General features: G+C 68.0%; 53 protein-coding genes (2 of these 53 running past the window's edge). 37 read left to right on the forward strand and 16 right to left on the reverse strand.

The features are described 5' to 3' along the window. On the forward strand, positions 1-240 hold the 3' end of the coding sequence (locus AC5RTY_RS14635; RefSeq protein ID WP_494014472.1) for an FAD-dependent monooxygenase. 1,332 nt of this gene lie to the left of the window's left edge; the window shows 240 of its 1,572 coding nt (coding positions 1,333-1,572); its start codon lies off the left edge, out of view; it ends in the stop codon at positions 238-240. Positions 241-294: 54 nt separating this feature from the next. Next, a complete protein-coding gene (locus AC5RTY_RS14640) occupies positions 295-633 on the forward strand; it encodes a GYD domain-containing protein (protein ID WP_493987808.1) in 339 nt (112 codons plus the stop codon). On the opposite strand, the gene AC5RTY_RS14645 is transcribed toward AC5RTY_RS14640, so the two are convergent. After that, on the reverse strand, positions 617-1,621 hold the full coding sequence (locus AC5RTY_RS14645) for a universal stress protein (protein ID WP_494014473.1): 1,005 nt from the start codon (positions 1,619-1,621) through the stop codon (positions 617-619). The genes AC5RTY_RS14640 and AC5RTY_RS14645 overlap by 17 nt on opposite strands. Positions 1,622-1,734: 113 nt before the next feature. Between AC5RTY_RS14645 and AC5RTY_RS14650 the strand changes: the two genes are divergently transcribed. The 3 genes from AC5RTY_RS14650 (at position 1,735) to AC5RTY_RS14660 (ending at position 5,035) form a co-directional block, all read left to right on the forward strand. Further along, on the forward strand, positions 1,735-2,400 hold the full coding sequence (locus AC5RTY_RS14650; RefSeq protein ID WP_494014474.1) for a TetR/AcrR family transcriptional regulator: 666 nt from the start codon (positions 1,735-1,737) through the stop codon (positions 2,398-2,400). A 77-nt stretch (positions 2,401-2,477) separates the two neighbouring features. Next, positions 2,478-3,392: an ABC transporter ATP-binding protein gene (locus tag AC5RTY_RS14655; protein WP_494023564.1), complete on the forward strand. Its 915-nt coding sequence runs from the start codon at positions 2,478-2,480 to the stop codon at positions 3,390-3,392. Next, positions 3,389-5,035 carry an ABC transporter permease gene (locus tag AC5RTY_RS14660; protein WP_494139776.1) on the forward strand — a complete coding sequence of 549 codons (1,647 nt, stop codon included), beginning with the start codon at positions 3,389-3,391 and terminating at the stop codon, positions 5,033-5,035. The genes AC5RTY_RS14655 and AC5RTY_RS14660 overlap by 4 nt, the downstream gene beginning before the upstream one ends. Before the next feature lie 87 nt (positions 5,036-5,122). Here the strand turns inward: AC5RTY_RS14660 and nhaA are convergent, their stop codons facing one another. Continuing rightward, positions 5,123-6,466: a Na+/H+ antiporter NhaA gene (gene nhaA / locus AC5RTY_RS14665; protein WP_494139777.1), complete on the reverse strand. Its 1,344-nt coding sequence runs from the start codon at positions 6,464-6,466 to the stop codon at positions 5,123-5,125. Between the two features lie 122 nt (positions 6,467-6,588). Then, positions 6,589-6,996, reverse strand: coding sequence for a sortase (locus AC5RTY_RS14670; RefSeq protein ID WP_494139778.1), 408 nt, complete (start codon positions 6,994-6,996; stop codon positions 6,589-6,591). 358 nt (positions 6,997-7,354) lie between these two features. On the opposite strand from AC5RTY_RS14670, the gene AC5RTY_RS14675 reads away from it, so the two are divergent. Next, positions 7,355-8,959: a stealth conserved region 3 domain-containing protein gene (locus tag AC5RTY_RS14675; protein ID WP_494139779.1), complete on the forward strand. Its 1,605-nt coding sequence runs from the start codon at positions 7,355-7,357 to the stop codon at positions 8,957-8,959. Positions 8,960-8,987: 28 nt separating this feature from the next. Here the strand turns inward: AC5RTY_RS14675 and AC5RTY_RS14680 are convergent, their stop codons facing one another. Together AC5RTY_RS14680 and AC5RTY_RS14685 are read right to left on the reverse strand one after the other, a co-directional pair. Next, positions 8,988-9,902 (reverse strand): phosphodiesterase, encoded by a 915-nt coding sequence (locus AC5RTY_RS14680; protein WP_494139886.1) that lies wholly within the window; start codon positions 9,900-9,902, stop codon positions 8,988-8,990. Between the two features lie 113 nt (positions 9,903-10,015). Beyond that, positions 10,016-10,390 (reverse strand): pentapeptide repeat-containing protein, encoded by a 375-nt coding sequence (locus AC5RTY_RS14685; protein WP_494139780.1) that lies wholly within the window; start codon positions 10,388-10,390, stop codon positions 10,016-10,018. Between the two features lie 422 nt (positions 10,391-10,812). Here AC5RTY_RS14685 and AC5RTY_RS14690 point away from each other — a divergent pair, with 422 nt between their 5' ends. The 3 genes from AC5RTY_RS14690 (at position 10,813) to AC5RTY_RS14700 (ending at position 13,790) form a co-directional block, all read left to right on the forward strand. After that, the gene (locus AC5RTY_RS14690) at positions 10,813-11,820 is read left to right on the forward strand and encodes an NAD-dependent epimerase/dehydratase family protein (protein WP_494139781.1); all 1,008 of its coding nucleotides are present in this window, start codon (positions 10,813-10,815) and stop codon (positions 11,818-11,820) included. A 10-nt stretch (positions 11,821-11,830) separates the two neighbouring features. Next, complete coding sequence (locus AC5RTY_RS14695) at positions 11,831-12,637, forward strand: alpha/beta fold hydrolase (RefSeq protein ID WP_494139782.1); 807 nt, start codon at positions 11,831-11,833, stop codon at positions 12,635-12,637. 427 nt (positions 12,638-13,064) lie between these two features. After that, positions 13,065-13,790 (forward strand): FadR/GntR family transcriptional regulator, encoded by a 726-nt coding sequence (locus AC5RTY_RS14700; RefSeq protein ID WP_494001584.1) that lies wholly within the window; start codon positions 13,065-13,067, stop codon positions 13,788-13,790. A gap of 102 nt (positions 13,791-13,892) precedes the next feature. Here AC5RTY_RS14700 and AC5RTY_RS14705 read toward each other — a convergent pair whose 3' ends face one another. From AC5RTY_RS14705 to AC5RTY_RS14720, 4 genes are all read right to left on the reverse strand, one after another. After that, entirely contained in the window at positions 13,893-14,948 is a 1,056-nt protein-coding gene (locus AC5RTY_RS14705) for an L-idonate 5-dehydrogenase (protein ID WP_494139783.1), read from the reverse strand. Between the two features lie 132 nt (positions 14,949-15,080). Further along, complete coding sequence (locus AC5RTY_RS14710; protein WP_494023556.1) at positions 15,081-15,854, reverse strand: SDR family oxidoreductase; 774 nt, start codon at positions 15,852-15,854, stop codon at positions 15,081-15,083. Positions 15,855-15,914: 60 nt separating this feature from the next. Continuing rightward, positions 15,915-17,321 (reverse strand): GntP family permease, encoded by a 1,407-nt coding sequence (locus AC5RTY_RS14715; protein WP_494073505.1) that lies wholly within the window; start codon positions 17,319-17,321, stop codon positions 15,915-15,917. A gap of 88 nt (positions 17,322-17,409) precedes the next feature. After that, entirely contained in the window at positions 17,410-17,940 is a 531-nt protein-coding gene (locus AC5RTY_RS14720) for a gluconokinase (protein WP_494139784.1), read from the reverse strand. 262 nt (positions 17,941-18,202) lie between these two features. Here AC5RTY_RS14720 and AC5RTY_RS14725 point away from each other — a divergent pair, with 262 nt between their 5' ends. The 11 genes from AC5RTY_RS14725 to AC5RTY_RS14775 all read left to right on the forward strand — a co-directional run bounded on the left by AC5RTY_RS14725 (position 18,203) and on the right by AC5RTY_RS14775 (position 30,221). After that, a complete protein-coding gene (locus AC5RTY_RS14725) occupies positions 18,203-18,481 on the forward strand; it encodes a DUF3040 domain-containing protein (RefSeq protein ID WP_494001589.1) in 279 nt (92 codons plus the stop codon). Positions 18,482-18,736: 255 nt separating this feature from the next. Beyond that, on the forward strand, positions 18,737-20,407 hold the full coding sequence (locus AC5RTY_RS14730; RefSeq protein WP_494139887.1) for a thiamine pyrophosphate-dependent enzyme: 1,671 nt from the start codon (positions 18,737-18,739) through the stop codon (positions 20,405-20,407). Positions 20,408-20,599: 192 nt separating this feature from the next. Beyond that, entirely contained in the window at positions 20,600-21,163 is a 564-nt protein-coding gene (locus AC5RTY_RS14735) for a hypothetical protein (protein ID WP_494023551.1), read from the forward strand. Between the two features lie 74 nt (positions 21,164-21,237). Continuing rightward, positions 21,238-21,789, forward strand: coding sequence for an RNA polymerase sigma factor (locus tag AC5RTY_RS14740; protein ID WP_494001591.1), 552 nt, complete (start codon positions 21,238-21,240; stop codon positions 21,787-21,789). After that, entirely contained in the window at positions 21,786-22,571 is a 786-nt protein-coding gene (locus AC5RTY_RS14745) for a hypothetical protein (protein WP_494139785.1), read from the forward strand. Before AC5RTY_RS14740 ends, AC5RTY_RS14745 begins: the two co-directional genes overlap by 4 nt. Positions 22,572-22,768: 197 nt before the next feature. Continuing rightward, a complete protein-coding gene (locus tag AC5RTY_RS14750) occupies positions 22,769-24,526 on the forward strand; it encodes an alkaline phosphatase D family protein (protein WP_494139786.1) in 1,758 nt (585 codons plus the stop codon). A gap of 93 nt (positions 24,527-24,619) precedes the next feature. Then, positions 24,620-26,434, forward strand: coding sequence for a glutaminase A (gene glsA / locus AC5RTY_RS14755; protein ID WP_494023547.1), 1,815 nt, complete (start codon positions 24,620-24,622; stop codon positions 26,432-26,434). 161 nt (positions 26,435-26,595) lie between these two features. Then, complete coding sequence (locus tag AC5RTY_RS14760) at positions 26,596-27,240, forward strand: ABC transporter permease (protein WP_494014493.1); 645 nt, start codon at positions 26,596-26,598, stop codon at positions 27,238-27,240. After that, the gene (locus tag AC5RTY_RS14765) at positions 27,237-28,454 is read left to right on the forward strand and encodes an ABC transporter ATP-binding protein (protein WP_494001596.1); all 1,218 of its coding nucleotides are present in this window, start codon (positions 27,237-27,239) and stop codon (positions 28,452-28,454) included. Before AC5RTY_RS14760 ends, AC5RTY_RS14765 begins: the two co-directional genes overlap by 4 nt. Before the next feature lies 1 nt (position 28,455). Then, positions 28,456-29,253 carry an ABC transporter permease gene (locus tag AC5RTY_RS14770; RefSeq protein WP_494139787.1) on the forward strand — a complete coding sequence of 266 codons (798 nt, stop codon included), beginning with the start codon at positions 28,456-28,458 and terminating at the stop codon, positions 29,251-29,253. Positions 29,254-29,282: 29 nt separating this feature from the next. Beyond that, positions 29,283-30,221, forward strand: coding sequence for a glycine betaine ABC transporter substrate-binding protein (locus AC5RTY_RS14775; RefSeq protein WP_494139788.1), 939 nt, complete (start codon positions 29,283-29,285; stop codon positions 30,219-30,221). Between the two features lie 69 nt (positions 30,222-30,290). Here the strand turns inward: AC5RTY_RS14775 and asnB are convergent, their stop codons facing one another. After that, positions 30,291-31,811 (reverse strand): asparagine synthase (glutamine-hydrolyzing), encoded by a 1,521-nt coding sequence (gene asnB, locus AC5RTY_RS14780; protein ID WP_494139789.1) that lies wholly within the window; start codon positions 31,809-31,811, stop codon positions 30,291-30,293. Positions 31,812-32,023: 212 nt separating this feature from the next. On the opposite strand from asnB, the gene abc-f reads away from it, so the two are divergent. The 6 genes from abc-f (at position 32,024) to AC5RTY_RS14810 (ending at position 38,489) form a co-directional block, all read left to right on the forward strand. Continuing rightward, the gene (abc-f, locus tag AC5RTY_RS14785; RefSeq protein WP_494076684.1) at positions 32,024-33,661 is read left to right on the forward strand and encodes a ribosomal protection-like ABC-F family protein; all 1,638 of its coding nucleotides are present in this window, start codon (positions 32,024-32,026) and stop codon (positions 33,659-33,661) included. A gap of 176 nt (positions 33,662-33,837) precedes the next feature. Next, on the forward strand, positions 33,838-34,140 hold the full coding sequence (locus AC5RTY_RS14790) for an ArsR/SmtB family transcription factor (RefSeq protein ID WP_494001879.1): 303 nt from the start codon (positions 33,838-33,840) through the stop codon (positions 34,138-34,140). Beyond that, positions 34,137-34,622 (forward strand): SRPBCC family protein, encoded by a 486-nt coding sequence (locus AC5RTY_RS14795; RefSeq protein ID WP_494001601.1) that lies wholly within the window; start codon positions 34,137-34,139, stop codon positions 34,620-34,622. The genes AC5RTY_RS14790 and AC5RTY_RS14795 overlap by 4 nt, the downstream gene beginning before the upstream one ends. A 162-nt stretch (positions 34,623-34,784) precedes the next feature. Further along, entirely contained in the window at positions 34,785-35,273 is a 489-nt protein-coding gene (locus tag AC5RTY_RS14800; RefSeq protein WP_494001602.1) for a pyridoxamine 5'-phosphate oxidase family protein, read from the forward strand. Between the two features lie 50 nt (positions 35,274-35,323). Next, entirely contained in the window at positions 35,324-35,863 is a 540-nt protein-coding gene (locus tag AC5RTY_RS14805) for a hypothetical protein (protein WP_494001603.1), read from the forward strand. Between the two features lie 259 nt (positions 35,864-36,122). Beyond that, the gene (locus AC5RTY_RS14810) at positions 36,123-38,489 is read left to right on the forward strand and encodes a putative bifunctional diguanylate cyclase/phosphodiesterase (protein ID WP_494014501.1); all 2,367 of its coding nucleotides are present in this window, start codon (positions 36,123-36,125) and stop codon (positions 38,487-38,489) included. 60 nt (positions 38,490-38,549) lie between these two features. Here the strand turns inward: AC5RTY_RS14810 and idi are convergent, their stop codons facing one another. Further along, positions 38,550-39,080, reverse strand: coding sequence for an isopentenyl-diphosphate Delta-isomerase (idi, locus tag AC5RTY_RS14815; protein WP_494073491.1), 531 nt, complete (start codon positions 39,078-39,080; stop codon positions 38,550-38,552). Between the two features lie 177 nt (positions 39,081-39,257). On the opposite strand from idi, the gene AC5RTY_RS14820 reads away from it, so the two are divergent. After that, positions 39,258-39,875 carry a helix-turn-helix domain-containing protein gene (locus AC5RTY_RS14820; RefSeq protein ID WP_494139790.1) on the forward strand — a complete coding sequence of 206 codons (618 nt, stop codon included), beginning with the start codon at positions 39,258-39,260 and terminating at the stop codon, positions 39,873-39,875. A gap of 42 nt (positions 39,876-39,917) precedes the next feature. Here the strand turns inward: AC5RTY_RS14820 and speB are convergent, their stop codons facing one another. After that, positions 39,918-40,898, reverse strand: coding sequence for an agmatinase (speB, locus tag AC5RTY_RS14825; RefSeq protein ID WP_494139791.1), 981 nt, complete (start codon positions 40,896-40,898; stop codon positions 39,918-39,920). A 231-nt stretch (positions 40,899-41,129) separates the two neighbouring features. Between speB and AC5RTY_RS14830 the strand changes: the two genes are divergently transcribed. Then, entirely contained in the window at positions 41,130-42,317 is a 1,188-nt protein-coding gene (locus AC5RTY_RS14830; RefSeq protein WP_494139792.1) for a CaiB/BaiF CoA transferase family protein, read from the forward strand. A gap of 3 nt (positions 42,318-42,320) precedes the next feature. Here the strand turns inward: AC5RTY_RS14830 and AC5RTY_RS14835 are convergent, their stop codons facing one another. Next, a complete protein-coding gene (locus AC5RTY_RS14835) occupies positions 42,321-43,907 on the reverse strand; it encodes a PucR family transcriptional regulator ligand-binding domain-containing protein (RefSeq protein ID WP_494139793.1) in 1,587 nt (528 codons plus the stop codon). A gap of 81 nt (positions 43,908-43,988) precedes the next feature. Between AC5RTY_RS14835 and AC5RTY_RS14840 the strand changes: the two genes are divergently transcribed. The 4 genes from AC5RTY_RS14840 (at position 43,989) to AC5RTY_RS14855 (ending at position 49,032) form a co-directional block, all read left to right on the forward strand. Next, positions 43,989-45,419 carry an aminotransferase class III-fold pyridoxal phosphate-dependent enzyme gene (locus tag AC5RTY_RS14840; protein ID WP_494139794.1) on the forward strand — a complete coding sequence of 477 codons (1,431 nt, stop codon included), beginning with the start codon at positions 43,989-43,991 and terminating at the stop codon, positions 45,417-45,419. 74 nt (positions 45,420-45,493) lie between these two features. Next, the gene (locus AC5RTY_RS14845; protein ID WP_494128859.1) at positions 45,494-46,654 is read left to right on the forward strand and encodes an acyl-CoA dehydrogenase family protein; all 1,161 of its coding nucleotides are present in this window, start codon (positions 45,494-45,496) and stop codon (positions 46,652-46,654) included. Between the two features lie 30 nt (positions 46,655-46,684). Beyond that, positions 46,685-48,154 (forward strand): aldehyde dehydrogenase family protein, encoded by a 1,470-nt coding sequence (locus AC5RTY_RS14850; protein ID WP_494139795.1) that lies wholly within the window; start codon positions 46,685-46,687, stop codon positions 48,152-48,154. 8 nt (positions 48,155-48,162) lie between these two features. Next, positions 48,163-49,032: a 3-hydroxyacyl-CoA dehydrogenase family protein gene (locus AC5RTY_RS14855; RefSeq protein WP_494139796.1), complete on the forward strand. Its 870-nt coding sequence runs from the start codon at positions 48,163-48,165 to the stop codon at positions 49,030-49,032. A gap of 131 nt (positions 49,033-49,163) precedes the next feature. On the opposite strand, the gene AC5RTY_RS14860 is transcribed toward AC5RTY_RS14855, so the two are convergent. Together AC5RTY_RS14860 and AC5RTY_RS14865 are read right to left on the reverse strand one after the other, a co-directional pair. Further along, positions 49,164-49,931: a VOC family protein gene (locus AC5RTY_RS14860; protein WP_494139797.1), complete on the reverse strand. Its 768-nt coding sequence runs from the start codon at positions 49,929-49,931 to the stop codon at positions 49,164-49,166. Positions 49,932-49,962: 31 nt separating this feature from the next. Next, positions 49,963-50,898, reverse strand: a complete 936-nt coding sequence (locus AC5RTY_RS14865; RefSeq protein WP_494139798.1) for a VOC family protein — start codon at positions 50,896-50,898, stop codon at positions 49,963-49,965. A 161-nt stretch (positions 50,899-51,059) separates the two neighbouring features. Here AC5RTY_RS14865 and AC5RTY_RS14870 point away from each other — a divergent pair, with 161 nt between their 5' ends. Both AC5RTY_RS14870 and purU read left to right on the forward strand, forming a co-directional pair. Beyond that, on the forward strand, positions 51,060-52,382 hold the full coding sequence (locus AC5RTY_RS14870; protein WP_494139799.1) for a glutamine synthetase family protein: 1,323 nt from the start codon (positions 51,060-51,062) through the stop codon (positions 52,380-52,382). Between the two features lie 106 nt (positions 52,383-52,488). Then, positions 52,489-53,391, forward strand: coding sequence for a formyltetrahydrofolate deformylase (gene purU / locus AC5RTY_RS14875; protein WP_494139888.1), 903 nt, complete (start codon positions 52,489-52,491; stop codon positions 53,389-53,391). Positions 53,392-53,502: 111 nt separating this feature from the next. Here the strand turns inward: purU and AC5RTY_RS14880 are convergent, their stop codons facing one another. After that, the gene (locus AC5RTY_RS14880; protein ID WP_494014514.1) at positions 53,503-54,078 is read right to left on the reverse strand and encodes a helix-turn-helix domain-containing protein; all 576 of its coding nucleotides are present in this window, start codon (positions 54,076-54,078) and stop codon (positions 53,503-53,505) included. Between the two features lie 279 nt (positions 54,079-54,357). Here AC5RTY_RS14880 and AC5RTY_RS14885 point away from each other — a divergent pair, with 279 nt between their 5' ends. The 3 genes in view from AC5RTY_RS14885 to AC5RTY_RS14895 are tightly spaced (at most 4 nt apart) and all read left to right on the forward strand, a layout consistent with a single transcriptional unit that may run on beyond the window. Continuing rightward, positions 54,358-55,191 carry a fumarylacetoacetate hydrolase family protein gene (locus AC5RTY_RS14885; RefSeq protein WP_494139800.1) on the forward strand — a complete coding sequence of 278 codons (834 nt, stop codon included), beginning with the start codon at positions 54,358-54,360 and terminating at the stop codon, positions 55,189-55,191. 4 nt (positions 55,192-55,195) lie between these two features. After that, positions 55,196-55,582 (forward strand): cupin domain-containing protein, encoded by a 387-nt coding sequence (locus tag AC5RTY_RS14890; protein WP_494139801.1) that lies wholly within the window; start codon positions 55,196-55,198, stop codon positions 55,580-55,582. Continuing rightward, positions 55,579-56,017, forward strand: the 5' portion of a protein-coding gene (locus tag AC5RTY_RS14895) for a gamma-glutamyl-gamma-aminobutyrate hydrolase family protein (protein WP_494139802.1). Its footprint extends 329 nt past the window's final position; 439 of the gene's 768 nt are visible here — the first part of the coding sequence; its start codon is at positions 55,579-55,581; its stop codon lies off the right edge, out of view. The genes AC5RTY_RS14890 and AC5RTY_RS14895 overlap by 4 nt, the downstream gene beginning before the upstream one ends.

Below are 56,017 nucleotides of genomic sequence, written 5' to 3' on the forward strand. Positions count from 1 at the left end.
AGCCTTCAGTGGCAGGTGCACTCGTACGGCGACCCGGGCGCCGTCGTCGTCAATCACGTGGAGGCAGCGCTGGGGCTGCCGATGCACGCGCTGCCGCGCAACGGGAACAAGAAGCTCGATCCGGACCAGCTGTACCTGGTGCGCCCCGACGGGTTCGTGGCGGCGCAGTCCCTGCCCAGCCATGCCGTGGCCACGTTTACCCAGGCACTGCGGCGGGGACGCCGTTCCGCCAAGGTCTGAGCCAACGCCTGCTCCGCGCCCATCCGGGGCCGGACACGTTCGGAAGGAAAGCCGATGGTGCTGTATCTCTCGAAGTTCAGCTACACCCCGGAGACCTGGGCCAGGATGATCAACAACCCGGAGGACCGGGGGAAGGCGGCCAAGGCCTACATCGAATCCGTCGGCGGGAAACTGCACGGCTTCTGGTACGCCTTCGGCGCGCACGACGGCTACAGCGTGTGGGAGGCCCCGAACAACGTCTCCATGGCCGCCGTCGCCCTGGCCATCAGCGGAGGCGGTGCACTGAGTTCCTTCGAAACAACCGTGCTGCTGACCATCGACGAGACCATCGACGCCCTGCGCATGGCCGGCGAAGTCCGTTACCGGGCTCCCGGCGTCACGGGGTCCGGCTGACCCCCACGCCCTTGGGCACCACCATCATGGGGCAGAGGCCGTGGTGCAGCACCGCCTGGCTGACCGAGCCCAGCAACAGGCCCGGAAATCCGCCGTGGCCGCGCGTCCCCAACACCATCAGCTGGGCCGTGCGGGTGGCGTGGACCAGGACTTCCGCGGGTTTGGCCAGATAAAAGTTCCAGCTCGCATCCAGGTCCGGGTAGCTGCCGCGGACCTCCCGCAGCGGGCCGTCCAGCTCAGCGGCGACCTCCTCGCGGAACCGGTGGGCACCCTCGGCGTGGTCCAGCCAGACCGAATCGCGGTAGAAAGGCGCCCGGGACGAAAGCATCCGCAGCGGGACTGAGCGGCGGCTGGCTATCTCGGCCGCCGCCCACAGGGCGGGATTCGCACTCCCCGACTGGTCGACGCCGACCACCACCTGCCCCGCGTAGCTGAACTTTTCGGAGGCATCCGGCGGATGCAGCCCCCGGTCCGACCCCTCCCGCGGCGACGGCAGCAGCCAGGGCACCGGTCCGCCGGGTAGTTCGGCCGCGGCATCCGGGGAGAGTTCGGCGGCCGTCGCGCCCGGTTTCCAGCGCTGCGGCACCACCACCGTGGGGCAGGCGGCGTGGGCCGCCAGGCCCGAGGAGACACTGCCCAGCAGCCGTCCCGCAAAGCCGCCGCGGCCGCGCTTGCCCACCACGGCCAGTCCGGCGGAAGCAGATTCGTCCACCAGCACTTCGCTCGGGTCCCCGGCCACCACGTGCCCTTCGGCCTGGAGCCCCAACGCTCCGGCGCGGTCAAGCGCCGCCTGCAGCACCCCTTCCCCGCCGCGCCGGGCGGTGGCCAGATACTGGTGGTCCACCTGCGGATCGTCCACGCCCGCGGTTGAGACGACGGTGACCAGCCGCACCGGCCATCCGCGGGACTGGGCCTCGAACAACCCCCAGTCCAGCGCCCGGGCGCTGGTTTCCGAGCCGTCGAATCCCACCAGGACGACCTCTTCCATGCCTTCCACCCTAGGGGACGGCCGCGCGGCTGAGTAGGGGCAGCGGGTTCCGACGGCGGCCGGGCCTCACCAAACCATTGCCGTAGGCTGAACACAGGTTTAGACTGCTGAACATGCGTTCAGCAGCGCCGCCGCAGGCTGCCGCACCCAGTGATCTCACCGCCCGTGCCCGGGTCCGGGACACCGCCGTCGTACTGTTCGGCAGCCGGGGTTTCCGGGTGGGTGTCCGCGCCATTGCTGACGCGGCAGGGGTCAGCCCCGCGCTGATCCTGCACCATTTCGGTTCCAAAGACGGTCTGCGGACGGCCTGCGATGAATACGTGTTGGCCAAAATCGGCGCCTACAAGCAGCAGGCAGTCCACTCCGGCTCGCCGACGGAACTGCTGGCGGCCATGGCGGAGCTGGAGGAAACGGCGCCGCTGGTCGGCTACGCCTTGCGGAGCCTGCAGTCCGGCGGCGAGCTGGCCCAGTCCTTCATCGAGCACTTCGCCGCGGACGCCGAGGCCTGGCTGGCCCAAGGCGTCGCCGCCGGCACCATCCACCCGTCCGTCGACGAGCAGGCGCGCGCCCGCTATCTGACCATCCAGGGATTCGGTGCCATGCTGCTGGACCTGACGCTTCACCCCCCGGAGGATCCCACCGATTTTTCCGCCATCATGCGCGGCTACCTGGACCGGCACGGCCTTGCCAACGTGGAACTCTACACGCAGGGCCTGATGACCACCCGCGACCTGCTCGACGCCTACCTGATGTATGTGACGGACCCGCCCGGTTCCTGACCCGCCGCGTCTCTGTCCCGTCCGCGCCCCGCGCACCCTTGTTCCTTCCATATTCCGCCCCGAAGCAGGTGGTTTCCATGTCTGAAGTAATCGACCTGAACCAAGTGGACAAGGCCTTCGGCTCCGTCCGCGCCCTGGACCAGCTCAACCTGGTGCTGGAACCCGGCGAGGTCCACGGCTTCCTCGGCCCCAACGGTGCCGGCAAGTCCACCACCATCCGCATCATTCTCGGCCTGTTGAAGGCCGACGCCGGAACCGTGCGGCTCTTCGGCGAGGACCCGTGGTCGCGCGCGGTGCCCCTGCACCGCCGGCTGGCCTACGTTCCCGGTGACGTCAGCCTCTGGCCCAAGCTCACCGGCGGGGAGGCGATCGACCTTTTTGCCAGCCTCCGCGGCGGGATCGACCGCAGGCTCAAGGCCGAACTGTTGGAACGCTTCCAGCTGGATCCCACCAAGAAGACACGCTCCTATTCCAAGGGCAACCGGCAGAAGGTCGCGCTCGTCGCCGCCTTGGCCAGCGACGTCGAGCTTCTGGTGTTGGACGAGCCGACGTCCGGACTGGACCCGCTGATGGAACTGGAATTCCAGCAGTGCATCCGCGAGTCGAGGCACGCCGGCAAGACGGTGCTGCTCTCCAGCCACATCCTGGCCGAGGTGGAAGCCTTGTGCGACAAGGTCACCATCATCCGGGCCGGCCGCGCTGTCCAAACCGGTTCGCTCGCGGAACTGAGGCACCTGCGGCGCACCGCCGTCGTCGTGGTGGCCGACGGCGATGCCACCGCGGTGGGCAGCCTGACCGGCGTGCACGACCTCCGGCGCGAAGACGGGCGCGTGCACTTCACCGTTGACGAAGCCGCGCTGCCGGCCGCGTTGTCGGCCCTGCTCCCGCTGGGTGTCCGCAGCCTGACCAGCACGCCTCCGACGCTGGAGGAACTGTTCGTTCACCAGTACGGCCCCGATGGGCGGGCCGCAGCCGAAAGCGGCAGGTCATGAGCACCGCTACCGCGGCGCCGGGGATCTCCCGTGCGCGCAGCCCGCGGAATCAGGCGCTGGCCGGGACCGGCCGGCTTCTCCGCCTGGCGCTGCGGGTGGACCGGGTGCGGATCCCGGCCTGGGCGCTGGCCATCGGCGGGTTCATCAGCTACTTCGCGCTGGTGCTGCCCCAGGTGTACGGCGACCAGGCGGCATGGCAGAGCCGGGCGGCGATCATGCAGGACCCGTCCGGCGCCCTGCTGGCCGGCCCGGGGTACGGCCTGGAGAACTACGGCCTGGGCCCGATGCTGGCCAACGAAGTGCTGGGGATGCTGGCGGTGGCCACCGCGTTGATGTCCATCTTCTCGGTAGTCCGGCACACCCGGGCCAACGAAGAAGCCGGACGTGCCGAGCTCATCCTGGCCGGGCCGGTGGGACGACGCGCACCGCTGACCGCCGCGCTGGCGGTCATGCTGCTCACCAACCTGGCGGTGGCAGCGGCCCTGTTCGCGGCACTGGTGGCCAACGGTCTCGCGGCACTCGATTCGCTGGTGATGGCGGCCGGAGCGGCGCTGGTCGGGGTCGTCTTCGGCGCGGTGGCGGCGCTGACCGCGCAGCTGAGCGAACATGCGCGGACAGCCAGCGGCATGGCCGGGGCGCTGCTGGGGCTGGCGTACATCCTCCGCGGCATCGGCGACGCCCAGGCGCTGGGCGGCACCGCGTTGTCGTGGCTCTCCCCCATCGGTTGGGTCCAGCAGGCGCGGGCCTATGTCGAGCTGCGCTGGTGGCCCTTGCTGCTGTGCCTGGCGCTCGCGGCGCTGCTGGTGCCGGCGGCGTATCTGCTGCAGGGCCGGCGCGACCTGGCCGCTGGGCTGGTGCCCGCACACCGGGGCCGCGCCAATGCCACGCCGCTGCTGGTGCGGCTGCCGGGGCTGTTCCTTCGGTTGGAGCGCGGCAGCATCGTCAGCTGGTCGCTCGGCCTGTTCGTCTTCGCCGTGCTGACCGGGTCTCTGGCCCAGGCGGTGGTGGACAGCTACGAGTCACAGCCGCAACTGGCCGCGGTGCTGGGCCTGGACGACAGCTCCGACTTCCTCCGGACCGCGCTGGCCGCGTTCCTGAAGTATTTCGCCATGGCCGTGGCCGTGTTCTCCGTGGTCTCCATGGGCAGGCTCGGCAAGGAAGAAGCCGACGGCCGAACCGGGGCCGTGCTCGCCGCCTCGGTGGGGCGGGCGCACTGGGTCCTGAGCGCGCTGCTCGTCACCTCGCTGGCCTCGGCGCTGATGCTCGTTGTCTCAGGGTTGGGCCTGGCCCTGGGCGCGCTCTCGGTGGTCGGCGACAGCTCGGTGATCGCGGAATTCGCTCCCGCCGGGCTGGTTTTCCTGCCCTTGATCCTCTGTTTCGCCGGTGCCGGCGCCCTCGCCTACGGGCTGCACAGCGGTACCTGGTGGGTCTGGATCCTGCTGATTGCTGCACTGCTGGCGGGCATGTACGGGCCGGTGCTCAACCTGCCGGAGGCGGTGCTGGACGCCGAGCCGTTCGGACTGGTCCCGCGGGTTCCGGCCGCGGACGTGGACGTGCTGCCGCTGGCCTGGATGTCGGCGGTCGCCCTGCTGCTCACCGTCGGCGGGACGCTGGCCTTCCGGCGCCGTGACCTGGAGGCCTGACAGCCCGCGGAGCAGCGGCCCCCGGGCAGGTGTAGCGCCGCGACGGCCGCAAGCCGGTGTGGCTGCGGGGGCCGAAAGCCGGTGCGGCTACGCCCTGCCGTCCTGGTAGACGTCCGGAATGCCGTCGTTGTCGGCGTCGACATGTTCTTCGGCCTCGATGCGCCGGTATTGCCGGTTGCGGGCACGCAGCACCACCGATGCCAGCAGCGCGGCCAGCAAGGACGCCGCGAGGATGGCCACCTTGGCGTGATCATTGGCCGGCGTGCCAAGCCCGAAGCTCAGCTCGGCCACCAGCAGGGAGACGGTGAAGCCGATGCCGGCCAGCATGGCGATGCCCAACAGGTCGACCCACTTCATCGACGTGTCCAGCTCCGCCCGGGTCAGCTTGGTCATCAGCCACGTGGTGCCGAGGATGCCGATCGGCTTGCCAAGCACCAGGCCCGCGATGACGCCGACCGCCACTGGATCGCCGAGGGCGGAGGTAAATCCATCAATCCCGCCCACGGCGACGCCCGCGGAGAAGAACGCGAAGACCGGGACCGCGAAGCCGGCGGAAACGGGCCGGAGCCGGTGTTCGAAGATTTCGGCGAGCCCCGGACCCGCCTCCGGTCCGCCGCTGGCCTTGCTGCGCAACACCGGGACGGTGAAACCGAGCACCACGCCGGCGATGGTGGCGTGGATGCCGGAGGCATGGACCAGGGCCCAGGCCACGATGCCGACGGGCAGCAGGACCGCCCACAATGCCGCGTGATGCTTCCCGAAGAAGCTGCGGAACTTCTGGGCTAAGAAGGCGTAGAGCGCGATGGGGACCAGGGCCAGCAGCAGGGCCGGGACGTGAATTTCACTGGTGTAGACGAACGCAATGATGGCGATGGCGATGAGGTCGTCCACCACGGCCAGCGTCAGCAGGAAAATCCGCAGCGCGCTGGGCAAATGCGAGCCGATGACGGCCAGGACCGCGACCGCGAAGGCAATGTCCGTCGCCGTCGGGATGGCCCAGCCGCGGATGGTTTCCGGACTGCCCCAGTTGATGGCTGCGTAGATGATGGCGGGAACCACCACTCCGCCAACGGCGGCGGCAACCGGCACCATGGCCTTCCGCGGGCTGCTGAGGTCCCCCGCGACGAACTCGCGTTTGAGCTCCAGCCCCACCAGGAAGAAGAACACCGCCAACAGCCCGTCGGCGGCCCACGCCCCCAAGCTCAGCTCCAGGTGCCAGGGCTCGTAGCCGACGGTGAAGTCGCGCAGGGCGAAGTAGCTGTCTGCCGCGGGCGAGTTGGCCCAGATCAGGGCGACGACGGCGGCGGCCACCAGCAGGGCTCCGCCGACGGTTTCCTTGCGCAGGATTTCGCCGATTCGCAGCGCTTCGGCATAACTTCCGCGTCCCAAAACCTTGGGCTTGGCGGATGATTCGGGGGTCTTGGCGGCCATGGCGGGTCCTCAAAGGGTCGACAACAGAACTGCCGACCAGACTTCCCGGCGCACCGGGTTCCACCCTACCCGGGCACACGGCGAGCGCCAAAGCCGGGCGGCGAGCACCACGGCCGGCCCGGCTAGCCCCCGGCCAGGACCATCGCCAACAATCCGACGACGGCAGAGAGCACGCCGACGGCGGTGAGGATCTTGCCCAGCAGCAAGACAATCCGGCCCGGCCGCTCCGGCTCCGAGACCTGCCAGCGGTCCGGCCGCCGCGCGTCGTAGAAGACCAGCACGTCCGACCCGGCGGCTACATCGGAGCCCGTCCCGGTCGGGAAGATGCCCTCCAGGAATCCATGCCGGGTGTCGAACCAGCGCACGCCGCGGCGCCGGCCGTCGTCAAACGCGACGCCGTCGGCGCGGTGCCACCGGGTTCCGGCCAGGCGGAGCACAGCGGCCACGAAGAGCAACAGCAGTCCCGGGACCAGGGCAGCCCACGTCAGCACTTCGGACACCAGTCCGATCGACGCGGCAAGATCCGGCATGCTCAGATCGTATGACACCTTGGGTATGCGGCGGAGAAAATGCTGCTGAACGTTGCACGGCCGTCAACCCCGACGTCCCGGGCGCGGACCGTCGTCGTCGTTCCGGGGATCATCACGCCGACTGCCGGGTTTCGGGGCGGCACCGGGGTAATTTTGCGCCGGCCGGGCACGTCCAGACGCAGCGGGAGGGCCAAACTGCATGTACCGTCAAAGGAGTGGCCTGCCGCGGTCGATCCGCTGCAGGCTTTATCCTGTGGCGGCAGCGTCTGTAACGCCCGTCCGCCCACGCCTACCATGGTGACTGCAGCCCCTTTTCGGGTTGGCGCCACTATGTTTCCGGAGGTTTTTTGTGACCAGCATGCCTGCAGTGCAGGACGCGTTCTACGCCGAGCCCGAACCCGACCGCGCACCCGAGTCGACGGTCGAGATCGCCTCGCCCGCCGCCGTCGTACGCCTCACGGAGCGCCCCGACGTGGTCATGGTCAAGGGCGGTTACGCACTGGTCAACACCACCCTGACGCCGCACCAGGCGATGGTGGAGGACCTGCTGTTTGTCCGCAGGGCGCTGGACGAGGCGCAGATTCCCTACCTGCTGGTGCGCGGCAACGATGCCCGCCCGGTGGTGGCGGTGAACTGGGAGAAGCGAAACGAGCTGCGCGCGGCGCTGGTGGACGCCTGCGCCGACGAGCCGTTCTACTCGCTGACCGTGGACGCGAACAAGAAAACCGCACGGCTGGTGGCCGACGGCGAGCTCGCCGAGGGCGACCGGTCGCGCGCGTTCCGGCTGTACCGTCCGCGGATCGAGCCGACCGGCGGGCTGCGGTACGGCCAGGGCACGGGTGTGCAGGTGGAGCTGTGGCGCTGGGAGAACGACCTGATCCACCTGCCGATTGAAAACTCGCTGACGCGCCGCACGCTGCCGGCCGCGGAGGCGGTGCGCGGCGAAGTCGAACGCTACGGGCACCGCTGGCCCACCATCGAGAACATGTTCGCCGACCACGCCACGGACATCGACTTCGACATCGACATCGTCTTCTCCTGGGTGGACGGGAACAATCCGGAGTACCGCCGCTACCGGAACAGTTTCATGGAGCACGCCGTGGTGGGCGAGGGCGACGACGCCGAGGCGCGCTTCCGCCAGATCGACGAACTGCGGTACGCGCTGCGTTCTGTCTATATGTTCGCGCCCTGGATCCGGCGCATCTTCATCTGCACGGACTCGCCGCTGCCTGCGTGGCTGGACGCGGAGCACCCGGACATCCGCGTGGTGCGCAGCGAGCAGCATTTCCGCGATCCCTCGGTGCTGCCGGTGTTCAACTCGCAGGCGATCGAGGCGCAGCTGCAGCACATCGACGGCCTGGGCGAGCACTTCCTGTACTCGAATGACGACATGTTCTTCGGCCGGCCGGTGGGTCCGGACATGTTCTTCTCCCCCGGCGGCATCACCAAGTTCGTGGAGGCGGACACCCGGATCGGGCTCGGCGACAACCACCTGGACCGGTCCGGTTTCGAGAATGCCGCCCGCGTGAACCGCAGGCTGCTGCACGACCGCTTCGGCAGGATCACCACCCGGCACCTGGAGCACTGTGCGGCGCCGCTGCGCAAATCCGTGCTGCTGGAGATGGAGGAAGAGTTCGCCGAGGAGTTCAAGACGACGGCTGCGAGCCGCTTCCGGGCCAAGGACAACATCTCGGTGACCAACTCGCTCTACCACTACTACGCGCTGCTGACCGGCCGCGCGGTGACCAATCCCGGCGCCAAGGTCAAGTACGTGGACACCACCATGTATGCGGGCCTGAAGCAGCTGGAAAAGCTGCTGCAGAAGCGAAACAGGGACTTCTTCTGCCTCAACGACGGCAGCTTCCCGGAGGTCCCGGCCGAGGAGCGCCAGCGGGTGGTCACGGACTTCCTGGCCCGCTACTTCCCGCTCCGCGCGCCGTGGGAGAAACCGCCGGCGGCGTAGTCTCACCCGGTTTGCGGAGTTTTCCCGGCTAGTGGTGTGCCGGAATCCGGCCCGGCCGCACGGCGTCGGGAATGACGACGGCGGCGGCCTCGAGCAGCTGCCGGGTCTGCTCCGCGCTAACCTGGCGGCCCACCGGCAGGCCGCCGCGCGCCGGAACCACCGAATGGACCACGGTCTCCTCGTAGACATGGATCATGTTGTAAGCCTGCGCGGCATCGCGGCCGCGGGTGCTGCCCGCGTCGGCGGCCAGATCCTGGGTGTAGCAGGTGGCGGAGGCGACGGACACCGGGATCCCGGCCACGGTGCCCGTGGTGGAATAGTGCAGGTGTCCGGCGATGATCGACTTCACGTCGCTGCCGCGCAGCACCTGTGCCAGTTCGGCCTGGCCGCGCAGTTCCACCAGCACGGACAGGTCCTGCACGCTCGGCAGCGGCGGGTGGTGCATGGCCAGGATGGTCCCGTGCGGTGCGGGTTTGGCCAACTCGTGGGCCAGCCACTGCAGCTGCTCGTCCTCCAGCCGGCCGTAGTGCGCCCCCGGCACGGTTGAATCCAGGGTCACCACGCGCAGTCCGTTGACGTCGTATACCCGGTCCAGCGGCTCGGAGCCGCCGGGTTCGTCCAGGAGCATGGTCTTCAGCCCGGCACGGTCGTCGTGGTTGCCCATCGCCCAGATCACCTGGGCTCCCAGCCGGACGGCTGCCGGTTCGACGATCCGGCGGAGCCTGCCATAGGCTTCCGGTTCGCCCTTGTCCGCCAGATCGCCGGTGAATACCAGGGCTTCGGGGCGGGATCCGGAGTCTTCCAGATCCTCGAAGATCTGCTCCAGCCTGGCTTCGCTGTCCACAGCCCCGTAGAGCCGGCCGTCGCCGCCCACCAAGTGGGTGTCGCTGATGTGAAGTAAGAAATGGTTCGGCCGTGGATGCTCGGCCTGACGGAAGTCCATCATCTACCTTCTGTTGTTCGCCGGACGCCTGCTGTCCAGTCCACTACAGACCATCCAAACAGAAAAAAGCTGAACTGTGGATTAATTCGGCCCGGCAGTTACGTATATTGCGGCTAACTTTTCTCCACGATCCCGAAATGGGCGGCGAACAGCGGGGCGAGCTCGCCGATCTGGGTGGAGGTCATGACCGCCCCGCGCAGGCCTTCCAGCCCGGCCAGTTCCCGGATGTCCAGGCCACGCAGGTCAACGTGCGCCAGCTTCGCCCCGGTCAGGTCGAGCCTGCGGACCCGGCTGTCTTCAAAGGCCACCCGGCGCCCGGTCGCGCCGCCCAGATCGAGTTCGTCCAGGATGCAGCCGGCAAACGCGACGTCCTGAAGTTCCGCTCCGCGCAGGTTCACATACCCAAGCTTGCAGTTGCGGAACTCCACCGATTCCCACTCGGATTCGTAGACTTCGGCCGACCCGAGGCGGGATCCGTCGATCACCACCCGGCGGAAGCGTGAGCGCGGCGCACTGAAGTCCGGCGCATTCAACCGCTCGAATGTTTACGTCCACGAAACCGGCAGAACGCAGGTCCGCCCCGTCTGCGGAAACATCCAGGAATGCGCATTCCGTGAAGGAGGCACCGGCCAGCCGCCGGCCGTCCAGTTCCACACCGGCAAACAGCTTGCCGGCCACGCGGGCCTCGGGAATCAACGCCGATACCTGCCCGGGTAACAGTTCCCCCACGTCCGGGGCGTCGAGGCGCGGCGTGAAGTCGTCGGGTTTAGCCATCTACGGAGCATAGCCACAGTTCCGGACATGGGCCGCCCCGGCCCAAAGGCGGTTGGGCACCAATTCGGGGCGGTTCTCCCTGCTGTGCGCGAACACCCCGTGCGCATCCGCCCCGGGACGGTGTTCCATGGGCAGCATGCATCTACTCGTCCTGGGCGGCACGGCCTGGTTGGGACAAGAAACCGCTGCCGCGGCGCTGCGCCGCGGCCACCGGGTCACCTGCCTGGCCCGTGGAACGTCCGGGTCGGCTCCGGCCGGCGCCCGACTGGTGGGCGCGGACCGGGAAGCTCCGGACTGTCTGGACACCGTCGCGGGCCAGCACTGGGACGCCGTGCTCGATGTCTCCCGCCAGCCCGGCCAGGTGAGCCGTGCCGCGGCCGCGCTGGTCGGCACGGCGGAGCACTTTGTTTTCGTGTCCTCCTGCAGCGTCTATGCCGACCACCACACCCCGGGCGCCGACGAAACCTACCCGTTGCTGCCGCCCCTGGCCTCGGACGTGATGACGTCTCCGGACGTCTACGGCGAGGCGAAGGTCGCCTGCGAGCAGGCGGTGCAACGCGCCTTTGGCCCCGATCGCAGCCTGATCGTCCGCCCGGGCCTCATCGCCGGTCCCGGCGACACCACCGACCGCACCGGCTACTGGCCCCTGCGCTTCGCCCGGCCGGTGGCCGACGACGGCGCCGTCCTGGTCCCCGATGCGCCCGGGTTGGACGCCCAGGTCATCGACGTCCGGGACCTCGCCGACTGGCTCATCGCCGCGGCCGAACAGCGACTGGCCGGCGAGTTCAATGCGGTGGGCGACGCGTTTCCGTTGACCGAGCATCTGGAGATGGCGCGCCGGGTCGCGGGCCACGCCGGTCCGGTCCTGTCCCTGGGCCAGGAGGAACTGGCAGCGGCCGGCATCAACCCCTGGGCCGGCGAGCGGTCCTTGCCGCTCTGGCTTCCGCTGCCCGATTTCGCCGGCTTCTCCTCCCGCAGCAACGCGGCCGCCAAGGCAGCCGGTCTGGCGTTGCGTCCGCTGCGGGACACGTTGGCCGACACGCTGGTGTGGGAGTTGGCGACCGGCGCCGACCGTCCCCGCAAAGCCGGCCTGGCGCCGGACGACGAGCGCCGGCTGCTGGCCATCGCGCACGCGGGGTCCTGAGGATCCGGCCATGGAGCCCCGCCAGCGGTTCGCTCGTCTCGGCAATGGACTCCGCTTTGCCTATGCCGAGGCCGGCTCCCCCGGCGGCACCCCGGTTCTGCTGGTTCCCGGCTACGGGGACTCCTGGCGGTTTTGGGTCCCGCTCTTGGACCGGTTACCGGCGTCGCTCCGGCTGATAGCGCTCAGCCCCCGCGGCCACGGCGATTCGGACAAGCCCGCCACGGGCTACCGGTTACACGATTTCAGCAACGACCTCGGCGATTTCCTGGACGCCCTGGCCATCCCACGGGCCGTGATCGCCGGGCACTCCAGCGGCGGCTATATCGCGCGGCGTTTCGCCGTCGACCAGCCCGCACGGGTCCGGGCCCTCATGCTCATCGGCTCTCCGCTGAGCCTCTACAAGCGCCGGCCGCCCTTTGCCCCGACCATCGAGGCGTTCCGCGATCCCATCGACCCCGCCGACGTCCGTGCCTTCGTGGAGTCCTTTACTCTGCTGGCCGACCCCGGCGAGGCCGTCCGACAGGCGGTGCTGGCGGACGCGCTCAAGATCCCCGCCCGCGTCTGGCAGCAAACGCTGGCCGGGCTCGCCGAGGCGACTCCCCCGGCACCGGAGAACGTCAGTGCCCCGACCCTCGTGGTGTGGGGCGACGACGACGACTTGCTCGCCCCTGCCGAGCAGAACGTGCTGGCCGATGCCATCCCTTCCGCCCGGCGCAACCACTACCCCCGGGCGGGGCACACGGTCCTCTGGGACGCCCCCGACCGGGTCGCCGGGGACTTGCTGACCCTCGTCACGGACAGCGGGAAAAATCCTTGAGGCGCCCGGGACACAGTTGTAGCGTGGCAGGCAGCAGGCCTACCGCACCGCTGCCCAAGGAGGCACGCCGTGACCATTCCACCGCCGCCGGAGCCGGCACACGATCCGAACGAGCCGGGACCCAGGCACCCGTTCCCGCCGGAGCCGAATCCGGATCCCTTCGCGCCGCCCACACCCGAACGGCCCGAGCCCAGTCCGGATCCCAATGCGCCGCCCACGCCCGAACGGCCCGGGCCGCCCCCGGACCCGGGGCCACAGCCGCTTCCGCCGCAACCGCAGCCCGGCCCCTTTCCCGATCCGGGGCCAATCCTGCCGCCGAGAAGGCCCTGACCTTCTGCCGGTACGCGTCGGCATCGCCCCGCAACACAGCCGGTGTGCGCATCCGGCCCCCATAGAATGAACGCGTGACCGCTACCCTTTCGCACGCATGAGTTCGCGCCTGCACAGCCTCGTCATCGAGACGCTTGGCAAGCGCATCGTCTCCGGCGAGCTGGCGGCCGGCTCCACCGCGCATGCCGAGCAGTTCGAGGCCGAGCTCGGCGTCTCCCGTTCCGTGCTGCGCGAGGCCGTGCGCGTGCTGCAGTCGCTGGGGCTGGTCGAGTCCGTCAAGCGCATCGGCATCCGCGTACTGCCGCCGGAGCAGTGGAACAAGTTCGACCCCTCGGTGATCCGCTGGCGCCTGGCCGGAGACGGCAAGGGCGTGCAGTTGCGCTCGCTGACCGAGCTGCGCTCCGCCGTCGAACCGGCCGCCGCCGAGCTGGCCGCGCAGCATTCGCCGCAGGAGACAGCGGCGGAGCTCATGGCCGTCGCGGCAAAAATGCGGGCGGTGGGACGGGCCGGCGACCTGCAGCAGTTCCTGGAGCTGGACATCCACTACCACACGCTGGTGCTGGCGGCCTCCGGCAACGAGATGTTTGCGCAGATGCACTCGATGATCGCCGAAGTGCTGCGCGGCCGCACCGATTACGGGCTGATGCCCGCGCACCCGCACGAAGAAGCACTGCAATTGCACGTCGACGTCGCGGACGCCATCCAGTCCGGCCGCCCGGAAGCGGCCCGGGCGGCCATGGACCAGATTATGCGGCGGACCGTGGAGGAAGTGCGCAGCGTCTGGGAGTCCGAGCCCCGGCTGTTCGAAGCCCCCGGCGCCTAGGCCTGCCTTTCCCGGATCAACTATTCAGCAGGCGCCCTTCCCGTGTGCGAGAAGGGCGGCTGCTGAATAGTAGATTCCGGGCGCGGACCGACCGCCCGGCGGCTACTCCGCGTCGCTGAACCGCAGCAGCACCTTCCCGCTCTGCGACGAGTCCCGCGCCATGTCGAACGCCTCCAGGGCGTCGGCCGCGGCGTATTCGTGCGTCGTCACCGGGTCCGCGTAGAGGGAGCCGTCGGCCAGCGCCGCAATCACGTCATCGATCTCGTCGTTGAAGCGGAAGGAACCCGCCAGTTCCAACTCCCGGGTGATGGCCAGCGAGATCAGCGCCGGCTGCTCGCCCGAGGGCAGCAGTCCGACCATCACCACGCGGCCGCCGCGGGCCGCACCGCGCACGGCCGACGCCAGACCGTGATGGTTGCCGGACGACTCCAGGCAGATGTCTGCCTCGACCCCGGCGATCGCCTCGGCATCGGTCGCCAGCAGCGTGCGGCCGGCACCCACTTCCCGGGCGATGTCCAGCGGCTTCTCGTGCATGTCGACGGCGACGATCTCGCCCGCGCCGGCCCGCTTCAGCACCGCGATGATCAGGGCGCCGATCGGGCCGCAGCCGATGACCAGCACCCGCTTGCCGGCCACGTCTCCGGCCCGCGCGACGGCATGCCAGGCCACGCTGGCCGGCTCCACCAGGGCCGCCCGCCGCAACGGCAGCTTGGCGGGCAGTTCCCGCAGCATCCGCGTCGGCAGGTTCACGTAGCGGGCGAACGCGCCTTCGGTGTGCGGAAAACGTGCGGCGCTGCCCAGGTACGTGCAGCCCGGCGATAGGTTCGGGCGGTCCTCCGGGTACCTGGATCCGTCACCCGGCCCCGGCGTCGCCGGATGCACGGCGACGGCGGTGCCGGCGGCCGGTCCGCTGCCATCGGCCGCCGCCGCGGCCACGGTACCCACCACTTCATGGCCCAGCAGCATCGGCGCCTTCAGGATGGATTCGCCGGCGGCGCCGTGCTGCCAGTAGTGCAGGTCGGACCCGCAGATGCCGCCGTAGGCAATCTCGATCACGGCTTCGTCGGGCCCGGCCGGCGCCAGCGCGACCGGTTCGACGCGCAGATCACCGGCCGCGTGGGCCACCACGCCGAGGGACTGTGTTGGGAGGGAAGTCATGGAAACTGCCTTTCGCTGGTTGCAAAACTACGACGGCGGCGCACCGCCTTGGGTGCCCGCGCCCGCCGGCCCTGGGAACGCAGGCCTGGGCACGGACTTCGCTGAGGCCTTGGCGCGAACGTGTCGGCGGGATCAGACGACTGTGGTCATGCCGCCGTCGATAAACACCACCTGGCCGTTCACAAAGTTGGAGGCGTCGGAGGCCAGCCAGATGGCAGGTCCCACGATGTCCTCCACCGTGCCCCAGCGGTGCGCCGGGGTGCGGCCCAGGATCCAGGTGTTGAAGGCCTCGTCGTCCACCAGGTTCTGCGTCATCTCGGTGTGGATGTAGCCCGGCGCGATTGCGTTGATCTGCAGCCCGAGGCTGGCCCACTCGGCGGTCATCGCCCGGGTCAGGTTGCGGATGCCGCCCTTGGACGCCGTGTAGGGGGCGATGGTCGGACGGGCCAGGTCGGTCTGGACGGACGCGATGTTGATGATCTTCCCGGCGCCGCGTTCGATCATGTGCCGCGCGGCCTCGCGCCCCACCAGGAACGCGCTCGTCAGGTTGGTCCGCAGCACGCGCTCCCAGTCGTCGACGTCCAGGTCCAGCATCGGCACCCGGTGCTGGACGCCGGCGTTGTTGACCAGCACCCACAGGGGGCCCACTTCGCGCTCGACCCAGGCCACGCCGTCCGCCGCCGCCTGGGCGTCGGTGACGTCGAAGGCCCGGGCGTGGATCCGGTCTGCGCCGAACTCCGCGGCCAGCTCCGCGCGGGTGCCTTCCAGCCGTTCCTCATCCAGCCCGTTGAGCACCACGACGGCGCCGGCGGCGGCCAGCCCGCGGGCGATCGCCTTGCCGATCCCGCGGCTGGAGCCGGTCACCAGCGCCACCCGCGAGGAAATGTCGAACATGTTCACAGTCATTACTCTCCAAATGCGGACGGGACGGCCGCAGCCGCCCCGTCCATGTTGCCCAAGGTTGTTCTAGAAAGAGGTGGCGATCAGGTAGATGGCCAGTGCCAGGACAAAGCCGACGATGCCCACCAGCGCCTGGCCCACGGTCCACGTCTTCAGCGTGGTCTTGGTGTCCATCTGGAAGAACCGGCTGACCAGCCAGAAGCCCGAGTCGTTCACGTGGCCGGCGAACACCGAGCCGGCGGCCAGCGCCAGCACGATGGCGGCCAGTTCCACCGGGTTGAAGTCCGGGTTGCCCATGACGACCGGCTGGACCAGCGCGGCCGCGGTGGTCAGCGCGACCGTCGCGGAGCCCTGGGCCACGCGGACGACGGCGGCAATCACGAAGCCGGCGACGATGATCGGCAGCCCGATCGCGTCCAGCGAGCTGGCGATGGCGTTGCCGATGCCGCTCGAGCGCAGCACGCCGCCGAACATTCCGCCGGCGCCGGTGATCAGGATGATCGAGCAGACCGGGCCCAGGGCACTGTCCACAACGGTTTCCACGAGGCTGTGCTTCTTGCCCTGGCGGTGGCCCAGCAGCCACATGGCCAAAAGCACGGTGATCAGCAGGGCGATGGGGGTTTCACCGAGCGTCCGCAGGACCTGCACCCAGGTGTCCTCCAGCGAGACAACCTCGGCGGTGGCGAGCATGTTCAGGCCGGTGTTGAGGAAGATCAGCAGCAGCGGCAGCAGCAGCAGGAAGAAGATGGTGCCCAGCTTCGGGGCGGAGCGGAATTCGTTCTCCACCGAGCCCTTCGGGGCATCGAGGATGTCCGGCACGGCGATGTTGAACCGGCGGCCCAGGAAGTGGCCGAACAGGTAGCCCACCAGGTACCAGGTCGGGATGGCAATGACGAGGCCGAGGATCAGGACCAGCCCGACGTCGGCGCCCAGCAGGCCGGTGGCGGCCACAGGACCGGGGTGCGGCGGCACGAAGATGTGCATGACGGAGAAGGCGGTGGCTGCGGGGAACGCATAAGTGAGCAGCGATCCCCCGAGGCGTCGTGCCACGGTGAAGATGATCGGCAGCATGACCACGAGGCCCGCGTCGAAGAAGATCGGGAAACCGAACAGCAGCGACGCCACGGACAGCGCCAGCGGCGCGCGCTTCTCGCCGAACTTGTTGATCAACGCCTGCGTCATGACGTCCGCACCGCCGGAGACCTCCAGCATGCGCCCGAGCATGGCGCCCAGGCCGACCAGCAGGGCCACGCTGGCCAAGGTTCCGCCGAAGCCACCCAACAGCGTCGGCATAATGTCTGCGGCCGGAATGCCGGTGGCCACCGCGGTGAGCACGCTGACAATAATCAGCGACAGGAAAGCGTGCACGCGGAACCGCATGATCAGCACCAGCAGCAGCGCGATGGCTGCTACGGCGACCAGCAGGAGTCCCGCCGTGCCCAACGTCCAGTTGAGCTCGAGTTCGGTCATCATTGTCCTTCGTTGTATCGGACGGTCGCCCGACGGATTTTCGGGTCAACCGTTTCAGTTGTTTGGCTCAGTTGTTTCCCGCCCGCCGGCGCTAGCTTCCCGCCGGGTGGGCCGGGTCCTGCAGGTAGTGCTCCACCAGCACCGCAATCCGCTCGGGGGAATCGGTGACGGAGACCTCAAGGCCCGCCTCGTCGTCGCCGAGCGGTTCCAGCGTCTGGAACTGCGAATCCAGCAGTGTGGGGGGCATGTATTCGTGGTCGCGCCCGCTGATCCGCTTGGCAATCAGTTCCTGGCTGCCGGTGAGGTGAATGAACCGGGTCTGCGGCGCGAAGGAGCGGATGAGGTCGCGGTAGCTGCGCCTCAGCGCCGAGCATGCGACGACGGCGGTGGTTCCCTCGGCCAGTTTCTCTGCCATGACCTTGCCGATGGCGCTGAGCCAGGGGTGGCGGTCGGCGTCCGTCAACGGCTGGCCGGAGGCCATCTTTTCCTTGTTCGCCGCGCTGTGCAGGTCATCGCCGTCGATGAACTCAAGGCCGAGGTGCCGGGCGACCGCGCTGCCCACCGTGGATTTTCCGCATCCTTGGACGCCCATGACCACCAGGGGGGGATATTGCAGGGACATGGGCAGAACTCCTCAGACGCATCATTACATCTGATTTGGTGACCAATCTCTCGTCAATAAATCAGATTTATCCGGATCAAAGTACCACCGGCGGAGAGGCTCCGGCAAAACCGCAACCTTCCGTCGTCGACGGCGTCGATAACGAATCGGCCCTCGCTTGGCCCCGGCCCATACCCCCGGCGGGCATCCCGAGGCTACATTTGTCTTATACGGTGTCCGGCGCGGCTCCGGCTGCGGCGCCGCGGAGCCCGAGGAGGTCGGAATGTCTCTATCGGATGACGAACGGCAGCGCCTGGACAGGCTGGGGCAGCAACTGCAGAACGACGACCCGCGCCTGGCCCGCTCCCTGTCGGCCCGCGGCGTGCTGGTCTTCGGCCACGTTGTCGGGGCGGCAACCCTGCTGGCCTTGGCCGGCGCGCTCCTGCTGTTCATCGGCATAGCGGGGAATGCGCTGGTTCTGGCCATGCTGGGCCTCATCTGCCTGGCCGCGGGCGCCATCCGCGGCTGCGCCGATTTCGTGTCCCGCCACCGGCGCGGGTGAGAGCGGCCGCACTTGCCGATTTCGTGTCCCGACACCGGCGCGGCTGATAACGGCCGCAGCAGACACCTCGGCCGGGAACAATGCGAACCACGTCACTTTCGTTACCTCGCCATGTCACAGGGACGGTGCCCTAACACACCCCTTGATGTACTTTTGCTCAAGCGCGTTCATCGGGAACCGTGCACCCGCACGAGAAGAATGCCGCGGACGAGTTCGATTCAAAGGTGAAAGAGGTCTCCTGTGACACAGGATCAAATGGAAGCGGTCGCAGTCGCAGCGCAGCAGCAGCAGCCGGTCCGCAAATCGGCAGGGCACATTATTGTCGATTCATTGATGGCGCACGGCGTCGAACGCACGTACGTGGTTCCCGGCGAGAGCTACCTGGAAGTGTTGGACGGGCTCCACACTTCCAGCATCGACACCATCGTCTGCCGCCATGAGGGCGGCGCGGCCTACATGGCCGAGACAGACGGAAAGATGAACCAGCGGCCCGGCATCGCCATGGTCACCCGCGGGCCCGGCGCGGCCAACGCACACGTTGGCCTCCACACCGCCTGGCAGGACTCCACGCCCATGGTGCTGTTCGTGGGCCTGATCCCCTTCGAGCACCGTGACCGCGAAGCCTTCCAGGAATTCGACATCAAATCCTGGTTCGACACCGGCGCCAAACGGGTCATGGTGCTGGACCACCCCGAGCGGGCCTCGGAAATCGTCGCCGAGGCCATGTTTGCCGCCATGAGCGGGCGGCCGGGACCCGTCGTCGTCGGTCTTCCCGAAGACGTCATCCGCGAAGAAGTAGACGCCACGCTGCACCCGGTCATCCCGGTGGCGCAGGGCGGCATGACGGTCACGGATTGGAAGGCGCTCAAGACCGCGCTGAAGGACGCCGAGAAGCCGCTGTTCGTCGTCGGCGGCAATGACTGGACCCAGGAAGGGTCCAGCGCACTCACGACCTGGCTCGAAGAGCACAACATCGCGGCTGCCGTCGAATGGCGCTGCGAGGGCACCATCCCCTTCGACTCCCCCTCCTACGTGGGCCCCATTGGCTACGGCCGGCCGAAGCCCACCTACGACCTGCTCGAGGAAACCGACCTGCTGGTCTTCGTCGGCACCGTCCCGGGCGATGTCATCACCGACGGCTTCCTGGTCCGGCAGGACTGGTCGAAGAAGAACTTCCTGGTCACCATCGACCCGTCGCTGCGGGGCCGCTCCGGCCCCGTCTCCTACCAGATCGTGGCCAAGCCTGATGTCTTTGTCCGCGACCTGGTCATGATGGACCTGCCGGTGAAGGAAGAGTGGAAAGACTTCACCCAGCGCATGCGCGGCGAGCAGGTCAAGTTCGCCGCCCTGCCGCCGGCCGAGCCCGGCGACGGGCCCGCCCGAATGGACACCCTGATGGCCAACCTGGTCGCGGGCTTGCCGCGCGACGCCATGGTCACCCTCGGCGCCGGGGAGCACACCAACTGGGCGCACCGCTACTTCCCCACGCACGACTACGGCTCCATGCTGTCGGCCCGCAACGGTTCCATGGGTTACTCCGTCCCCTCCGCCATCGCCGCCTCGCTGGCTTACCCGGGACGGCGCGTGGTGACCATCGCCGGCGACGGCGAGTTCCTGATGAACGGGCAGGAACTGGCGACCGCCGCCCAGTACGGTGCCACCCCGCTGGTCATCGTCATGGACAACCAGGAATACGGCACCATCCGCACCCACCAGGAACGCTGGTACCCCGAGCGCATCTCCGGCACCCAGCTGAAGAATCCCGACTTCGCCCTGATGGCCCAGGCCTTCGGCGGCTTCGGCGTGAAAGTCGAGAAGGACGCGGACGTTCCCGCCGCCCTCGAAGCCGCCCTCAAGGCCATCGACGACGACAAGACCTTCGCCCTGATCCACTTGGTGGTCGAACAGCGGGTCAAGGCCTACTGACACCCGTCAGCTGGTCGCAGGCCGGTGGCCGGGGCGTCATGCCCCGGCCACCGGCGTTAACCGTGAAAAATGTTTCTCCCGAAAAAATCACGAAAGCGTAACCTTTCACCCTCTTCCTTCGATTAGTCGGGTGTAAGGGCGCGCCGCAGTAGCAGTACCGCGGCCGTGCCGAGCAACCTTTTGAGGAGATCCATGTCGAACCGTTTCCGCACCCTGAGCCTGCCCGCCAAGGGAGCCGCCCTGGCCGCCGTCATCGCCGTGGGAGGCGCCGGAGCCGCCGTGGCAGCACCCGCCCTGACCGCCGTCGGCAATTCGGAAACCGCGGTCACCACCCCGGCAGTCCCGGCCACCCCGGCCGTCCCCGCCAGCGAGGGTGAGAACGCAATCCCGGCGATCCCGGCCTCCCCCGCCGTGCCGGAAGTCCGGTCCGCAGCCGCAGGTGATGCCGAGGCCGACGTCACCGCCGGCGTAGACGGAGCAGAGGCTGACGCGGCGCTGGATGCAGAGGCCGAGGCCGGCACCGAGGAGAACGGCGCCGCCGCCGAGCTGCATTCGGGTGCCGCCGTTGCTCCGGCAGTCCCGGCCGTCCCGGGTGCCGACGGCGTGCCTGCCACTCCGGCCGTCCCTGCCGTTCCGGAGCTGCCGGTAACCGCCAACGCCAAGGCCGAGGCCGCGATCGACGCCCGCACGGAAGCCGCGGAAACGCGCGCCGAACTGCGTGGCGCCGCTTCGGTCACGGTAGAAGCCGGACAGTAATTCCCGTGGTACCGGGTGCGGCGCCTACACTGGGGGCGCCGCACCCGTCGCCCGCTGTCTGAAAGAACGTCGACTTGCCCCCATCACTTCCCGACGACATCGTGTTCGCGGCGCAGTCCGGAGATGCAGCTGCATTCGGCGAGATCTACACCGCGCTGGCACCCGGGCTCAATGGATACCTGAAGGTGCGCGGTGTGGAAGACCACGAAGGCGCAGTACAGGAAGTATTCCTCGCCCTCTTCTCCCGCATCCGGTCGGTGAACGGCGGGTTCCAGGGGCTGCGGACGCTGGCGTTCTCCATCGCCCATGCCCGCTACGTAGACGATGTCCGGCGCCGGGCCCGGCAGCCAGTGCTGTCGCCCTACGACCCGGATGCCGACGCCCGAGCGGTGGAGTCCGCCGAAACAACTGTCCTGGAGACGCTCGCCGAGAGCGATGTGGGACGCCAGCTCAAGGAGCTGAAGCCGGAGCAGCAGGAAGTGCTGATGCTGCGCGTGGTCGCCGGCCTGTCGATCGAACAGGTTGCCGAAATCATGGGCCGGAGCGCCGGCTCCATCAAACAATTGCAGCGGCGCGCCCTGCTTAAACTCAAATCCGTTCTGGAAAGGAAGGAGGTCCTGGTATGAACAGCGCTGAAATGTCCGACGACGACGCCGTCCGCCGGCTGCTGGACGAATCCGGGCTGGCTCCTTCTGCCCCGCTGGAGTCCACCTTGCTGGCCCTCCGCGCTGCCGGGGATGCACCCATCCCGGCCCCATCGCCCGAGGTGCTGGCTTACCTGACACCGGCCGCCGGCGCGGCGGCCGCGGGCGCGCAGGTCGTGCCGCTGCGGCGACGCCGCACGGTACGCGGCGCCCTTGTCCTCACGGCCGCGGTGGCCGCCACCGGGCTGGGAGTGTCCGGGGTCGCGGCCGCCAACCCCGACTTCCGGGCAGCCGCGGACCAGGCCGTCCGGCACGTCGTGGGCTTCCTCGCCCCGTCCGGCACCGGCCAGGAGACTCCCCAAAACCACTCCGTGCCCGGAGCCCCCGCCCACGCCCCAGCCGTAACGGGCGAGGTTTCGGTTGAGGAAGGCGGCTCCGGCTCGGCCGACACCGGCACCGATTCCCCGGCCGCTCCCGCTGCCCCGGCACATCCTGCTGCCCCCGCGACGCAGCCCGGGCACCAGGCGGAGCGGACCCCCGGTACCGATGATGCTGCCGGGCAGGATGCCAAACGTTCGCCGGGCACGCCGTCCCGGGACGTGCTCCCCGCGGTGCCGCCGCTGGAGGGCGGACTGCCGGATCCGTCCCTGGGCCAGCGCGACGGCAATCCCGGCAAGGACGCCCCGCGGAAAAAGCAGGACGCGCCCGTGCCCGCTTCCGGCCACCTTCCGACGCTGCAGCCCCTCCCCTCACCGGAGCGCTGACCGGCCACAGTCCGGCGCTCCGGCCACGCCGTTGCGTGACCGCTGCCCGACCGCCGGCCGTCCGCCGCCGTCGGGAATGACGGCGGTGATGCCCGCGGCCGAAGGCAATCCTCCGCCGCGGGCTCTTTCGGCAGGCGGGCGATAGTGGCAGAGTTGCGCAAGGGAACACCGTTCTGTCGGGTCGGGCAGGAGGATTCATGACCGCATCGCCGCTGGTACTTGGCCCGATGCTGCGCTATGTGGACCAGACGTCGGCCAGCATCTGGGTGGAGACCCGCGAAGCCGCCACCGTCGCCGTCGTAGTTCAGGGGCGCAGCTGGCAGGCAGGCACGTTCTCCGTGCGCGGCCACCATTACGCGCTGGTCGAGGCCGAGGGGCTGGAGCCAGGAAGCGTCACACCCTATCGGGTGGAGGTTGACGGCATGCCGGCCTGGCCGGAACCGGACTCGCCGTACCCTGCACCCGTGATCCGCACTCTCACGCCCGGACGCCCGCTCCGGCTGGCCTTTGGATCCTGCCGCACCAGCGTCGAGCATGACGCGGCCGGCAACAGGCAGCACGGCGTGGACGCGCTCCGGGCGTACGCGCTGCACCGTGCCGACGGCGCGGCCCGGCACGGGGACAAGGCCGGCACCGCGGACAGGACCGGGACCGGGGACGCGACGGGCGGGGCACTCGACGCGACCGGGACGGACTCAGCCTGGCCGGACCTGCTGCTCTTCCTCGGCGACCAGGTCTACGCGGACTCGACGTCCGAGGCGATGCAGGAGTTCATCCGCGCCCGCCGCGATATCAAGGAACCGCCCGGCGAAGAGCTGAAGGACTACGCGGAATACGCCCACCTGTACATGCTCGCGTGGTCGGACGGCGCCAACCGATGGCTGCTGTCTACGCTGCCCAGTGCGATGATCTTCGACGACCACGACATCCGCGACGACTGGAACGCCTCGCTGAGCTGGCGGCGGAAGATGGCCAAGAAGCCCTGGTGGCATGGCCGCATTGTCGCCGGCCTCGCGTCCTACTGGGTCTACCAGCATCTGGGCAACCTGTCCCCGGAGCAGCGTGCCGAGGACGAACTGTGGCAGCAGGTGGTGAACCATCCGGGCGACGGCGAACCGGACCTCAGCGACGCGCTGGAAGCTTTCGCGGAACGGGCGGACCGGCAGCCGGACACTTACCGCTGGAGCTTCACCCGCGACATCGGCGGTTCACGGCTGGTCGTGCTCGACTCGCGCGCTGCCCGTGACTTGCAGCCGGACCGGCGGACGCTGCTGGACGAGGAAGAAATGGCCTGGCTGGACAGCCAGCTCCAGGGCGGCTTCAAGCACCTGCTGATCGGGACCTCGCTGCCGTTCCTGCTCCCCAAGGGCCTGCACCACATCGAGTCCTGGAACGAGGCCCTCAGCGAAGGGGCGTGGGGCAAGCTGCCGGCGGCCGCCGGTGAACTGCTGCGGCAAGCCGTGGACCTGGAGCACTGGGCAGCCTTCCAGCGCACCTTCCACGAGGTGGCGGCCATGGTGCAGGAGGTGGCCGACGGCGGGCGCGGACCGGCGCCGGAGACCGTCACCTTCCTCTCGGGCGACGTGCACTTCTCCTATGTGACGGAGGTGGTGCGAGATTCGGGCAGCCGGATCGTCCAGGCCGTCTGCTCGCCCGTCCGCAACCCGCTGCCCCGCTTCCTGCGCTATTTCACCGCCGCCATGTCCTATGGCATCGCCGCTCCGGTGGGCGCGCTCGTAGCCCGTGGCGCGAAGGTTCCCGATCCGCCGTTCACGTGGAAGAGCCACATGCGGCCATGGTTCGACAACAACCTGGCCAGCCTGGAGGACTCCCCCGACGGCCTGAAGATCTGGTGGGAGAAGGGCGTGGTGCATGACGGCGACGATCTGCACCCGGGCCTTGAAGAGGTCGCCTCCCTGACCATCGCGCCGCAGGGCATTCGGATTTCGCGATAGCCCGATGGCGCGGTAGTCCGATGGCGCGATGAGGGCGTAGGCCAGCCCCGGCGGCTGTCCGGGGCGCGTCGTCCGCCCACTTACGCTGGTGATATGGAATCGCCGATCGACAGCTACTTGCGCACCCTGCACGCCGAGATCTCCGAACTCCGCGACGGGACGCCGTATCTGGTTGGTCCTGCCTCGGCGGTAGTCGATCCGGACGACTTCGGGATCTGCCTGGCTACCGTGGACGGCTACGTCTACGAGGTAGGCACCACCCGCAAGGAATTCACGCTGCAGTCGATCTCCAAGCCGTTCAGCTACGCGCTCGCGCTGGCCGAGCTTGGTTTCGACGCGGTGGATGAGAAGGTGGACGTGGAGCCCTCCGGGGACCCGTTCAACGAGATCTCCCTCGCCGCAGGCACCGGGCGGCCGGCCAACGCGATGATCAACGCGGGCGCGCTGGCGGTCACCGGGATGATCAAGGGCTCCGGCGGCCGGTCCGCGATCAAGCGGATCCTGAACACGTATTCCGGATTCGCCGGCCGGAAACTGAAGAGCAGTCCGCGCGTGTTCGAAGCCGAGCTGCGCAACAGCGACCGCAACCACGCACTGGCCTACCTGCTGAGCTCATTTGGCATCATCGAGGACAACCCCACCACCGCGTTGGAGAACTACCTGCGGCAGTGCTCGGTGCAGGTGACCTGCCGGGACCTGTCCATCATGGCCGCGACCTTGGCCAACGGCGGCACCAACCCCGTCACCGGCAACCACGTCATGGACATCGGGCCGGTGGAACGGGTGCTGTCGGTCATGATGACCTCGGGCATGTACGACGACGCCGGAGACTGGGTCACCAACGTGGGGATGCCGGCGAAGTCCGGGGTGGGAGGGGGCACCCTGGCGGTGCTTCCCGGCCAGGTCGGGCTCGCGGTGTTCTCCCCGCCGCTGGACGACCACGGCGGGTCGGTCCGCGGGATCGCCGTGAGCCGGCGGCTGTCCGAGGACATGGAGATGCATTTCGTGCGTTCCGCGCGTGCCGGGCGTTCCGCGATCCGCGCCAGCTACGACATCACCGTCGTTCCTTCCGGCATCCGCCGCACGGACGAGTCGGCCGAGGTGCTGCGGGAGAACGGCCATCGCGCGCAACTGATCGAGCTCAACGGCGACCTGCTGTTTGCCGGTACGGAATCGATGGTCCGGGAAATCAGCTCGCTCCCCGACGACGTAGAGCTGGTGGTCCTGGACCTGCGCCGCGTCGACGAAGTGGGCGGCGTGGCCCTGCGCATGTTCGCCCGCCTGGAGGAGATTCTGGCCGCGGACAACCGTGAACTGCTGCTGATCGATCCGGAGGACAGGCTCGCCGACGTCTTCATCGACACCGGGCGGCACGTGCCGGTCTTCGACACCCGCACCGGGGCCGTCGAGTTCTCCGAGAACCGCCTCATTGCCCGCTACGGAGATCCGCTGGGCTTGCCCACGTCGGTGCCGGTGGAGCAGTCGCTGGCCCTGGGCACCCTGCACGCGGACGAAATTGTCGCCCTGGTGGAACGCATGGAGCCCGCGAAGTACGAGGACGGCGAGATCGTCCGGCGGGTCGGCCAACGGTTTGGCGGGGTGTACTTCATTGTCTCCGGCCGGATCAGCACCATCGCCGCCGACTCCGAGGGACGGCGGGTCAAGCTGAGCACGCTCAGCGCCGGCATGACGTTCGGCGAACTGGCACTGGGCAGCGAAGACCGGCAGGAGACCACCGAGAAGGCGGACGGCCCGGTGGAACTCATGGTGCTCTCCGCGGAGGCGATCGAGGAACTGGAGGAGCAGGACCCGAAACTGGCGATGCGCCTGTGGAAGGCGCTCACCCGTGACGCCTACACGCGGGTGGACCAGTTCCTGCGCGAAACCGCCGTCCGGATCCGCGACTGACCGTCCGCGTCGGCCCGCTGCCGGCGGCCCAATGGGCATCCACCAGCGGGGATCAACTATAGTTACGGGCAGTCGTACCACCTGCCACATCGGCAACAGAAACCACACTAGCCTCGGTCTCTCCGTGTCTTGTTCCCGGCAGAGGTTACAGAAAGGAACGTGTGAACTTTTTCGAGTTTCTCGCGAAACGGGCCGACGACATGCTGGAAATGGGCATCGAGCATGCCATCCTCGTGGGCGTTGCGGTCATGCTCGCCACCGTGATCGGGGTCGGCCTGGGCATCGCGACTTATCGGCACGAACGGCCGCGCGAAACAGTCCTCGCGGTCACCGGTGCTTTCCTGACCGTCCCCTCCTTCGCGTTGTTCATCCTCCTGATCGGCCCCCTGGGCCTGGGCGCGCTGCCCGTCGTCGTCGCCCTCACCATGTATGGCCTGCTGCCCATCGTCCGCAACACCATCACCGGCCTGCGCGAAGTGGATCCTGCCATCGTGGAATCGGCCAAGGGCATGGGCATGAGCCGAACCCAGCGGCTGCTGAGGATCGAACTGCCGCTGGCGTGGCCGGTGATCATCACCGGCATCCGCGTCACCACCCTGGTCCTGCTGGGCATCGCTGCCATCGGCGCGATCGTACTGGGCCCCGGCTACGGAGAGCTGATCTTCACCGGCCTCGCCCGGGTGGGCACGCCGGTGGCTGTCAACATGGTCCTGGCCGGAACCCTCGGCGTGATTGTCCTCGCCATCCTGTTCGATCTGCTCTTCCACACCGTCCGCAAGCTGACTACCTCCAAAGGAATCCGATGACCGCTTCCGACCATCAGACCCCCCAGCCCAGGCCGGTCAAGATCCGCTTACAGAACCTGTCCAAGAGGTTTCCCGGACAGAAGGACAACGCGGTCGACGACCTGACCCTGGACATCCACGAGGGCGAGATCGTGGTGCTGGTCGGCCCGTCGGGATGCGGCAAGACCACTACCATGAAGATGATCAATCGGATCATCGAGCCCACCTCCGGCCGGATCATCCTGGACGGAGAGGACGTCACCACCACCGACCCGGACCAGCTCCGCCGCCGCATTGGCTACGTCATTCAGCAGGTCGGCCTGTTCCCGCACATGACCATCGGCGAAAACGTGGCCACCGTGCCCAAGCTGTTGGGCTGGGACGCCAAACGGATTTCCGCTCGGGTGGACGAATTGCTGGACATGGTCAACATGCCGCCGTCGACGTACCGCAACCGCTACCCCAAGGAGCTCTCCGGCGGGCAGCGGCAACGGGTAGGGGTGGCACGCGCTCTGGGTGCAGACCCGGAAGTGATGCTGATGGACGAACCGTTCGGGGCGATAGACCCGATCACCCGGGACCGGCTGCAGAACGAATTCCTGCGCCTGCAGTCGGAGGTGCGCAAGACCATCGTGTTCGTCACGCATGACATCGATGAAGCAATCAAGATGGGCGACCGGATCGCCATCCTGCAGGACCGCTCCCGGATTGCCCAGTACGACACCCCGGAGCAGATCCTGACCGCCCCTGCCAATGATTTCGTCTCCGACTTCATCGGCAACGGCGCCTCCCTGAAGCGGCTGAACCTCAGCCGCGTGGCCGACATCGAGCTGACCCAGTGGCCGACCGTCCGGCTGGACACCCCGGCCGAGGACGCGCTGGAGCAGTTGCGGCGCAGCGACCGCTCCGCGCTCCTGGTGCTCGACCACGCCGGCCGGCCCCGCCGCTGGGTGGGTGCGGACGACCTGCATCGGGCAGGCACACGCGCGCTGGACGAGGTGGGGCTGCCGCCGGAAGCCATGGTGGAACCCCGCGCAACCCTGTCCGATGCCCTCAACGAGCTCATCACCGCCCGGTACAGCGTGACCATCGTGGTGGACTCGCACGGTGTCTACCAGGGCGTGGTGGATATCGAACAGATCAACGAGGCCATCCGCGCCATGCGGGACACGGCGGTCACTCGAGCCCGGGCCGGTCTGGGCGAGGTGGCCGAAGCCGTACAGGCGGGTGGCTGACGTGGCCGCTGCCGCACCACAGCACACGGTGCACGACCAAGACGTTGCGGTCCAGCCACCGGCCAGGACGCGTCGCAGGACCCTGACCGGTTACCTGCTGGTGCCGGCCATCCTGGCGCTGGCCTGCCTGGCGCTGTACCTGTATGTCGGCTCGCAGGAACTGGACAGCATCGAGGCGCGTGCCCTGGCCCCGGCCAACCTGGCCGCCGCCCTAGGCCGGCACCTGCAGCTGACCGCGGTCTCTACCCTGCTGACCCTGGTCATCGCGGTGCCGTTGGGCATCCTGTTCACGCGCCCGGCCATGCACCGGGTCCGCCCCTACCTGATCACCCTACTGACCCTGGGACAGGCGGTTCCGACCATCGCCGTGTTGGTCCTGCTGGCCGTGGCTTTCCTGTTCCTGGGTTTCCAGGCCGCCATCGTGGGCTTGGTGCTTTACGCCATCATCCCGGTACTGCTCAACACCATGGTGGGCCTGGAGCAGGTCGACGAATCCGTGCTGGAAGCCGGGCGGGGCATGGGCATCTCCAAGTTCGGCGTCCTGCACCGGCTCGAACTGCCCCTCGCGGTGCCGATCATGCTGGCCGGCGTTCGCACCGCACTGGTCATCAACGTGGGTACGGCCACCCTGGTGACCTACATCAACGCGGGCGGACTCGGGGACATCATCGTGGCCGGGCTGTCCACCAACCGCGTCCTGGTGCAGATTGTCGGCGCCGCGCTCACAGCGGTGCTGGCACTGCTGATCGACTACCTGGCGAGCATTGCCGAAGACTTCCTGCGCCCGAAAGGGCTCTAGGCCATCCCCTGCATGACGAAAGAGGAATGATGAAAGCGAATAGTTCACGGAAGACGGCGTTCGCCGCGTTTGGCGCCGGAGTGGCCCTGCTCCTGACGGCCTGCGGCGGCGGCGACGCCGCCGAGGCGTCGGGCGACGGCGAGCTCGCGGGCGCGCAATTGACGGCGGGCTCCAAGGAATTCACCGAATCCATCCTGCTGGCCCAGATCGCGACCGTCGCGCTTGAGGATGCCGGTGCCACCGTCGAGGACAAGACGGGCATCTCCGGCAGCGCTACCGTGCGCGAGGCCCTGCAGTCGAGCCAGGTGGACTTCTACTGGGATTACACCGGAACCGGCTGGGTCAATGTCCTCGGCCACACCACCGAGGACGTGCCGGAAGATCTCTACGCAGCCGTCGCGAAGGAAGACGCGGAGAACGGCGTCGCCTGGCTGGAACCGGCGCCGTTCGAGAACACCTACCGGATCGCCGCCAAGAAGGAGTTCGCGGAGGCCGAAGGCATCACCAACATGACCGAAGCCGCCGCGTTCATCCAGAAAAACCCGGACCAGGGTGCCGTCTGCGCCGCCAGCGAGTTCATCAACCGCGACGACGGCCTCCCGGGCCTGGAGAAGGCGTACGGTTTTGAGTTCAGCAAGGTAGTGGAGCTGGACCTGAACCTCATCTACACACAGGTCGGCGGATCCTGCCAGTTCGGCGAAGTCTTCTCCACCGATGCCCGGGTCATCTCCAACGAACTGACCGTGTTGGAGGACGACAAGGAATTCTTCGTCCCGTACCAGGGCTCCATGACCCTGCGCCAGGAAACCCTGGACGAGTACCCGGCCATTGCGGAGATCATGGCACCGATCAGCGCCGCACTGACCAATGAAGTTATCACCGAGCTCAATGGCCGGGTGGACAACGACGGCGAGGATCCCCGCGACGTCGCCGAGGAGTGGCTGCAGGAGCAGGGCCTGGTGGGCTAGCCACCGGACCTTGCCCCCGCACAACGGCCAGCGGCCGCCGGTCACCACGACCGGCGGCCGCTTGGCGTATCAGGCCTCCGCGAAACGTCCCACCGTCTTCTGCGCATCGATCCCCGGCAGGGCGGCGGCGAAGATGCGGTAGTAAGCGAGTTCCTCGCGGGTCCGCACCGGCGGATCCAGCACGCCTGCCTCCTGCTCGAGCTCGGCTTCGCTGACCGAGGCTTCGAAGTGTTCGCGGAGCACGTCGTTCATGCCGGTGCCCTCGCCGAACTGCTCCTTCGGCCGCCAGAGCACCTCGTGCGGAACCATCCCGTCAAAGGCCTTGCGCAACAGCCATTTGGCGGGCCGCTCCGGTCCCGTCAACTTCCACGCCGGCGGCAACGCCAAGGCCAGTTCCACCATGTCCAGGTCCAGGAAAGGCAACCGCGGCTCGATCCCGTGCGCACCGGCCACCCGGTCCACCCGCTGCAGTCCCCCGATGGGCATGCCTTCGATGGTCTCCAGCAGGTCTTCGTGCAGCGCCTCGCCGGAGTCATGGCGGCCGTAGTGCGAGTAGCCGGCGAACAGCTCGTCGGCTCCCTCGCCCACCAGCACAATCTTCACGTGTTCGGCGGCCAGCTGGGACACCAGGAAGTTCGGCACCGCACTGTGCACCAGCGTCGGGTCAAAGGACTCAAGTTCCGCGATCACCTGCGGTACCAGCGCGATCGCATCCTCGGCGGTGTAGACCAGCTCGTGGTGCTCGGTCCCCGCGGCGGCCGCCATCACCCGGGCGGCGAGCAGGTCGGCGCTTCCCTCCAGCCCGACGGCGAACGTATTCAAAACCTTCCCGCGCTCGGCGGCCTTGCGGGCCGCCACGGCCGTGACGATGCTGGAGTCCACCCCGCCGGACAACAGGACGCCCACCGGCACGTCGGCCTCCAGGTTGCGCTCCACCGCCCGGACCAGGGTGTCGCGCAGGGCATCGAAGACCCACTGCGGGGGATCCTCGTCCGGCCGCCGGCTCTTGAGCAGCACCGGGGCGCCGGCCGGGAAGACGGGCCCTGCCATCAGGCCGTCCTCCGGTGTCCAGGCATGGCCGGGCGGAAACGGCTCCACGAAAGGCCGCCACTCGTCGTCGAACGCCTTCATTTCGGAGGCAAACAGCACGGTTTCTTCGCGCCGCGCCCAGTACAACGGGGACAATCCGAGCAGGTCCCTGGCCGCGACGAAACGCCCGTCATCGCCGGCGATCACCAAGGCGAACGGACCCCAGAGCTTGTCGAAGGCGGCGACGCCTAGCTCCTCGTACAGCCGAAGCGCGGCCTCCAGGTCGGACCGGGTCCGGAAACCCTCCTGCCCGAGCCGGTCGCGGATCCGGCGGTAGTTGTAGATCTCGCCGTCGCCCACCAGCCACGCGTCGCCGTCCCGGCCGGCCAGGGGTTGCTGCCCGTTCTCCGGATCGACGATGGACAGCTGCCGGCTGCCGAGCCAGGACCTGCCCACCCGGCGCGACCCCGATCCGTCCGGCCCACGGTGTGCCAGCCGGTCCAGCATCCGTTCGCCCGCTGTCGCATCGAACTCCCCGTGGGCAGCCACTATCCCTGACATCTGCATCCCGCCTTCGCGCTTGTTCAACAAATCCGGCGCCGCATGCGGCCGGGCTCTGTCCGCCCCAGGCGCTGCGACGCGACTTCTCCAGCATAGCCAGCCGACTCATGCCCTCCCCGCCGGTCGTGGACCAGGCCGAGAGGCTCGACGTTTCCTGGCCGTGGAGCCGGCGCGGTCCGGACCACCCGCCGTCGCTCTCTAGACTGGTAGGCATGACTGCAACGCTGGTGGCCAAGGACCTCTCGGGCGGCCACGGCCACCGCACCCTGTTCTCCAACCTGAACCTGACCGTCGCGCCGGGCGACGTCGTCGGGGTGGTCGGCGCCAACGGTGCCGGCAAGACCACGCTGCTGCGGATCCTGGCGGGCGCGGACGCACCGCTGGCGGGGTCCGTGAGCACGGCGCCCTCGGACGCCTTTGTCGGCTGGCTGCCGCAGGAACACGAGCGGATTCCCGGCGAGACCATCGCCGCCTACCTTGACCGCCGCACGGGTGCCGCGGCCGCCACCGCCGCCATGGAAGCCGCGGCCGAGGCGCTGGGGTCCGGCTCCAAGCAGGCCGGCGATGCCTACGCCGCCGCCCTGGACCATTGGATGGCCAGCGGGGCGGCGGACCTGGAGGACAGGATCCCGCCCATGCTGGCCGAGCTCGGCCTGGACGTCGGCCCGGACGCCCCGATGACCGGGCTTTCCGGCGGCCAGGCCGCACGCGCCGCCTTGGCGGCCCTGCTGCTGAGCCGGTTCGACGTGGTCCTGCTGGATGAGCCCACCAACGATCTGGACCTGGCCGGGCTGGCCCGGCTGGAGTCGTTCGTCCAGGGCCTGCGCGGCGGCGCGGTGCTCGTCTCCCACGACCGCGAGTTCCTGGCCCGCTGCGTGACCACCGTGGTGGAGCTGGACCTGGCCCAGAACAAGGTGGCGGTGTACGACGGCGGCTACGATGCCTTCCTGGAGGAGCGGGCCGTGGCGCGCCGCCACGCCCGCGACGCCTACGACGAGTTCGCGGAGAAGAAGGCGGACCTCGTGTCCCGGGCGCGGACCCAGCGCGAGTGGAGCTCCCAGGGCGTCCGGAACGCCATGAAGAAGAATCCGGACAACGACAAGATCCGCCGCAAGGCCAGCACGGAGTCCTCCGAAAAGCAGGCGCAGAAGGTGCGGCAAATGGAATCCCGCATCGCCCGCCTGGACGAAGTGGAGGAGCCCCGCAAGGAGTGGCAGCTGCAGTTCAGCATCGGCGCCGCCCCGCGCTCCAGCTCGGTGGTCGCCACCTTAAACCAGGCCACCGTCCGCCGCGACGCCTTCACGCTCGGCCCGGTCTCGCTCCAGGTCAACGCCGGCGAGCGCATCGGCATCACCGGCCCCAACGGCGCGGGAAAATCCACCCTGCTGCGCCTCCTGCTGGGACATCAGCAGCCCGACGACGGCGCCGCGGGGCTGGGTGCCAGCGTCGCCATCGGCGAGATCGACCAGGCGCGCGGCCAGCTCGCGGAGGACCGGCCGCTCGGTACCGCCTTCGAAGCACTGGTCCCGGACTACAGCCAGGCCGAGGTCCGCACGCTGCTGGCAAAGTTCGGCCTCAAGGCCGACCAGGTGTCCAGTGCCGTCGGCGCCCTCTCCCCCGGCGAGCGCACACGGGCCGCCCTCGCCCTGCTGCAGGCCCGCGGCGTGAACCTGCTGGTCCTCGACGAACCCACCAACCACTTGGACCTGCCCGCCATCGAACAGCTGGAGCAGGCGCTGGACAGCTACGACGGCACGCTGCTGCTGGTCTCGCATGACCGCCGGCTGCTGGAAAACGTCCGGCTGGACACCCGCTGGGACGTCGACGCCGGCCGGGTCACCGTCCGCTGAGTCCCTGACGTAGCCAGGCTCTTCCTGCCCCGGCACACCAGGCGAAAAGCTTTCCGCTACCCCTTGACCTGTGGTCGCCAGCGGAGTAACTTCTTAGTCAACCGAAAGGTTGATCAAAGGAAGAGTTGAATAACGTGACTGGTAGTAGCGACGAGGCACTCCTGGACAGGGCGTTCATGGCCCTGGCGGATCCGGCCCGCCGCCGCATCATCGCCCGGCTCAGCCGCGGACCGGCAACTGTCAACGAGCTGGCCGAGCCTTTCGAAATCTCCAAGCAGGCGGTTTCGAAGCACATCCAGGTCCTCGAACAGGCACAGTTGGTCACCCGCAGCAGGGATGCCCAACGCCGGCCCGTTCACCTCAACGCTGCACGGCTCGAAGCGCTTACCGCGTGGATCGACCAGTACCGGCTGGTTCGGGAGGCGCAGTACCGCGGACTGGACGCCGTGCTCGGCCAACTATCCAAGGACAAACCATGAGCAACTCACTCAAAGTCACCCTCCCGGAGGGCCTTCCGTTCATCGATACCGAACGCGAGTTCGACTACCCCGTCGCCGACGTTTTCCGCGCACACAAAGATCCCGACCTGCTCAAGCAGTGGCTGGGCCCGCGGGGCATGAAGATGGACGTCGACCACTACGACTTCCGCACCGGCGGCAGCTACCGCTACCTACACACCGGACCCGACGGCCAACAGTACGCCTTTACCGGCATATTCCACACGGTCCGCGAGAACGAGTTCGCCATCCAGACCTTCGAGTTCGGCGGCTACCCGGACGTCGTGAGCATCGAGTTCATGACCTTCGAGGACCTCGGCAACGGACGCTGCAAACTGATCGGACATTCCGTCTACCCCACGCTGGAGGCGCGCGACGGCATGGCCCAGTCCGGCATGGAAAGCGGCATGAGCGAAGGCTACGAGCGGCTGGACGAACTGCTCGCCGGCGCCCGCACCGCGTAAAGAGGCGGCACTGCCGCGGCATGAAGCCGAAGCCGACCAGGCTCCGGCCTCATGCCGCGCGCACTTCCCTGTTCAACCGTTCCCGCCCGCCACCACCATTGGCCTCCTCGGAATTAGAAAGTATGCTGAGGATTCCCTGCACCCTAGTCGGAAGGTGGTTTCATGGCGAACGATGATGAAGGACGCAAGGAAGTAGCCAAGATCCTGAAGGACGCTGACATCGGCGTCCTCACCACGGTCAATGCCAGCGGCCAGCTGTTTAGTCGGCCCCTGGCACTACAGGAAGCGGAGTTCGACGGCGACCTGTGGTTTGTGACGCACGATCCCTCGCCCAAGGCCAACGAAATCCGCGCCAATCCGCACGTGAATGTGTCGGTCAGCGGGTCGGACGGCTACCTGTCCATCTCGGGCACCGCCTCCATCGTCCGGGACCAGGCGAAGATCGACGAACTCTGGGGCCCCATGATGGAACCGTGGTTTGAGAACGGCAAGGACGACCCCACGGTGGCCTTGCTCCGGGTCGAGGCCCACACCGCCGAATATTGGAAGCCGGATTCCCCCAAGGTGGCCACGCTGTTCAAGCTGGCCAAGGGAATGGTCACCGGGAAGCAAGCAGACGACGTCGGCAAGAACGACGTCGTCAACCTCTAGCCGGAGGCATCTGCCGATCGGCACCACAGCACGCACTTAAGGAGTCAGCAATGTCCGGAAATCTTTTGGCCCGTTCTGTGCACGACCTTACTGCCGCCGCTTGGTTCGGCGGTTCCCTGATGGGCGCCATCGGGCTTAACGGGGCGGCCGCCGCCGCCCAGGATCCGCGCGAGCGCACCCGTTTGTCCAGCATCGGCTGGATGAAGTGGGCGCCGGTCCAGACCGTGGCCTTCGTATCGCACCTTGCCTCCGGCCTGCCGCTGCTGGCGGGCAACAAGGGCAGGATGGTCAAGCAGGAAGGGGTGACGCGGAATACCGTCATCAAGACCGTCGTCACCTTGGCCGGCGCGGCCGTCACCCTCTACGCCGGAATGCTGGGCAAGAAGGTGGAGAAGATGGCCGAACAGGGTGCAGAGGGCGCCACCGAGCCTTCACCGATGGCGTCACCGGAGCTTAAGTCCGCGCAGAAGCAACTCAAGCTGCTGCAGTGGACCATCCCGGCCTTCGCCGGCACGGTCATCGTGCTCGGTGCCAAGCACGGCGAAATGCAGCGGCCCGCCACCTTCTTGGAGGGGCTGCTCAAGCACTAAAGGCGAAGGCCCGCCCACGCGGTGTGCAATGTCCGGAGCGAGCCGGACAGGTGCCGCGTTCGGGCGGGCCGCCTGCTGTCCGTCTTTCCGCGGCTGGTGCCGGTCACGAAGGCGCGCGTCGGGCGCCGGTTTCCCGTGGCCCCTCCCTGTTTCGGAGCGTCCGCCGCTGCCTGCACGGGCTGGGCCTGCTGCACGGTTACGATGGTTGAAACGTTAACGCGGGACGGCAGAAGTGGGGAACGGGCATGCCGGCAGCATCATGACGGCCACCAAGGCGGCGGCCGCCTTCGCGTGGGCTGCCATCGCCGGCATTTCGTCTGCCGGGCTGCTGGTGTTGGGCCAGGTCGTCGCGGCTTCGATCGTCGCTCCGCCACGCTTCGACCTCGTGGCCGTCCTCTCCGTGCTGATGCTGGTGCTGGCCTGGCACCTGCGCGTGGATACGCCGCTCATGCGCCGCCAAACCACCGCCGCGATGACCGCTGCCGTGATCGTCTGCAACGACCTCACCGCCCCGCTGCACGAAACGGTGGCGGTGGTGGGAGTCGGGCTCCTGGCCACCCGCGTGGTTTTCCGGCGCTTCCGCTGGGGAGAGGTGTACTGGTTTATCAGCCGGCTGCTCGCCTCCGCCGTGCTGGTTGCGGTGTTCCAAGCCTTCCACGCGGGCGGTTTTGCGTGGCCGGCCGCACTGCTGGCCGGCTGGCTGGCCTTCTTCATGACGGCGATTGCCGTCGAGCGTGCCTTCGCCACCACGGCCACGCGCAGCGGCACCTTCCGCAACGGCATCGGTTGGGCGCCGGCCCTGTGCACGCTGGCCATCAATCTGCTCCTGTGCCTGGCCGCCCAGTACGCCGCCCTCCGGTTCGGCCACGACGGCGTCCAGTCGCTGCTCCTGGTCTTCGCGTCCGTGCTGGCGCTGGCGGTCACCGGCTGGCTGCGCAACCGCGAGCTGCGCCGCCGCCTCACCGGCCTGGTCGACGCCTCGCTCGAGCTGCCGTGGAATCCGGACGGGCTCGACCGGACCCTCCTCGCCGCCGCCAGCGCCTCGGTGCGCGCCGACCGCGTGTCCTTGCGTCCAGAAGCGCCGCAAGATAGGGAAATCGGTGTCCGGATGCGTCGCTGGGACCACGGCGACAACTACCTGGTGGCGTCGCGGAACGGCGGCGCACAGTTCACCGAGGAAGACGAGCAGGTGCTCGACGCGCTGGCACACGTCGGCAGCATCATGGTCCGGCACGATGAGCTGGTGCACGAACTGCGGCTGCAGGCGGACACCGATGCCCTGACCGGGCTGGGCAACCGGCGCGCCCTCTGGCAGCGGCTGGCCGAGATCAACGCCGGCCGCCGCCCCGGCGAGGCCATCGCCGTCGTCTATCTGGATCTGGACGAGTTCAAGGCCGTCAACGACAGGCACGGCCACGACGTCGGCGACCTGCTGCTCACCGCCACCGCGCAGCGGATACGCTCGGAAATCCGAGAGGACGACGTGGCCGCGCGCATCGGCGGCGACGAATTCGTCGTGGTGCTCCGCGACGTCACCAGCGAAACCGGCGCCCGCGCCGCCGCCGAACGGATCGCCGCCGCGATCGCACGCCCGCTCACCGCCCGCGGCAACACACTGCGGGTGCGGGCCAGCACCGGCGTGGCGTACTCGGATCGCCCGGCACCCAATATCGAGGAGCTGCTGCGCAACGCCGATTCCGGCATGTACGGCTCCAAGCGGCTGCAGCAGCGGCTGCGCGACGCACAGCGCGACGGCTCGGAGGCCGAAGCCTGTCTGGCTGTCGCGGTTGAACGCGGCATCCGCCGGCGCCTGTTGCGTGTGGCGCTGCAGCCCATCGTTTCGCTGGACCTGGATGCGATCGTCGGATTCGAGGCCCTGGCCCGCTATGAAGACGACGAACTGGGCAACATCCCGGCGGACCGGCTGGTCACTGAGGCGAACCGGCTGGGCCTGCTCAACGAGCTGACCATCCAGGTGATCGATGGTGCGGCGGCGGCGATGGCCCGCATCAGCGAAATCACCAGCGTCCGCTCCGTCTCCGTCAACGTGGAGCTGGGCCAGCTCGCCACCGGATCCCCCGTCGTGGACCGGCTGCGGCGGATGCGCGCCGAAGGGCCGGAGCTGAACATCATCGTGGAGCTGACCGAAAACTCGTTGGACAAGATGTCCGAGCAGTCCCGGGCAGCCCTCGTACAGTTGCGCAGCGAGGGGTTCAGGATCGCCGTGGACGACTTCGGCTCCGGCTACTCATCCATGAACGCGCTGACCGAGTTCCCCTTCGACATCGTTAAGGTGGACCGCTCGCTGGTCAGCGGCGACGACGGAAGCGCACCGAACGACGACGAAACCGCCCGCAACATCGTCGTCAGCCATTTGATCGCCATGTTCACCGCGCTGAAGGCGGACGTCGTGATCGAGGGCATCGAGACCGCGGAGGCCGTGGAGTGGCTGGCCGGCTGCCCGGGCTTGAATGCGCAGGGCTTTTACTTCGGCCGGCCCATGTGGCCGGACGAACTCATCTCCCGGCTGGTCACCTCGGGCACGGCAGCGCTGCCGGCGCCGTCCCGCCGCGATTCGCGCCCGGCCATGGCAGGACGGACGGCCGAACATTCGCCTGCTACCTAAAGGCGCGGGCCGTCCGGCATCCGGCTGACGCCGCAGTGCCCGCACCAATCCCTGCGGACGCTAGGCCAGTCGTTCCAGGGCCTGCAGCTGAAGCACGATCCACGGGCTGAAGGCCCACGGCGCTGCGGTCGCGGCGCTCCGCAGGTCGGAGGGGCGCACCCAACGGTATTCGGCCACCTCGTCATCGCGCGGCGACAGTTCGCCGGCGGCCAGCGCCGTGTAGACGGGGCAGAACTCGTTCTCCACAATGCCGGAGGCGTCCACCGCGCGGTAGCGGAAGTCCGGCAGCACCAGCTTCAGGTCTTCCAGCCCGAGCCCCAGCTCGTAGCGCACCCTTCGCCGCACGGCGTCGGCCATCTCCTCCCCCGGGGCCGGATGGCCGCACGCGGAGTTGGTCCAGACGCCCGGCCAGGTCAGCTTGTTCAGGGCGCGCCTGGTCACCAGCACGCGGCCCTCGGCGTCGGAAATATGGCAGGAAAAGGCGAGATGCAGCGGTGTCTCGCCGGTGTGGATCTCGGCCTTGTCGGCGACGCCGGCGGGCTTCAGGTTCTCGTCCAGCAGCACTACCTGCTCGGTTGTTTCCGCAGTCATGTCGGCCCGGACCCGGGCAGCTGCCGTTGCCGGGAGAGCTCCCGGCGGTCTGTCATGTTCATACCAGCCATTGTATGGGCGGCGGGTGGGGGAACCACCGGCAGCACTGGCGGGGACATCGGCACATGCGCGAGGGCAGTGGGACCGTATCACCGAGCGGTAGGGCAAGATAAGAGCATGAAGGACGACGCGGCGCGAACCGATGAAAGGCCGGCGACGCGAACCGATGAAAGGCCGGCGTCGAAACAGGTCAAACTCATCGGCGAGCGGCTGCGGCGGGCGCGGGAGGACCGCGGGCTCACCATCCTGGAGACCGCGAACCACACCGGGTTGACCAAGGGCTTCATTTCCCAGGTGGAACTGGGAAAAACATCGGCCTCCGTCGCGTCACTGGTTTCCATCTGTGATGCGCTGAATCTTCCGCTCTCGGCCCTCTTCGAGCCGCCGGCCGTTCACCTGGTCAGGGCGGATGCCCGCGAACCCGCGCGCTTCCTCGGCCACAAAGTCGCAGATTCGATCCTGACGCCGCCGGGCCAGGGAGGCGTGCAGGTGATCGAAACGGTCATTCAACCCGGCGGCGGAAGCGACCCCGAACCGTACCGGCTCCCCGTCGATCGGGAGTTCGTCACTGTTCTGCAGGGCGAACTGCACATCACCGTCGAAGGGCAGCAGCTGGAGCTCCAAGAGGGTGATTCGCTCACCTTTCGTGCCTCACTCCCCCATCTCTGGCGGAACCCCTCGAAAACCCGGCATGCGCGGGTCCTGTGGGTCCTGACTCCGCATGCGTCGGTGTGACGTGCCGTCGGCCCTACACCCGGGGGCGGTGGGGCAGCGGCTTCAGGGCTTAGCCCAGATGCTCAAGTACTCGTAGGCAATCTGAGCGGCGGCCATTGAGGTGATGTCGGCATGGTCGTATGCGGGGGCCACCTCCACGATGTCGGCCCCTACAAGGTTCAGGCCCGCAAGGCCCCGCAACAGGTGCAGGAGCTCCCGGCTGGCGAGGCCGCCGGGTTCGGGTGTCCCGGTGCCGGGGGCAAACGCCGGATCGAGCACATCGATGTCAACCGAGACGTAGAGCGGACGCGTTCCCACCCGATGCCTGATCTGTTCGACGATGCCGTCAAGTCCGGTGCCGATGAACTCGCTGGCACGAATGCGTTGAAAGCCCGTCGCATCATCGTTGTCCTGGTCTTCCGGCCCGTAAACCGATCCGCGAACACCAACATGGAGGCATCCCTCCGGGTCGATCAGGCCTTCTTCGAACGCCCGGCGAAATGGTGCTCCATGGTGGAGATTGGCACCGAAATACGGGCCCCAGGTGTCGAGGTGGGCGTCGAAGTGAACCACCGCCACCTGGCCGTGAAGGCGGTGCAGTGACTTCAGCGCCGGGTAGGCGATCGTGTGATCGCCCCCGAGCACGACCAGGCGCTGGCTCCGCTCCGATGCCTCGTCGAGGCCTCGAATCATGGCCTCCACGGCAGCCTCGATATTGAACGGAGTGACCGGGATGTTGCCTAGATCCGCGACCTGATGCTGCCTGAAGGGATGGGAGCCGTGTTCGACGTGGTAGGGACGAATCAGGCGGCTTGCGCTGCGGATCGCCTCCGGTCCGAAGCGGGCCCCCGGCCTAAAGGTCACCCCGGAGTCGAAGGGAACGCCGACGAGACCTACCTGATAGTCGCTGACTTGGTCCAGGCGGGGAAGCCCGGCGAACGTAGGCGCCGACGAAAACCGAGGGACGGCCGCGAAGTCGACCTGCTCGACGACGGGTTCACCCTGTTCGTTGCGGGACGTGGTGTGCACTGGCAATGGGGGCAACGGTCTTCCTTATTGTGGGCGCGGGTGTCCGGAGTACTGCAATACGTGACGCAAGTCATGCAACACTATCCCTGCCGCGGGCAGGGCCGTCAAGACTCCATCCGGGCGGTAGGGCCGGCAGTTACCGCCCTTTGGACGAAACAACCAACGTCTGGCCAAAACAACCAGTCCCACGCCAAAAGCCCTGCCGTAGACTCAACGCCACTTCATGCTTGTTCGGAAGGACGGATTGTGCCTGACTCCCCCACTGCCGCTGCCCAGACTTCAGCAGCGAGACCCTTGGAAGGCCTGCTGGTGGCCGACTTCTCCCGGGTGCTCGCCGGTCCGCTGGCCACCATGACGCTGGCCGACCTGGGTGCACGGGTCATCAAGGTGGAGCGCCCGGGCACGGGAGACGACACCCGCAGCTGGGGTCCGCCGTATTCCCCGACCGGGGCCACCTACTTCGAGAGCGTGAACCGCAACAAGGAGTCGGTCTGCCTGGACCTGGCGGATCCCGGCGACCGGCGGTTGGCCCGAAAGCTGGCGCTGGCGGCCGACGTCGTGGTGGAAAATTTCAAACCCGGCGGGATGGACAGGCTCGGCCTCGGGTATGCGGACCTCGCGGCCGACAATCCGGGCCTGGTCTACGCCTCGATCTCCGGTTTTGGTTCGGCCGAAGGTGCGTCCCTGCCCGGCTATGACTTCATCGTGCAGGCGGTCGGCGGCCTGATGAGCATCACCGGCGAGGCGGACGGCTCCCCCTACAAAGCGGGTGTCGCCCTGGTGGACGTGCTGACCGCGAAGGACGCGACCATCGGGATCCTCGCCGCGCTCAACGCCCGCGCTGCCAGCGGCCGGGGCAGCCGGCTCGAGGTCAACCTGCTGTCCAGCCTGCAGGGCGCCCTGGCCAACCAGGCCCAGGCCTATCTGGGAGCAGGCAAGGTCCCCCAGCGGATGGGCAACGAGCATCCGTCCATCGTTCCCTATCAGCTGCTGGAATGCTCCGACGGCCCACTGGCCGTCGCCTGCGGCAACGACGGGCAGTTCCGGCAGCTGGCCGCTGTCCTGGGAGAGCCGCAGCTCGCGGACGACGAGCGTTTCGCCACCAACAGCGCCCGGGTGCAGCACCGCCGGGAGCTCATCCCGCTGCTGGAGGAGGCCCTGTCCGCCGCCTCCGCATCGGTGTGGCAGGGCAAGCTGACGGGCGTCGGCGTTCCCGCAGGCCCGGTGGCCGGCATCGACGAGGGCATCAGGTATGCCGAATCACTGGGGCTGGCCCCGACCATCGAAGTCCGCGATGCCAGCGGGGAGCCAGCCGGCCGCCAGGTCCGCCACCCGATCTCTTGGAGCCCGGCGTTCGAACCCCGCACCGCTGCCCCGCCCGCGCTCGGCGAACACACCACATCGGTGCTGGAGTGGCTGCGCAGCCTGGACTGAACGTCAGAGGCCGCGCCGGCGGAGGGCCAGCCACAGGTGCGCGGCGACGTCCGGATCGTCGAGGCTGACGCCGAGCAGACGTTCGGCCACCGCCATCCGGTGGCGCAGCGAATTCCGGTGCACGCCCAGTTGGCGGGCTGTGTCTTCCCAATGGCCCCGATGGCGCAGGTAGGCGGCCACCGTCTCCAGCAGCTCGGCGCGCCGGTACCCCGCCAGCGCCTCGACCCACGCATCTGCGCGCGCCTCATCGTCGGCCGCCAATTCCACGAGCTTGCCCGCGGGCGCCGCGACCGCGGCACGGCGCACCGCTGGGATCGCCCCCGCCACGTCCGCCAAGGCGAGGGATTCCGTCCAGGCAGCACCGGTCTCCGCACCCCCAGAGGCAGCTGCCGACGTTGACGCCGGCGCGACCCCGGCTGCAGCGGCGCCCGCGCCGCCCCCCGACCAGGCCAGAAGTTCCGCGTCGGCTTCCCCATCTGCCTGACCGTCTGCCGTTGCCCGTTCCGCAAGCCCGGCATCCAGCAGGAAGTAGGCCACGCCGTCGTCCGCGAAGCGCAGGGTACAGCCGGCCACCGCCGCCGCGGGCGAGCCGCCGCCGTCGGCCAGTCGGACCCGGGCTACCGCACCGGCGAGCGCCGCGAGGGAATCCGCCGTGCCCACCCGCGCGGCCAGCACGCGCACCCGTTCGGGCAGCTGCCCGAGGTTTCCGTCGGCGGCCACCAGCCGGGCTGCCTTCACCTGGCCGCGGGCAACCAGCTTGGCGACGACGGAACCCAGCACCGTCGTCGTCCCCAGCAGCTCCTCGCGCTGCTGGGCCTTCAGGGCCAGCAGGACGCAGACCGTGGTGATGATCTGCCGATCGGCCTTGGTCAGGGTCCGCCCGGGGCCGATGGCCAGGAAGCCGTCGATCCGCCGTCCGACGAGGATCGGATACTCGACGACGGGAGCGCCGTGCAGCCAGAAGGTAGCGGCGGAATGGGTGCCGGCAACATTGAGTCGCGTGGTTTCCAGCCTGAGGTGCGGCAGCAACGGCAGCGCACTGGCCGGCCAGACGGTGGCCTCCGTCCCGCCGTCCGCGGGCAGGTAGGCCGCCCAGCCGCCCAGCGCCTGGGCCAGCCCCTGCACGACCGACGGCAGGGCATCCGGACGCATCGTGGCCCGGGCCAACGCTGTCTGCGTTCCCAGGTTCGCGATCAGGTCGGCCTGGTCGCTCCGCGAGGCCAACTCCCAAAACATCCGCGAGACGTCCAGGAACGGGACGCCGTCGGGAACCACCAACAACTCCACGCCCTCGGCGGAGCAGGCCCGGACCAGCTCCGGCGGCACGCTGTCCAGCCCCTCCCCCAGCCCCAAGCCAAGGGCGGCGACCCCTTTGGCCGCCAGCCGCCGCACGTACCCGTCCACGGCGGCGGCACTCCCGCTGAGCGGGATGCCGGTGGTCAGCAGCAGCTCGCCGCCCTCCAGGTAGGCCCCCGGGTCCGCCAGCTCGGACACATGGACACCGGAGAGCTGGATCCCCGGCACCGGTCCGGGAATGGCCGGCCTGAGCGAATCTCCGAGTTCATGGCTGAGCTGCGCAAGGGAAACCATGGACTGATTATCCAACACCACCGGAGCTTTTGGGCAGAACATCCGATGACCCAGTGCCCACCGCGCGTTTAGCGTTGCCCTATGACCGATGTGCTCACCTCCGCGACCGGCGCGGCCGCCGCCACGCTCCCCCAGTCCCGCCACCTGGCGACCGCCATCCCCGGCCCCCGTTCCCAGGCGTTGCACCGGGACCGGCTTGCCCACGTCAGCGACGGCTTCGGCATCGTCCTGCCGGTCTTCATCGAGAAGGCGGACGGCGGCATCCTGCAGGATGTGGACGGAAACCGCCTGATCGACTTCGCCTCCGGCATCGCCGTGACCAGCATCGGCGCCAGCCACCGCCGGGTCCGCGAGCGGGTGGCCGCGCAGCTGGAGAGGTTTACCCACACCTGCTTCATGGTCACCGAGTACCAGTCCTTCACCGAGGTGGCCAAGTGGCTCAACGAGCACACGCCGGGCGACTTCGAGAAGCGCACCGCCCTGTTCTCCACCGGCGCCGAGGCGGTGGAGAACGCGGTCAAGATCGCGCGTTCGGCCACCGGCCGCAGCAGGGTGCTGGTCTTTGACGAGGCGTACCACGGCCGCTCCCTGCTGACCATGGCGATGACCGCCAAGGAGAACCCGTACCGGCTGCACTTTGGGCCCTTCCCGGCAGAGATCGTCCGGGCCGCCTCGGCCAATCCCCTGCGCCCGGCGGCACAGCACGACGGCGGGGTCCCCGCCTCGGCCGCGGACGTCACCGCGGCGGCGCTTGCCTCGGTCGAGGCCACGCTCGCCGAGCACGGCGCGGACAGCTTCGCCGCCATGGTCATCGAACCCATCCAGGGCGAGGGCGGCTTTGTGGTTCCGGCCCCCGGCTTCCTCGCCGGGCTGCGGCGGATCGCCGACCGGCACGGCATCGTGCTGGTGATCGACGAGATCCAGGCCGGCATGGGACGCACCGGGACGCTCTTCGCCAGCGAACACGAGTCGGTGGCCGGCGACATCACGCTCACGGCCAAGGCGCTGGCCGACGGGCTGCCGCTCAGCGCCGTCACCGGACGCGCCGACCTGATGAACGCCGTGCACGCCGGCGGCCTCGGCGGCACCTACGCCGGCAATCCGCTGGCCTGCGAGGCCGCGCTGGCCGTCTTTGAAGCGTTTGAGGACGGCAGCCTGCTGGCCAACGCCCGCGCCATCGAAGCCGCGGCACGCCGGGTGTTGGAGCCGCTGGTCGCGGAGACCGACGTCGTGGCCGAATTCCGCGGCCGCGGCGCCATGCTGGCCTTGGAGTTCGCGGACCGGGACACCCTGGCCCCGCGGGCCGACCTGGCCAAGGAGGTTTCTGCGCGGTGCCACGCGCAGGGCGTGCTCACCCTGACCTGCGGCACCCATGGCAACGTCATCCGGTTGTTGCCCCCGCTGGTCATCGGCGAGGACCTGCTCGCCGACGGCCTGCAGGTGCTGCGGCAGGCAGTCCTCGACGTTGCCGCGGACGGGAAGCCAACGTCCGCAGCCCCGGCATCGGCCTGACCTGCCTGCCGGGAACCGTCCTCCGGCAGCCCACACCTCAACACCATCCCCCGAACCCCTAGAAGGAACACCCGATGTCTCTGGACCATGACCTGATTTCACTCGATTCCCTGCTCACCGAGGAGGAACGGCAACTGCAGAAGAACGTCCGCTCCTTCGTGGACAGCGCGATCAAACCGAACATCGCCGGCTGGTACGAAGACGCGGTGTTCCCGCTGGAGATCGTGCCCGAGCTGGCCAAGCTCGGCCTGCTCGGCATGCACCTGGACGGCTACGGCTGCGCCGGCCGCTCCGCCGTCGAATACGGGCTCGCCGGGGCCGAGCTGGAGGCCGGCGATTCCGGCCTGCGCACCTTCGTCTCCGTGCAGGGTTCGCTGGCCATGAGCGCGATCCACAAGCACGGCTCCGAGGAGCAGAAGAACGAGTGGCTGCCCCAGATGGCCACAGGCGAGGCCATCGGCTGCTTCGGCCTGACCGAACCCAGCGCTGGTTCCGACCCGGCCAGCATGAAGACCTTCGCCCGCCGCGACGGCGACGACTGGGTGCTCAACGGATCCAAGCGCTGGATCGGCCTCGCCTCGGTCGCCAAGGTCGCCGTGATCTGGGCCCAGACCGACGACGGCGTCCGCGGCTTCGTGGTGCCGACCGACACCGCCGGTTTCAAGGCCACCCCGATCGAGGCCAAGCTCTCCATGCGCGCCTCCATCCAGTGCGACATCGAACTCACCGACGTCCGCCTGCCCGCCGGGGCGCTGCTGCCGAAGGCCAAGGGGCTGCGCGGCCCGTTCGAATGCCTGAACGAAGCCCGCTACGGCATCATCTGGGGCGCCATGGGAGCCGCCCGCGATGCCTGGCAGACCGCGGTCGACTATTCCAAGGAGCGCATGCAGTTCGACAAGCCGCTGGCCGGCTACCAGCTCACCCAGGAAAAACTGGTCAACATGGCGCTGGAGATCAACAAGGGCTTCCTGCTCGCCCTGCACCTGGGCCGGCTCAAGGACGCCGGACAGTTGCAGCCCCACCAGATCTCCGTCGGCAAGCTCAACAACTGCCGCGAAGCCATCGAAATCGCCCGCGAATGCCGCACCATCCTCGGCGGCAACGGCATCACCCTGGACTATTCACCGCTGCGCCACGCCAACAACCTCGAATCCGTGCGCACCTACGAGGGCACCGACGAGGTCCACACCCTGATCCTCGGCCAGAAGATCACCGGCGTCCCCGCCTTCCGCTGACCCCCCTCTTCCGCACGCCAAGGAGCACGCATGACCTCTCCGGTACAGCTGCAGCACTACATCGACGGCGCCTGGGTCCCCGGTTCCGGCTCCCCCATCGCCAGCCACAACCCGGCGCACCCCGACGAGGTTGTCGCCCGGGGCCTGCAGGCCGGACCTGCCGAGGTGCAACAGGCCATGGCGGCCGCCGTCGCCGCCCGGCGTGAGTGGGCCCGCACCCCGGCGCACGAGCGCGGCGCCGTGTTGGTGCGCGCCGCCGTCGTGCTTGAACAGAACGCCGAAGCCTGGGGGCTGGAGCTGGCCCGGGAAGAGGGCAAGACCCGGGCGGAAGGCCACGGCGAGGTGCTGCGGGCGGCGCAGATTTTCCGTTACTACGGGAACGACGGCGACCGCGCCGCCGGGGAGATCTTCTCCTCCCCGCGGCGCGGCGAGAAGATCCTCGTGACCCGCAAGCCGCTCGGCGTGGTCGGCGTGATCACCCCGTTCAACTTCCCCATCGCCATCCCGGCGTGGAAAATCGCTCCGGCTTTGGCGTACGGCAACACCGTGGTCTGGAAGCCGGCGAGCACCGTGCCGCTGCTTGCACTGCGGCTGGCCCAGGCGCTGGACGCCGCCGGGCTGCCCGCCGGCGTGCTGAACCTGCTGATCGGCCCGGGCGCAATGGGCAACACCCTCGTCGAGCACCCGGCGCTGGACGGCCTGACCTTCACGGGCTCCACCGGGGTGGGCCGCCGCCTCGCCGCCGAGGCGGCCGGACGCGGCGTTCCCGTGCAGGCTGAGATGGGCGGCAAGAACGCCGCCGTCGTCCTCGCCGACGCCGACCTGCAGCTTGCCGCCGAACAAGTCATGCTCGGCGCCTTCCGCTCCACCGGGCAGAAGTGCACCGCCACGTCACGGCTCATCGTGGCCGAAGCCGTCGCCGACGAATTCCTCGCCGTGCTCACCGAACGCGCCCATGCCTTGGCGGTCGGCGATCCGGCCGACCCCGCGGTGCAGATGGGACCCGTTGTCAACGACGCCGCCCGGAAGTCCATTCACGACGGCATCGATGCCGCCCTCGCCCAGGGCGCGCGGCGGATCGTCGGAGGCCAGCGGTACGAGGATGGTTTCCTCGCCCGCGGCTACTTCGTCCCGCCGACCATCCTGGAGCTCCCCGACGACCGGGAGCTCGACCTGTGGCGCGAGGAACTTTTCGGACCCGTGCTGGCCGTCCGCCGGGCGGCCACCGTGGAGCAGGCCTTCGAGCTGGCGAACGACAGTGAATTCGGTCTCTCCGCCGCCCTGTTCACCCAGGACGTCACCCGTGCCCTCGACGCGATCGACGACCTCGATGTCGGCATCCTGCACGTCAACTCCGAATCCGCCGGCGCCGACCCGCATGTGCCCTTCGGCGGCGCCAAGAAATCCGGCTACGGTCCCAAGGAACAGGGCGCCGCGGCCAAGGAGTTCTTCACCCATACCACCACCGTTTATCTGCGCGGCGGGACCGCCGGAGCCTGAGGGGACACATGACTGCCACCATCGATAACATCAAGCACATCCTGGTCGTGGGTTCCGGCGCCATGGGCTCCCAAATCGGCATGGTCGCCGCCCTGGCCGGGTACCGGGTCACCGTCCAGGACATCGCCGAAGAGATGCTCGCCCAGGCCAAGGAGCAGCTGGCCGCGCGCATGCAGGCCAGTGCGGCCAAGGGACGGATCAGCCACGAGGACGCCGACGGCGCCTTGGGCCGCCTGGCCTTCGGCATGGACCTCGCGGCCGCGGCGGCGGACGCCGACTTCGTCATCGAGGCGGCCACGGAGCGGCTCGCGATTAAGCAACAGATCTTCGCCCGGCTGGGCGAGGTGACACCCCCGCACGCCATCCTGGCCACCAACTCCTCCACCCTCGGCTCATCCAAGGTCGCGGCGGTGACCGGCCGGCCGGAGCAGGTCTGTAACATGCACTTCTTCAACCCGGCGCTGGTGATGAAGTGCGTGGAGGTGGTCCGGCACGAGTCCACGTCGCAGGCCACCGTGGACACCGTGATGGAACTGGCGCGGCGTTTCGGCAAGGAACCCGTCCTGATCAACCGGGAGGTCCCGGGCTTCGTCGCCAACCGGCTGATGGGCGCCCTCCAGAAGGAAGCGCTGGCCCTCCACACCGCCGGCGTTGCCAGCCTCGAGGACATCGACACCACCGCCAAGACCGCCCTAGGCCACCCGATGGGCCCCTTCGAACTCATGGATATGGTCGGCCTGGACGTCATCGACTTCATCGCCCGCGCCACCTATGCGGAAACCGGCGACGAGGCGGACCTGCCGCATCCGGCCATCACGGAGCTTGTCGAGCAGAACCTGCTGGGACGCAAGACCGGCCGGGGCTGGTACAGCTACTGACGAATCGCTCCAAGGTTTCCAGCCGAGCCAGCTCTGCAGGGCTACCGGACCGCACGCAAAAGGGCCCGCTTCTTCCCCCTTGTACGGGATAAAGCGGGCCCTTCGGCGCTCCGGCGGCCGGGAGGCGGCCGTCAGATATCGCGGTCCAGCTGCAACGCCTTGAAGGCGGCACCCGACGGGTCGGTCACCACCGCCCACCGGCCGAAAGCGATCGGCTGGTCCTGCACGTTCACGCCGCCACCGGCCGCCGTGGCGGCAGCCGCTGCAGCAGCTTGGTCAGCCACCACGAACCAGGCCAGCCAGTGCGGGGGCAGGAAGTCTTTCGCTTCCGCGGGGATGGCGTTGATCGCGCGCAGTGCGCGCCCCTCGGCGTCGCGATAGACGCTCAGTTCGTCCTCAACATGTTCCAGCACGTTCTCCGGGAACAGCGCAGTCTGGAAAGACTCGGCCACTGCGAGATCATGGCTCATCACATCGACCAGTGCCAATCGGCCGAGCTCAGAGGACGGCCCGGATACTGCTCCGCCGTCCATGGCGGCGATGCCGAACAAAGGCCCTTCCGGGTCGCGGAGCACGACGCCGTTGCTTCCCCCTGCCAGCAGGTTCACCTCTTCCTCGACAACCGTGGCGCCGGCTGCAACTGCCCGGTCGACGGCCGCGGCTACGTCATCGCTTCCGAGGAAGACTTTCCAGCCGAGTTCTGCCGGACCGGCGGCAGAGTCTACGCGCAGCCCGGCGATCGGCACGCCGTGAAGGGTGAAGAGACCAGCATCGCCTTCCAGGTCGAGTTCCCAGCCCAGCACGTCGCGATAGAAATCAGCCAATCCTGCGGCGCTCCCCGCAGTCAGCTCCTGCCAGACACTGGCGCCCGGCGAGTAGGTAGTGGTGGAAATAGTCACGAACAGCTCCTTAGAACTTAGAGGGTTGGACCTATTCGCCCAGCAGCGCCGGCTCTTTTTCCCAGATGGCCTGCAGGGACTCGCGCTCGGCTTCGATCGACTCCTTGTCGAAGCGGAAGTAGGAGCGCGGCGGCAGCATGCCCCACACATTGGAGGAGTGGCGGTCGTCCGGATACTCACGCGGAACATGGGTTTCGTCCAACTGCTCGATGTCGCAGTACAACTCGATGAAGCAGTCAGCCTCCGGAAGCCGGACGTAGCCGGCCAGGTTGCCGCCAATACCGTGGCGGACGGGGCCCCACGGCATGACCCGGCCGTACTGGGCGAGGTGGTCGAAGGACTGGCGGATCTGCCCCCAGTCGAGCATGTCGAAGGCGATGTGGTGGAAGTGTGCCTGGCCGGTGTTCACGAAGGCCATCACATGGTGGTCGGCGCCGATATGCAGGAAGGCGCCGGCGTCTGGCCCCAGCTTGTCGGCCAACTTCATGCCCACCACGTTGAGGTAGAAATCCACCTGCTCGCCGATGTTCGCGGTCAGGTAGTTCACGTGGCCGAGCTTGCGCGGGGCGCCGATGCGGTGATTGCGGGTGGTCTGCCGCCACTCGCGCGGGTAGCGGTCCTGCCCCTGCTTCGGCCGGTATTCGACGAACTGGATGCCGTTACCTTCCAGGTCGGCAAAGGAGACTCCCTCGTCCGAGCGCGTGTATTCGACCCGGTGCTCCTTCAAGTGCTTCTCGGCGTCCTCCAATGTCAGTTCCGGCGCCAACTGGTAGGCGGCGTGAACGATGCCGGCTTCGGGGGCCTTCTGCAGGATCAGCGACGGCTTCTCGTAGTTGCACGCGAGGAAAGCCTGCTTGCGCTCGCGGCCAACTTCGGTCAGGCCGAACTCGTCCTGCCATTGCTGCGTGGAAGCATCCAGGTCCTCGACGCCCATGACCACATGGTCGATGTCATGCAGCTTGATCATTGTCGCTCCTTATTAACGGTTCCGGTGATGGCCGGCAGCCCGCCGGGCCCTTTTCAGACCGGAGTGTTTCTTTTGCTGAACACGTACATTACTATAATAACCACGACGCCGAACGGCAAGACTTTGATCTGCAGAGCAGTACCAACCTGAGGAAGGCAACCATGACAAGCCCCATGCTGGACCGAGAACCGGTCCTTCCGGCCTTTGACCCGGATTATCTGGACCAGTTGCTGGCCCGCGGCATACAAGTCATCCGGGTCATCCATTCCGATTTGTTCGGGCGCCAGCGAGGTAAGCAATATCCCGTGGCTTCCCTCCTCAACCTGGCCTCGGGGGTTGCGTATTCAAAGATGGCCAACGCCGAAGACCTGCTAGGTGTACCGGTCGACGACAAGGAATTCCCCGCCCTGGCCAATCATCCTGACCAGCACGCGTTCCTGGACCTGTCGACGGCGTTCGTTCCCCCGTGGGAGCCGGACTCCCTGTGGGTCCTCACGCGTCTGAGCGAGCACGGCCAGCCGTCAGCGCTGTGCCCGCGCAGCCAACTGACTGTAGCCGCCGAACGGTTGCAGGAAGAGCTTGGCCTCTCCGCCATTGCAGCCGGCGAGCCCGAGTTCTATCTCTTCCGGAACGACAATGACGGCAGGACTCCTTATGCGCTGAACGGCGTCTCCTACACCATGGACCGGATTACCGACCCCGACGGAGCCGTGGGCCGCATGCATCGGCAGCTGATCGGCATGAATATCGGCGTGACAGTGGTGAACCGCGAGTTCTCCCCCGGTCAGTTCGAAGTAAACCTCCAGCACGACGATGTACTCGTCGCAGCCGACGCCGCCTTCCTGCTGAAGACCGGGGTCAAGGAACTGGCCATCACAGAGGGCCTGGAAGCCAACTTCATGGCCAAGCCGGTCAGCGGCGAGGAAGGCAGCAGCCTGCACGTGCATCTTTCCCTCTGGCGGGATGCAGACAACGTGTTTGCCGCCCCCGAGGGCACCCTCAGCCCGACGGCGCTTGCCGCCATAGCCGGCATCCAACTCCACGCCCCCGCGATCATGGCGTTCGCGGCCCCCACCGTGAACTCCTACAAGCGGTTGACCGGCGAAGGCCTGAGCCCGCGCACCAGCAACTGGGGCGAAGACAACCGCTTCACCTTCGTTCGCGTTCCGGCCGAACGGGCGGGCGCCACGCGGCTGGAACTGCGCGCCGGCGACGCCAGCGCTTCCCCGCATCTGCTGATGGCGGCCATGCTCCACGCTGCCTCCGACGGCATTCGGCGCGAGTTGACCCCGGATCCCATCGGCCAGCCGCTGCCACGCAGCCTGGCCGAGTCCATCGATGCCCTGGATAAGAACGAGGTCATGCGCGCGGGATTCGGCGACGAGTTCACGTCCATCTACGCCGCCCTCAAGCGACGCGAAGTACAGGCGTTCGAGTCCCACGTGACCGACTGGGAATGGAATCTCTACCGCCACCACGTCTAACCCGTACTCACACGTGCCGGAGCCTCTTGACCCGGCGCGAGCATACTCTCCCGGGAGCCTCACGAGCTCCTGGCCCGCCTTGCCCATGAACCGAGAGGTGATCGCTTTGCCAACGCCTGCTTCCACCCTGCCCGCCAGACTGACGTCCCCGACCGATACCGCGGACGTCGGGCGGCTCACTATCAAGTGCCCGGACAAACCAGGGATCGTCGCCAATGTCGCCGATCTGCTCAGGAGGCACGGGGCCAACATCGTGTCTCTGGACCAATTCACGACGGGCGTCGAGGACGGCACCCTGTATCAGCGCACGGTTTTTCACCTGCCGGGCTTCGAAGCCAAACGGGATCGGCTTGGCGCGGAAATCGAGGCTGAACTGGCCGTTCCGTGGGGAATGGAATGGCAGTTGACCGCTGCCGGAAAACGCAAGCGGGTGGCCATCTTTGCATCCAAGACCGATCATTGCCTGCTGGACCTGTTGTGGCGTCACCGCCGGGGCGAAATCCCCATGGATATCGTCATGGTCGTCTCAAACCACGCCGATCTCGCCCACCAAGTCCGCCCCTTCGACATACCGTACTTCCATGTTCCCGTTGCGGGTGACAAGAAGGACGCTGAGCAACGGCACCTGGAGTTGCTGCGCGGGAACGTGGACCTGGTGGTACTCGCCCGCTACATGCAGATCATCTCCGCCGAATTTCTCGACGAGGTCGGCGTTCCCGTCATCAACATTCACCATTCATTCCTCCCTGCCTTCATCGGCGCCGGCCCCTATCAAAAGGCCAAGGACCGGGGCGTGAAGCTGATTGGGGCGACGGCGCACTACGTGACCAAGGACCTGGACGAGGGCCCCATCATTGAACAGGACGTCATCCGGGTTTCCCACCGGGACAGCACCGCGCAGCTCATGCGCTTTGGGGCCGACGTCGAACGGAGCGTGCTCTCGCGTGCGGTCACGTGGCACTGCGAAGACCGCGTGATGCGCGACGGCAACACCACGGTCGTCTTCTGATGAGCAAGGGTCCGCAGTAAGGCGATTGCCGGCGGTGGCGGCGCACCCCGGTCCACGAGAAGGTGCAGAGCGGCCCCGACTGATCCAGCCGGGGCCGCTCTGCCCTTGGACCTATTGGCGCTCGTTAAAAGCTGCGGCCCGGGGGAAAGTATGGACGATCCACACAGAAGCGTCGCCGCCCTCCGCTTGCCACCTGTGGGTTCTGTCTGCAGCATAGGTCGCGTAGTCGCCCTCACCCAGGAGGACCTCATGGCCGACTGGCCCCAACCGGATTTTGCCGGAGCGCACGAAGACATGCTCGCGGGCACCGGCGCCGTGCGAAGGGGACACCTCATCGGCACCCTGCTTGAAGGATTGGGCGTGGATTTCCAACGTGCCGGCTCCGATAACCTGGCTTCGCAGAATGTGCCCCAGCGAAGCCGAGTCCGAGATATCTTCGCCCTCGCCATCGTGAACCACCTCGACCGGAGCGCGCTCGGGCAGCGCGATCAGGTCGGGCAGCGGCACGTCAAAGGTGCGGGCAATAGCCAACATGGTTTCCAGCGTCGGATTGGTCTGCCCTCGCTCGACCTTGAACAGGGTTGCCTTTGCCACTCCGGAGCGTTCGCCCAACTCGGTCAGCGAAAGACCATGGGTTTCCCGCAGGCGCCGCACGTTGGCCGAAAGCGCCTCTATATGGTCGTTCATCTGTCCATCCTCGATCCCGCTGGGTTTCGTTGCCGCAATATCAAGCTCTGATGAGAGTAACTTTATCCTCCTAAAGTCGCCGGGATTTCGGACTTTGGAGCAGAAACGAGTAGCGCTTGGCCCGGCGATGGGGCCACGAGCGCGCTACGGCCGATGTAAACACAGGGGCGCGCTACATGCAGCCGCGAGGCCTGCCGTCCCGGAGCCCGGCCCCTTGTCTTTTTTACAAGGCTTTATATACTCTTAAAGTAACCAATCCATATCTACCGGAGGTCTCCCATGACTCAGGCAATCCGTTTTGCAACAAGCGCCGGCGAAGTCCGGCTTGGACGCCTAGACGGCGAAACCATTGTTGACGCAGGCGCCTCACCGGCTGTTGGCTTCGACGGCTCGGCTGAAGCTTGGAACACCATCAACAATGCGTCCGGGGCGAAGCACTCGCTGCAGGATGTCAAGGTTCTCGCGCCGACCAACCCCGGCAAGCTGATCGCCATTGGCTTGAACTACCAGTCGCATGTCGAGGAAACCAACCTCAAGCACCCGGATGCACCCGTGGTCTTCGCCAAATTCCCTTCTTCCATCACCGGACCCAACGACACCATCGTGATTCCCCGCGAGGAAACCCGCCCTGACTTTGAAGGCGAAGTCGGCATCGTCATTTCCAAGCGCGGCTACCGCGTGGCGAAGGAGGATGCTTGGGACTACGTCGGCGGCTTCACCGCCCTGAACGATGTGTCCGGCCGCCGCGCCCAGCTTGAGACCCCCATGAAGCAGTTCACCTTGGGTAAGAGCTTTGACACGTTCACTCCCCTCGGCCCGGTTGTGGCGAGCGTGGACTCCGTGGACAAGGACGCCCTGGACGTGCAGACCGTCATCAACGGCGAGACCATGCAAAAGGGCAACTCCCGGGACCTGATCTTCGACATCCCGACCCTGATTGAGTATCTGTCCCGCGGAATGACCCTGGAGCCGGGCGACGTCATCGCTACCGGCACCCCCGGCGGAGTCGGCGACGAGCGCAAGCCTCCGCGTTACCTGCGCGACGGCGACGTCGTCGAGGTGACCGTTGCCGGCGTCGGCACTATCAGCAACCCTGTCCGCGCCGAGGCATAATGCCATGAAAATCATCGCCGCAGGAAACAAGGACTACGTCTACGGCGGGAAGTTCACCGGGCCGGTGCAGCTGGAGATGATCCTCGAAGCCGCCCAAGACGGTGATCCCGACATTGCCCGCGTGCATTTCAACGACGGCGCGGTGACAAACTGGCATTCCCACCCCGGCGGGCAGCTGCTCTATCTGGTCAGTGGCACCGGTCGGGTGGGAAATAACGACGGCGAACACACCGGCATCGCCCCGGGCACCCTGGTTGAGACCCCGGTCGATGAAAACCACTGGCACGGCGCGGACGAAGGCGCCGACGCCGTCTGGCTGGCAACCACCTGGGGAGTCACCTGCTGGCACGACCTTTCCCCGCTGGAGCATTCCACGCTGGGGGCATCGTGAACGGCACCCCTCCGGTGATCCTGGTCGTGGCGGACCGCAAGTCCGTCACGTCCGGGGCCTGGTCGGACATCCCGAACGATGCCCTGCCGCACACCTATATCGATGCCGTGGAGCAGTCGGGCGGCATGCCCCTGCTGCTGCCGCCCACCGAGGTGCTCCGGGACAACGCCGAACGGCTGCTGGAGTTGGCCGACGGCGTCTTCCTCGCCGGCGGCCGGGATCTCGACGCAGACCTGTACGGTCGCTCGAACCACCCGCTCAACGACAAGCCGCTGCGGGTCCGGGACGAACTCGAAATCGCGTTGGTCCGCGGGGCACGCCGGCGAGGCATGCCGGTGCTTGGCGCCTGCCGCGGCATGCAGGTGTTGAATGTTGCCTGCGGCGGCACCCTGGAGCAGCATCTGGCCGACCGGCTGGACATGACCCCGCACCGCG

The organism is Arthrobacter sp. Y3224055, assembly GCF_059090825.1.

Excerpts from the sequence above, each read along its gene's own strand:
- AC5RTY_RS14640 (WP_493987808.1), top strand. The coding sequence starts at position 295 with ATGGTGCTGTATCTCTCGAAGTTCAGCTACACCCCGGAGACCTGGGCC.
- AC5RTY_RS14645 (WP_494014473.1), bottom strand. The coding sequence starts at position 1,621 with ATGGAAGAGGTCGTCCTGGTGGGATTCGACGGCTCGGAAACCAGCGCC.
- AC5RTY_RS14650 (WP_494014474.1), top strand. The coding sequence starts at position 1,735 with ATGCGTTCAGCAGCGCCGCCGCAGGCTGCCGCACCCAGTGATCTCACC.
- AC5RTY_RS14655 (WP_494023564.1), top strand. The coding sequence starts at position 2,478 with ATGTCTGAAGTAATCGACCTGAACCAAGTGGACAAGGCCTTCGGCTCC.
- AC5RTY_RS14660 (WP_494139776.1), top strand. The coding sequence starts at position 3,389 with ATGAGCACCGCTACCGCGGCGCCGGGGATCTCCCGTGCGCGCAGCCCG.
- nhaA (WP_494139777.1), bottom strand. The coding sequence starts at position 6,466 with ATGGCCGCCAAGACCCCCGAATCATCCGCCAAGCCCAAGGTTTTGGGA.
- AC5RTY_RS14670 (WP_494139778.1), bottom strand. The coding sequence starts at position 6,996 with ATGCCGGATCTTGCCGCGTCGATCGGACTGGTGTCCGAAGTGCTGACG.
- AC5RTY_RS14675 (WP_494139779.1), top strand. The coding sequence starts at position 7,355 with ATGCCTGCAGTGCAGGACGCGTTCTACGCCGAGCCCGAACCCGACCGC.
- AC5RTY_RS14680 (WP_494139886.1), bottom strand. The coding sequence starts at position 9,902 with ATGGACTTCCGTCAGGCCGAGCATCCACGGCCGAACCATTTCTTACTT.
- AC5RTY_RS14690 (WP_494139781.1), top strand. The coding sequence starts at position 10,813 with ATGCATCTACTCGTCCTGGGCGGCACGGCCTGGTTGGGACAAGAAACC.
- AC5RTY_RS14695 (WP_494139782.1), top strand. The coding sequence starts at position 11,831 with ATGGAGCCCCGCCAGCGGTTCGCTCGTCTCGGCAATGGACTCCGCTTT.
- AC5RTY_RS14700 (WP_494001584.1), top strand. The coding sequence starts at position 13,065 with ATGAGTTCGCGCCTGCACAGCCTCGTCATCGAGACGCTTGGCAAGCGC.
- AC5RTY_RS14705 (WP_494139783.1), bottom strand. The coding sequence starts at position 14,948 with ATGACTTCCCTCCCAACACAGTCCCTCGGCGTGGTGGCCCACGCGGCC.
- AC5RTY_RS14710 (WP_494023556.1), bottom strand. The coding sequence starts at position 15,854 with ATGACTGTGAACATGTTCGACATTTCCTCGCGGGTGGCGCTGGTGACC.
- AC5RTY_RS14715 (WP_494073505.1), bottom strand. The coding sequence starts at position 17,321 with ATGATGACCGAACTCGAGCTCAACTGGACGTTGGGCACGGCGGGACTC.
- AC5RTY_RS14720 (WP_494139784.1), bottom strand. The coding sequence starts at position 17,940 with ATGTCCCTGCAATATCCCCCCCTGGTGGTCATGGGCGTCCAAGGATGC.
- AC5RTY_RS14725 (WP_494001589.1), top strand. The coding sequence starts at position 18,203 with ATGTCTCTATCGGATGACGAACGGCAGCGCCTGGACAGGCTGGGGCAG.
- AC5RTY_RS14730 (WP_494139887.1), top strand. The coding sequence starts at position 18,737 with ATGGAAGCGGTCGCAGTCGCAGCGCAGCAGCAGCAGCCGGTCCGCAAA.
- AC5RTY_RS14735 (WP_494023551.1), top strand. The coding sequence starts at position 20,600 with ATGTCGAACCGTTTCCGCACCCTGAGCCTGCCCGCCAAGGGAGCCGCC.
- AC5RTY_RS14745 (WP_494139785.1), top strand. The coding sequence starts at position 21,786 with ATGAACAGCGCTGAAATGTCCGACGACGACGCCGTCCGCCGGCTGCTG.
- AC5RTY_RS14750 (WP_494139786.1), top strand. The coding sequence starts at position 22,769 with ATGACCGCATCGCCGCTGGTACTTGGCCCGATGCTGCGCTATGTGGAC.
- glsA (WP_494023547.1), top strand. The coding sequence starts at position 24,620 with ATGGAATCGCCGATCGACAGCTACTTGCGCACCCTGCACGCCGAGATC.
- AC5RTY_RS14765 (WP_494001596.1), top strand. The coding sequence starts at position 27,237 with ATGACCGCTTCCGACCATCAGACCCCCCAGCCCAGGCCGGTCAAGATC.
- AC5RTY_RS14775 (WP_494139788.1), top strand. The coding sequence starts at position 29,283 with ATGAAAGCGAATAGTTCACGGAAGACGGCGTTCGCCGCGTTTGGCGCC.
- asnB (WP_494139789.1), bottom strand. The coding sequence starts at position 31,811 with ATGTCAGGGATAGTGGCTGCCCACGGGGAGTTCGATGCGACAGCGGGC.
- abc-f (WP_494076684.1), top strand. The coding sequence starts at position 32,024 with ATGACTGCAACGCTGGTGGCCAAGGACCTCTCGGGCGGCCACGGCCAC.
- AC5RTY_RS14790 (WP_494001879.1), top strand. The coding sequence starts at position 33,838 with ATGGCCCTGGCGGATCCGGCCCGCCGCCGCATCATCGCCCGGCTCAGC.
- AC5RTY_RS14795 (WP_494001601.1), top strand. The coding sequence starts at position 34,137 with ATGAGCAACTCACTCAAAGTCACCCTCCCGGAGGGCCTTCCGTTCATC.
- AC5RTY_RS14800 (WP_494001602.1), top strand. The coding sequence starts at position 34,785 with ATGGCGAACGATGATGAAGGACGCAAGGAAGTAGCCAAGATCCTGAAG.
- AC5RTY_RS14805 (WP_494001603.1), top strand. The coding sequence starts at position 35,324 with ATGTCCGGAAATCTTTTGGCCCGTTCTGTGCACGACCTTACTGCCGCC.
- AC5RTY_RS14810 (WP_494014501.1), top strand. The coding sequence starts at position 36,123 with ATGACGGCCACCAAGGCGGCGGCCGCCTTCGCGTGGGCTGCCATCGCC.
- idi (WP_494073491.1), bottom strand. The coding sequence starts at position 39,080 with ATGACTGCGGAAACAACCGAGCAGGTAGTGCTGCTGGACGAGAACCTG.
- AC5RTY_RS14820 (WP_494139790.1), top strand. The coding sequence starts at position 39,258 with ATGAAGGACGACGCGGCGCGAACCGATGAAAGGCCGGCGACGCGAACC.
- AC5RTY_RS14835 (WP_494139793.1), bottom strand. The coding sequence starts at position 43,907 with ATGGTTTCCCTTGCGCAGCTCAGCCATGAACTCGGAGATTCGCTCAGG.
- AC5RTY_RS14840 (WP_494139794.1), top strand. The coding sequence starts at position 43,989 with ATGACCGATGTGCTCACCTCCGCGACCGGCGCGGCCGCCGCCACGCTC.
- AC5RTY_RS14845 (WP_494128859.1), top strand. The coding sequence starts at position 45,494 with ATGTCTCTGGACCATGACCTGATTTCACTCGATTCCCTGCTCACCGAG.
- AC5RTY_RS14850 (WP_494139795.1), top strand. The coding sequence starts at position 46,685 with ATGACCTCTCCGGTACAGCTGCAGCACTACATCGACGGCGCCTGGGTC.
- AC5RTY_RS14855 (WP_494139796.1), top strand. The coding sequence starts at position 48,163 with ATGACTGCCACCATCGATAACATCAAGCACATCCTGGTCGTGGGTTCC.
- AC5RTY_RS14865 (WP_494139798.1), bottom strand. The coding sequence starts at position 50,898 with ATGATCAAGCTGCATGACATCGACCATGTGGTCATGGGCGTCGAGGAC.
- AC5RTY_RS14870 (WP_494139799.1), top strand. The coding sequence starts at position 51,060 with ATGACAAGCCCCATGCTGGACCGAGAACCGGTCCTTCCGGCCTTTGAC.
- AC5RTY_RS14880 (WP_494014514.1), bottom strand. The coding sequence starts at position 54,078 with ATGAACGACCATATAGAGGCGCTTTCGGCCAACGTGCGGCGCCTGCGG.
- AC5RTY_RS14885 (WP_494139800.1), top strand. The coding sequence starts at position 54,358 with ATGACTCAGGCAATCCGTTTTGCAACAAGCGCCGGCGAAGTCCGGCTT.
- AC5RTY_RS14890 (WP_494139801.1), top strand. The coding sequence starts at position 55,196 with ATGAAAATCATCGCCGCAGGAAACAAGGACTACGTCTACGGCGGGAAG.